Source organism: Streptomyces sp. NPDC047515 (genome assembly GCF_040643055.1).
GTDB lineage: Bacteria > Actinomycetota > Actinomycetes > Streptomycetales > Streptomycetaceae > Streptomyces.
The window spans coordinates 1-57,217 of the sequence record NZ_JBEYTM010000046.1; the positions used below are offsets into that span (position 1 = coordinate 1).

At 70.2% G+C, this 57,217-nt stretch carries 50 protein-coding genes, 3 pseudogenes and 1 riboswitch (1 of these 54 cut by a window edge); of the genes and pseudogenes, 38 read left to right on the top strand and 15 right to left on the bottom strand.

Annotated features, from left to right (window positions below; translation table 11 throughout):
* Positions 1-193: 193 nt before the first annotated feature.
* A complete protein-coding gene (locus ABZ826_RS29325; RefSeq protein WP_361454856.1) occupies positions 194-532 on the bottom strand; it encodes a hypothetical protein in 339 nt (112 codons plus the stop codon).
* A 258-nt stretch (positions 533-790) separates the two neighbouring features.
* On the opposite strand from ABZ826_RS29325, the gene ABZ826_RS29330 reads away from it, so the two are divergent.
* Both ABZ826_RS29330 and ABZ826_RS29335 read left to right on the top strand, forming a co-directional pair.
* A complete protein-coding gene (locus ABZ826_RS29330; protein WP_361454710.1) occupies positions 791-1,372 on the top strand; it encodes an XRE family transcriptional regulator in 582 nt (193 codons plus the stop codon).
* A gap of 48 nt (positions 1,373-1,420) precedes the next feature.
* Positions 1,421-1,987, top strand: coding sequence for a GNAT family N-acetyltransferase (locus ABZ826_RS29335; RefSeq protein ID WP_361454713.1), 567 nt, complete (start codon positions 1,421-1,423; stop codon positions 1,985-1,987).
* On the opposite strand, the gene ABZ826_RS29340 is transcribed toward ABZ826_RS29335, so the two are convergent.
* The 3 genes from ABZ826_RS29340 to ABZ826_RS29350 form a co-directional block, all read right to left on the bottom strand.
* Positions 1,957-3,204 (bottom strand): amidohydrolase family protein, encoded by a 1,248-nt coding sequence (locus ABZ826_RS29340; protein ID WP_361454716.1) that lies wholly within the window; start codon positions 3,202-3,204, stop codon positions 1,957-1,959. The two genes, ABZ826_RS29335 and ABZ826_RS29340, sit on opposite strands and share 31 nt — an antisense overlap.
* 52 nt (positions 3,205-3,256) lie before the next feature.
* Positions 3,257-4,690: an MFS transporter gene (locus ABZ826_RS29345; RefSeq protein ID WP_361454719.1), complete on the bottom strand. Its 1,434-nt coding sequence runs from the start codon at positions 4,688-4,690 to the stop codon at positions 3,257-3,259.
* 145 nt (positions 4,691-4,835) lie between these two features.
* Entirely contained in the window at positions 4,836-6,398 is a 1,563-nt protein-coding gene (locus ABZ826_RS29350) for an amidase (RefSeq protein ID WP_361454722.1), read from the bottom strand.
* 160 nt (positions 6,399-6,558) lie between these two features.
* Between ABZ826_RS29350 and ABZ826_RS29355 the strand changes: the two genes are divergently transcribed.
* Both ABZ826_RS29355 and ABZ826_RS29360 read left to right on the top strand, forming a co-directional pair.
* Complete coding sequence (locus tag ABZ826_RS29355; protein ID WP_361454725.1) at positions 6,559-7,563, top strand: Lrp/AsnC family transcriptional regulator; 1,005 nt, start codon at positions 6,559-6,561, stop codon at positions 7,561-7,563.
* Positions 7,564-7,600: 37 nt separating this feature from the next.
* Complete coding sequence (locus ABZ826_RS29360; protein ID WP_361454728.1) at positions 7,601-8,089, top strand: glutathione peroxidase; 489 nt, start codon at positions 7,601-7,603, stop codon at positions 8,087-8,089.
* A 172-nt stretch (positions 8,090-8,261) separates the two neighbouring features.
* Here the strand turns inward: ABZ826_RS29360 and ABZ826_RS29365 are convergent, their stop codons facing one another.
* Entirely contained in the window at positions 8,262-9,488 is a 1,227-nt protein-coding gene (locus ABZ826_RS29365; protein ID WP_361454731.1) for an acyl-CoA dehydrogenase family protein, read from the bottom strand.
* A gap of 176 nt (positions 9,489-9,664) precedes the next feature.
* Between ABZ826_RS29365 and ABZ826_RS29370 the strand changes: the two genes are divergently transcribed.
* Positions 9,665-10,315, top strand: coding sequence for a TetR family transcriptional regulator (locus ABZ826_RS29370; RefSeq protein WP_361454734.1), 651 nt, complete (start codon positions 9,665-9,667; stop codon positions 10,313-10,315).
* A 12-nt stretch (positions 10,316-10,327) separates the two neighbouring features.
* On the opposite strand, the gene def is transcribed toward ABZ826_RS29370, so the two are convergent.
* Complete coding sequence (def, locus tag ABZ826_RS29375) at positions 10,328-10,873, bottom strand: peptide deformylase (RefSeq protein WP_361454737.1); 546 nt, start codon at positions 10,871-10,873, stop codon at positions 10,328-10,330.
* A 114-nt stretch (positions 10,874-10,987) separates the two neighbouring features.
* On the opposite strand from def, the gene ABZ826_RS29380 reads away from it, so the two are divergent.
* From ABZ826_RS29380 to ABZ826_RS29400, 5 genes are all read left to right on the top strand, one after another.
* On the top strand, positions 10,988-12,226 hold the full coding sequence (locus ABZ826_RS29380) for a MurT ligase domain-containing protein (protein WP_351084807.1): 1,239 nt from the start codon (positions 10,988-10,990) through the stop codon (positions 12,224-12,226).
* Positions 12,227-12,260: 34 nt separating this feature from the next.
* A complete protein-coding gene (locus ABZ826_RS29385; protein ID WP_361454741.1) occupies positions 12,261-12,989 on the top strand; it encodes a glutamine amidotransferase in 729 nt (242 codons plus the stop codon).
* A gap of 194 nt (positions 12,990-13,183) precedes the next feature.
* On the top strand, positions 13,184-14,209 hold the full coding sequence (locus ABZ826_RS29390) for a 6-phosphofructokinase (RefSeq protein WP_351084812.1): 1,026 nt from the start codon (positions 13,184-13,186) through the stop codon (positions 14,207-14,209).
* Positions 14,210-14,321: 112 nt separating this feature from the next.
* Positions 14,322-15,272 carry a cytochrome c oxidase assembly protein gene (locus ABZ826_RS29395; protein WP_361454744.1) on the top strand — a complete coding sequence of 317 codons (951 nt, stop codon included), beginning with the start codon at positions 14,322-14,324 and terminating at the stop codon, positions 15,270-15,272.
* A 66-nt stretch (positions 15,273-15,338) separates the two neighbouring features.
* Positions 15,339-15,497 carry a hypothetical protein gene (locus ABZ826_RS29400; RefSeq protein ID WP_361454747.1) on the top strand — a complete coding sequence of 53 codons (159 nt, stop codon included), beginning with the start codon at positions 15,339-15,341 and terminating at the stop codon, positions 15,495-15,497.
* Between the two features lie 34 nt (positions 15,498-15,531).
* Here the strand turns inward: ABZ826_RS29400 and ABZ826_RS29405 are convergent, their stop codons facing one another.
* Entirely contained in the window at positions 15,532-15,927 is a 396-nt protein-coding gene (locus tag ABZ826_RS29405) for an SSI family serine proteinase inhibitor (RefSeq protein ID WP_361454750.1), read from the bottom strand.
* Between the two features lie 316 nt (positions 15,928-16,243).
* On the opposite strand from ABZ826_RS29405, the gene ABZ826_RS29410 reads away from it, so the two are divergent.
* The 4 genes from ABZ826_RS29410 to ABZ826_RS29425 all read left to right on the top strand — a co-directional run bounded on the left by ABZ826_RS29410 (position 16,244) and on the right by ABZ826_RS29425 (position 20,066).
* On the top strand, positions 16,244-16,837 hold the full coding sequence (locus ABZ826_RS29410) for a hypothetical protein (RefSeq protein ID WP_361454753.1): 594 nt from the start codon (positions 16,244-16,246) through the stop codon (positions 16,835-16,837).
* Positions 16,838-16,841: 4 nt separating this feature from the next.
* Positions 16,842-17,243 carry a cupredoxin domain-containing protein gene (locus ABZ826_RS29415; protein WP_361454756.1) on the top strand — a complete coding sequence of 134 codons (402 nt, stop codon included), beginning with the start codon at positions 16,842-16,844 and terminating at the stop codon, positions 17,241-17,243.
* A 362-nt stretch (positions 17,244-17,605) separates the two neighbouring features.
* Positions 17,606-17,794, top strand: a complete 189-nt coding sequence (locus tag ABZ826_RS29420) for a hypothetical protein (RefSeq protein WP_361454759.1) — start codon at positions 17,606-17,608, stop codon at positions 17,792-17,794.
* A gap of 160 nt (positions 17,795-17,954) precedes the next feature.
* On the top strand, positions 17,955-20,066 hold the full coding sequence (locus ABZ826_RS29425; protein WP_361454762.1) for a glycoside hydrolase family 6 protein: 2,112 nt from the start codon (positions 17,955-17,957) through the stop codon (positions 20,064-20,066).
* Positions 20,067-20,180: 114 nt separating this feature from the next.
* Here the strand turns inward: ABZ826_RS29425 and ABZ826_RS29430 are convergent, their stop codons facing one another.
* Positions 20,181-21,713 (bottom strand): alkaline phosphatase D family protein, encoded by a 1,533-nt coding sequence (locus tag ABZ826_RS29430; RefSeq protein WP_361454765.1) that lies wholly within the window; start codon positions 21,711-21,713, stop codon positions 20,181-20,183.
* Positions 21,714-22,073: 360 nt separating this feature from the next.
* Here ABZ826_RS29430 and ABZ826_RS29435 point away from each other — a divergent pair, with 360 nt between their 5' ends.
* The 8 genes from ABZ826_RS29435 to ABZ826_RS29470 all read left to right on the top strand — a co-directional run bounded on the left by ABZ826_RS29435 (position 22,074) and on the right by ABZ826_RS29470 (position 35,292).
* Positions 22,074-25,016 carry a family 78 glycoside hydrolase catalytic domain gene (locus ABZ826_RS29435; RefSeq protein WP_361454768.1) on the top strand — a complete coding sequence of 981 codons (2,943 nt, stop codon included), beginning with the start codon at positions 22,074-22,076 and terminating at the stop codon, positions 25,014-25,016.
* Complete coding sequence (locus ABZ826_RS29440; RefSeq protein ID WP_361454771.1) at positions 25,013-26,320, top strand: extracellular solute-binding protein; 1,308 nt, start codon at positions 25,013-25,015, stop codon at positions 26,318-26,320. Before ABZ826_RS29435 ends, ABZ826_RS29440 begins: the two co-directional genes overlap by 4 nt.
* Positions 26,317-27,288, top strand: coding sequence for a sugar ABC transporter permease (locus ABZ826_RS29445; RefSeq protein ID WP_361454774.1), 972 nt, complete (start codon positions 26,317-26,319; stop codon positions 27,286-27,288). The genes ABZ826_RS29440 and ABZ826_RS29445 overlap by 4 nt, the downstream gene beginning before the upstream one ends.
* Before the next feature lie 90 nt (positions 27,289-27,378).
* Positions 27,379-28,161: a carbohydrate ABC transporter permease gene (locus ABZ826_RS29450; RefSeq protein WP_361454777.1), complete on the top strand. Its 783-nt coding sequence runs from the start codon at positions 27,379-27,381 to the stop codon at positions 28,159-28,161.
* A 9-nt stretch (positions 28,162-28,170) separates the two neighbouring features.
* On the top strand, positions 28,171-32,271 hold the full coding sequence (locus ABZ826_RS29455) for a hypothetical protein (RefSeq protein WP_361454780.1): 4,101 nt from the start codon (positions 28,171-28,173) through the stop codon (positions 32,269-32,271).
* Between the two features lie 288 nt (positions 32,272-32,559).
* A complete protein-coding gene (locus tag ABZ826_RS29460; protein WP_361454783.1) occupies positions 32,560-33,162 on the top strand; it encodes a hypothetical protein in 603 nt (200 codons plus the stop codon).
* Positions 33,163-33,458: 296 nt separating this feature from the next.
* The gene (locus ABZ826_RS29465; RefSeq protein ID WP_361454786.1) at positions 33,459-34,178 is read left to right on the top strand and encodes a lysophospholipid acyltransferase family protein; all 720 of its coding nucleotides are present in this window, start codon (positions 33,459-33,461) and stop codon (positions 34,176-34,178) included.
* Between the two features lie 64 nt (positions 34,179-34,242).
* Positions 34,243-35,292, top strand: coding sequence for an NAD-dependent epimerase/dehydratase family protein (locus ABZ826_RS29470; RefSeq protein ID WP_361454789.1), 1,050 nt, complete (start codon positions 34,243-34,245; stop codon positions 35,290-35,292).
* 75 nt (positions 35,293-35,367) lie between these two features.
* On the opposite strand, the gene ABZ826_RS29475 is transcribed toward ABZ826_RS29470, so the two are convergent.
* The 3 genes and pseudogenes from ABZ826_RS29475 to ABZ826_RS29485 all read right to left on the bottom strand — a co-directional run bounded on the left by ABZ826_RS29475 (position 35,368) and on the right by ABZ826_RS29485 (position 38,493).
* Complete coding sequence (locus ABZ826_RS29475; protein ID WP_361454792.1) at positions 35,368-36,945, bottom strand: alpha/beta hydrolase; 1,578 nt, start codon at positions 36,943-36,945, stop codon at positions 35,368-35,370.
* Positions 36,946-37,103: 158 nt separating this feature from the next.
* A pseudogene (locus ABZ826_RS29480) lies at positions 37,104-37,794 on the bottom strand (urease accessory protein UreD); the annotation flags it as partial.
* Between the two features lie 414 nt (positions 37,795-38,208).
* On the bottom strand, positions 38,209-38,493 hold the full coding sequence (locus tag ABZ826_RS29485; protein ID WP_361454795.1) for a type II toxin-antitoxin system Phd/YefM family antitoxin: 285 nt from the start codon (positions 38,491-38,493) through the stop codon (positions 38,209-38,211).
* 445 nt (positions 38,494-38,938) lie between these two features.
* Between ABZ826_RS29485 and ABZ826_RS29490 the strand changes: the two genes are divergently transcribed.
* The 6 genes and pseudogenes from ABZ826_RS29490 to ABZ826_RS29515 all read left to right on the top strand — a co-directional run bounded on the left by ABZ826_RS29490 (position 38,939) and on the right by ABZ826_RS29515 (position 43,274).
* A complete protein-coding gene (locus ABZ826_RS29490) occupies positions 38,939-39,247 on the top strand; it encodes a transposase (RefSeq protein ID WP_361454859.1) in 309 nt (102 codons plus the stop codon).
* A gap of 59 nt (positions 39,248-39,306) precedes the next feature.
* A pseudogene (locus ABZ826_RS29495) lies at positions 39,307-39,513 on the top strand (IS3 family transposase); the annotation flags it as partial.
* A gap of 154 nt (positions 39,514-39,667) precedes the next feature.
* Positions 39,668-41,065: an MFS transporter gene (locus ABZ826_RS29500; protein WP_361454862.1), complete on the top strand. Its 1,398-nt coding sequence runs from the start codon at positions 39,668-39,670 to the stop codon at positions 41,063-41,065.
* A gap of 208 nt (positions 41,066-41,273) precedes the next feature.
* Positions 41,274-41,909 (top strand): ATP-dependent Clp protease proteolytic subunit, encoded by a 636-nt coding sequence (locus ABZ826_RS29505; RefSeq protein WP_361454865.1) that lies wholly within the window; start codon positions 41,274-41,276, stop codon positions 41,907-41,909.
* Positions 41,910-41,916: 7 nt separating this feature from the next.
* Positions 41,917-42,225 carry a hypothetical protein gene (locus ABZ826_RS29510; protein WP_361454798.1) on the top strand — a complete coding sequence of 103 codons (309 nt, stop codon included), beginning with the start codon at positions 41,917-41,919 and terminating at the stop codon, positions 42,223-42,225.
* A gap of 388 nt (positions 42,226-42,613) precedes the next feature.
* Positions 42,614-42,797, top strand: a riboswitch (cyclic di-AMP (ydaO/yuaA leader).
* 3 nt (positions 42,798-42,800) lie between these two features.
* Positions 42,801-43,274 carry a C40 family peptidase gene (locus tag ABZ826_RS29515; RefSeq protein ID WP_361454801.1) on the top strand — a complete coding sequence of 158 codons (474 nt, stop codon included), beginning with the start codon at positions 42,801-42,803 and terminating at the stop codon, positions 43,272-43,274.
* A gap of 352 nt (positions 43,275-43,626) precedes the next feature.
* On the opposite strand, the pseudogene ABZ826_RS29520 reads toward ABZ826_RS29515, so the two are convergent.
* A pseudogene (locus tag ABZ826_RS29520) lies at positions 43,627-44,057 on the bottom strand (ATP-binding protein).
* A 204-nt stretch (positions 44,058-44,261) separates the two neighbouring features.
* Between ABZ826_RS29520 and ABZ826_RS29525 the strand changes: the two are divergent.
* On the top strand, positions 44,262-45,122 hold the full coding sequence (locus ABZ826_RS29525; RefSeq protein ID WP_361454804.1) for a helix-turn-helix transcriptional regulator: 861 nt from the start codon (positions 44,262-44,264) through the stop codon (positions 45,120-45,122).
* A gap of 25 nt (positions 45,123-45,147) precedes the next feature.
* The gene (locus ABZ826_RS29530; protein ID WP_361454807.1) at positions 45,148-45,354 is read left to right on the top strand and encodes a DUF397 domain-containing protein; all 207 of its coding nucleotides are present in this window, start codon (positions 45,148-45,150) and stop codon (positions 45,352-45,354) included.
* A 157-nt stretch (positions 45,355-45,511) separates the two neighbouring features.
* Here ABZ826_RS29530 and ABZ826_RS29535 read toward each other — a convergent pair whose 3' ends face one another.
* Positions 45,512-46,654, bottom strand: a complete 1,143-nt coding sequence (locus ABZ826_RS29535) for an 8-amino-7-oxononanoate synthase (RefSeq protein ID WP_361454810.1) — start codon at positions 46,652-46,654, stop codon at positions 45,512-45,514.
* Positions 46,655-46,796: 142 nt separating this feature from the next.
* Here ABZ826_RS29535 and bioB point away from each other — a divergent pair, with 142 nt between their 5' ends.
* The 4 genes from bioB to ABZ826_RS29555 all read left to right on the top strand — a co-directional run bounded on the left by bioB (position 46,797) and on the right by ABZ826_RS29555 (position 50,723).
* Positions 46,797-47,963 (top strand): biotin synthase BioB, encoded by a 1,167-nt coding sequence (bioB, locus tag ABZ826_RS29540; protein ID WP_361454813.1) that lies wholly within the window; start codon positions 46,797-46,799, stop codon positions 47,961-47,963.
* A complete protein-coding gene (locus tag ABZ826_RS29545; RefSeq protein WP_361454816.1) occupies positions 47,956-49,260 on the top strand; it encodes an adenosylmethionine--8-amino-7-oxononanoate transaminase in 1,305 nt (434 codons plus the stop codon). The genes bioB and ABZ826_RS29545 overlap by 8 nt, the downstream gene beginning before the upstream one ends.
* Before the next feature lies 1 nt (position 49,261).
* Positions 49,262-49,951 (top strand): dethiobiotin synthase, encoded by a 690-nt coding sequence (gene bioD / locus ABZ826_RS29550; protein ID WP_361454818.1) that lies wholly within the window; start codon positions 49,262-49,264, stop codon positions 49,949-49,951.
* Positions 49,952-50,045: 94 nt separating this feature from the next.
* On the top strand, positions 50,046-50,723 hold the full coding sequence (locus tag ABZ826_RS29555) for a class I SAM-dependent methyltransferase (RefSeq protein WP_361454821.1): 678 nt from the start codon (positions 50,046-50,048) through the stop codon (positions 50,721-50,723).
* Positions 50,724-50,893: 170 nt separating this feature from the next.
* On the opposite strand, the gene ABZ826_RS29560 is transcribed toward ABZ826_RS29555, so the two are convergent.
* Positions 50,894-51,265: a fic family toxin-antitoxin system, toxin component gene (locus ABZ826_RS29560; RefSeq protein ID WP_093551070.1), complete on the bottom strand. Its 372-nt coding sequence runs from the start codon at positions 51,263-51,265 to the stop codon at positions 50,894-50,896.
* On the bottom strand, positions 51,262-51,489 hold the full coding sequence (locus tag ABZ826_RS29565) for a hypothetical protein (protein ID WP_030921856.1): 228 nt from the start codon (positions 51,487-51,489) through the stop codon (positions 51,262-51,264). Before ABZ826_RS29565 ends, ABZ826_RS29560 begins: the two co-directional genes overlap by 4 nt.
* A gap of 429 nt (positions 51,490-51,918) precedes the next feature.
* Here ABZ826_RS29565 and ABZ826_RS29570 point away from each other — a divergent pair, with 429 nt between their 5' ends.
* The 4 genes from ABZ826_RS29570 to ABZ826_RS29585 form a co-directional block, all read left to right on the top strand.
* Positions 51,919-54,603: a SpoIIE family protein phosphatase gene (locus ABZ826_RS29570; RefSeq protein WP_361454826.1), complete on the top strand. Its 2,685-nt coding sequence runs from the start codon at positions 51,919-51,921 to the stop codon at positions 54,601-54,603.
* 128 nt (positions 54,604-54,731) lie between these two features.
* Positions 54,732-55,157, top strand: a complete 426-nt coding sequence (locus tag ABZ826_RS29575) for a GNAT family N-acetyltransferase (RefSeq protein WP_361454829.1) — start codon at positions 54,732-54,734, stop codon at positions 55,155-55,157.
* A 175-nt stretch (positions 55,158-55,332) separates the two neighbouring features.
* Positions 55,333-56,667 carry a hemolysin family protein gene (locus ABZ826_RS29580; protein WP_361454832.1) on the top strand — a complete coding sequence of 445 codons (1,335 nt, stop codon included), beginning with the start codon at positions 55,333-55,335 and terminating at the stop codon, positions 56,665-56,667.
* Positions 56,664-57,217, top strand: partial view of a hemolysin family protein gene (locus ABZ826_RS29585; RefSeq protein WP_361454835.1) — the 5' portion only. It continues 466 nt past the right edge of the window; 554 of the gene's 1,020 nt are visible here — the first part of the coding sequence; the start codon lies at positions 56,664-56,666; the stop codon falls past the right edge of the window. Before ABZ826_RS29580 ends, ABZ826_RS29585 begins: the two co-directional genes overlap by 4 nt.

Below are 57,217 nucleotides of genomic sequence, written 5' to 3' on the forward strand. Positions count from 1 at the left end.
CCATCCCCGAGCTCTCAGCTTCGTTCGAGCAGGGGAGACCCCGTCCGAGGACATCCCGGCGCCTTGGAATCGCACGCACCAGACCGCGTCCGCTGCCCGATCGAAGGCCGCCCGACAGGCTCTGAAGCATCCGCCGGCACCCCGCCGCACGTCGGGTGCCGACGCCCGAAAGGACGACAGGCCGGGCGCGGCCTCAGGCCACCTTCTCCTCCTGCGGACTCGCACACAGCGCCCAGAGGATGAAGACATTGATCGCGATGAGCACGATCGACCACAACGGGTAGAAGGGCAGCCACACGAAGTTGGCGAGTGCGCCCAGGCCCGCCAGCACGATGCCCACGACGCGTGCCCACGCGGCTCCGGTGAACAGTGCACAGCCGGCGAGGAGGATGACGATGCCCAGAATGAGGTGGATCCAGCCCCAGCCGGTGAGGCTGAACCGGAAGACATAGTTGTGCGTGGCGAGGAACACGTTGTCCCTGCCGATGGCTGCGATCCCTTCGAAGATCGCCATCGCACCACCGAAGATCATCAGAATTCCGGCGAAAGCGGTCCAGCCGTACCGGAAGGGATGGCGCGAACTCGGGATGGTGTCACGCGCCACACTCGGCCCGCTGCTGGTACTGGCCACATCGGCCTCCTCGGTTAGCAGAGCGATCCGGCAGACCCGAGCGGGCCCGCCCGAGCCTCCCCGAACCAGCGTGGCACGTCCGCACCGGGTCAGCAGAACGACCCCGTCGGGCCGCTCCCCCCTGACAGGGATTCTCCAATCAGGGATATCCTCTCCATTGTGAGAGAATTTGGTGGGGCGGAGCCCGGCTCCGTCGACGCCCGGCTCGCCGCGCGACTGGGCGAACTGCGTACCGAACGCGGCTGGTCGCTGGACGAGCTGTCCCGGCTCAGCGGGGTGAGCCGCTCCACCCTGTCCCGGCTGGAGCGCGGCGAGTTGAGCCCGACCGCCGCTCTGCTGGGCACGTTGTGCACGGTCTACGAGCGGACCATGTCCCGGCTGCTGATGGAGGTGGAGGCAGAACCACCGCAGCTCGTTCCCGCCGCGCGGCAACCGGTGTGGCGGGACGACGCGTCGGGCTTCCTACGCCGCTCGGTCTCGCCACCGCACACCGGCCTGCGCGCAGAGATCATCGAGGGCACCCTGGACGCGGGGGCCGCCATCGCGTACGAGAACGCGCCCGTGTCCGGGGTGGAACAGTATATCTGGGTGCTGGAGGGGACGGTCGAGGTCACCGTCGACGACACCGTGCACACCGTGCGCAGCGGTGACTGTCTGCGCTTCCGGCTGCGCGGCCCCTCGCACTTCCACTGCCCGGGACCGGAGCAGGTCCGCTACGCCCTGGTGATCGTCCTGCCATGAGAACCGCAAGACCGTGAACGCTGTGAACGCCGCGAGAGGATCCGCCTCATGATCGAGATCGTCCCGGTCTCCGGACCCGAACTGATCACCTACGCCGATGAGTTGGCCGCCCTGCTGGTGGAGACCGTGAACGGCGGATCATCGGTGGGCTTCCTCGCTCCGCTGGAGCGCGACACGGCCGCAGCCTGGTGGCGGGAGAGGGCCGGGGCCGTGGACACCGGACACCTCCGGGTCTGGATCGCCCGGGACGGGGAACGGGTGACCGGGACCATCGGCCTGGTCCGGGCTCCGCTGCCGAACGCCCGTCACCGCGCCGAGGTGGCCAAGCTGATGGTCCGCCCGTCGGCCCGCGGCCAGGGGCTGGGCCGGTCACTGCTCGCCGCTGCCGAACGGTCGGCCGCGGACTCGGGGATCACGCTGCTGGTACTGGACACCGAGAGCGGCAGCCCCGCCGAACGGCTCTACCGTTCGGCGGGCTGGACGGAGTGCGGAACGATTCCGGACTACGCCGCCGATCCGGCGGGGGTCCTGAAGCCGACAACGCTCTACTACAAGTCGGTCGGCTTCGTGCCGAAGTCGTCGGATCAGGCAGCGAGCCCGTCCACGTCCTTGTAGGCAACGCCGTCCTTCATCACCAGCAGGATGTTTTCCGGCCTGCCGAGGGCGCGGATGTCGGTGAGCGGATTCCCTCGGGCGACGACGACATCGGCGTGCTTCCCGGGTTCGAGCGTGCCGATCTCGTGGGCGAGTCCCAGGAGTTCGGCGGCCTCGCTCGTACCCGCGCGCAGGGCGCCCATCGGAGTCATGCCGCAGTCGACGAGGTGACCCAGCTCCCGCAGGTTGGTTCCGTGCTCCGCTATGCCGCAGTCGGTGCCCATCGCGACGCGCACGCCACGCTCGATGGCGTGCGGGATGTGCCTGCGGGCGACCTCCTGCCAGTGCTTCTTCTTCGCGTACGCCCAGAGTGCCGCCTTCTTGGGATCCGGGTCGGTGTTGGCCGTGGTGAGGGTCGGCACGAGGAAGGTACCGCGCTCCAGCATCAGTTCGATGGCCTCGTCATCGATCTCGTAGCCGTGCTCGACGCTGGCGACGCCGCCCCGCACCGCGTTGAGGATGCCGCCGCGGCCCTGGGCGTGGGCGGCGACCTTCTTGCCACGGTGTCCGGCGGCGATCTCGGTGATCGTACGGATCTCGTCCTCCAGGAAACCGTCGTCGTCGGGCTGGTCGGTGGGGCTCCACACACCACCGGTCGCCGCGACCTTGATGCAGTCGGCGCCCTGGCGCAGCACGCCGCGCACGGCCTTGCGGCATTCGGCGGGCCCGTCGGCGAGGCGGCTCATCCCGGAGTCGTTCTCCCCGTTGTCCGTGGCCATCCGGAAGTCCCCGTGGCCACCGGTCGGGCTCAGCATCGCGACCGCGACCAGCAGGCGCGGTCCGACCAGCAGTCCGGACTCGACGGCCCTCTTGTGCCCCGCGTCGGCGCCGCCGAGATCGCGGGCGGTGGTGACGCCGGCCTCCAGCGTCTGCTTCATCCTGGGTGCGGCGAGAAACGTACGCAACGAGCCGGGCAGCGCCGCGATTTCGGCGTGATTGAGGGCCCCGCCGGGGGCCGACATATGGACATGGCAGTCGATGAAGCCGGGCAGGATCGCATCGCCACGAACGTCGATGTGCCGGGCGCCTTCGGGGAGTTCGGGGCGGTCCGGGGTACGACCCACCCAGCGGACCAGCCCGTCCTCGATGAGTACCGCACCGCCGCGGACCGGCTCACCCCCTGTGCCGTCGATGAGCAGACCGTTGTGCAGGAATACAGGGGTGGTGGGGGCGGGCATGGCTCGTTTCCTTCCCTGATGATGGTGCGATGGTGACAGGACGGTGGGGTGATCAGCGGTTTTCAGCGGTGCGGGGGCGGGCCGCGACGGCTGCCGCGACGGCGATCAGGGCCGCGACCCCGGCGCAGCACGACCACACGGTGGTATAGGCATCGATGGTGGGGATCTTGGTGCCCTTGAACGTGATGGCGGTGAGGATCGCCGCGAACACAGCGCCTGCAACGGAACCCCCCACCGTCTTGGCGGTGTTGTAGATGCCGGTGGCGATGGCCGTGCGCTCGTGGGGGCTGGATTCGACGATCAGGACGGGCATGGCGCTGAGGGCCAGACCGATTCCCGAGCCGACGACGGCGTTGACGACGACGAACTGCCAGGGCTCGTCATGGGCGACGATCAGGAACACATAGCCGATCACCATCAGTGTGCCGCTGAGCGCGAGAGCACCGCGTCCGCCGATGAGCTTGAAGAGCCGGGACGCAACGAGTGACGCCAGGAACGCCATCGCTCCGGAGGGCAGCATCAGCCAGGCGATGCCGAGGGCGTCGTAGCCGAATCCGTAACCGAGCTTGTCCGGCGGCGAGGAGAGGAAGACCACCGAGGCGGTCTGCGCACCGAACAGGGCGGTGCCGAGCAGGAAGCTCGCCGCGTACACCGGAAGCAAGGTGCGCCGCACGGTGAGGCGGATGTCGACGATCGGCTCGGGGACCCGGAGCTCGACGACGACCCAGGAAACGAGCGTGACGACGGCGACCACGAGCAGTGTGAGCGTGTAGGTGTCGGTCCAGCCCCACTTGGGGCCCTGGGAGATACCGAGCAGCAGAGTGGCGAGTCCGACACTGAGCAGTCCGGCACCGGCCCAGTCGACCTTGCTCCGCGCACGGGTCGTCGACTCGGGCACCAGGAAGAGGACGACTCCCGCGCACAGGACGGTGGCGACGGCCGGTATCCACAGCACGCCGTGCGCGGAGGGGATGACCTGACGCAGCAGTCCCGAGATGACCGTTCCGGCACTTGCGCCGAAGGTGAGCGCGCCGACGAGCAGGGCGATGGCACCGCGGGCTCCCGCAGCGTCGAGATGGTCACGGACCAGACCGATCTCCAGTGGAAGGAGGGCCGCGAGCGGGCCCTGCAGGACCCGGCCGAGGAGCAGCAGCCCGAACGAGGGCGACCAGGCGACCAGAACGGAACCGGCGACGAGGCAGAGGACTGCGATACGGAGCAGTCGCCGATGGCCGTACATGTCACCGAGACGGCCGAACAGCGGGACAGAGATGGCGGCGGCGAGGAGTTGTGCGGCATTGACCCAATTGAGGTCACCTGCACCGACGTTCAGCAAGGAGCCGAGCTCCGGCAGGAGGCTCGGCATCATCCCTTGAATGATGCCGCTGGTCAGCTCGACGAAGACCAGGAAACCGACGACTGCGACGACGCGGGCGCCGTCGAGGCCCGGCGCGCCTACGCCCGTGGTGGGCTGGATACGCGACATGGGTTCTCCACTTGGGCACGGCCGCGCGCACGGGCGCGGCGGGTGGGTCAGGAGGGCTTTCGGGGGTGTCACCAGGTGTGTCGGGGCGCGCGTGGCAGGGTGTGCGCGCGTCCGGAGGCAGGTTCGACTGCGACCGGAGACGGGGTCAGGCGGCCGGCTGTTCTCCGGCCTTGAGGAGTGCGTGGGCCACAGCCTGTACGGCGGCCAGATCAGCTGGTCCGGGGGTGATGCCGACGGCGGCCAGCGTGTCCGCGAAATGGCTGGTTCGGCTGTCCACGGTGGACGTCGCGGACGGCACGGGGGGGTCTTCGATCGCCCCCGCGCTGTCCGGGTCCCGCAGCGGCGTGGGGCGGTACCGGGGATCGGGCGCGGCTCGGCGCAGATGCCAGGCGGTTGCTCGCTGGAAGGCTTCGCCCACACCGAGCAGGGTGTTCTCCGCGTAGGGGCGGCCGACCAGTTGGAGGGAGAGCGGCAGTCCGGCGGGGTCGGCGCCCATGGGCAGCACGAGGGCCGGGAATCCGGTGGGGTTCCAGACGGCGGTGAGGTTCAGTTCGTCGCCGGGCGCCGCTTCTTGCGCGTACGGGCGGGCGGGTGCGGGCCACGTCGGGGTGGCGATCAGGTCGACTCCGGCAGGGCCGTCCATTCGCTCCAGCAGGCGTGCGGTGAGACGTTCGCGGCTGTACTGGGTACGGAGATAGAGGTGTGCGGGCAGTACGGCTCCTGCGGCGGTGAGCCGGCGAAAGCCGCGGCCGTGGCCGTCCCAATCGGCGGCGAGCCGCCCGCCGTGCACGGCAAAGGCCTCGGCCAGCATCGTGACGGCGTTCACGGCGAGCAGTGAACCGAACTCGGGAAAATCGAACTCCCGTATCTCTGCGCCGAGTTCACTCAGCCGTCGCAGGGAGGCACGGAAGGAGGTACGGCACTCCTCGGTGATCCCAGGACCGTCGGTGAGCGCGTACGGGACACCTATACGCAGTCCGCGTGCTTCTTCCGGCGCGGCGGGCCGTTGTGGTTGTCCGGTCAGCGCGGCGAGGAGGAGTGCGCAGTCGCGGGCGCTCACGGCCATCGGCCCGAGGACGTCCTGCGAGGGGCTGAGCGGTACGCAGCCTTTGGTCGGCAGCAGTCCGTAGGTGGTCTTCAGACCGGTGGTGCCGCAGAGCGCGGCGGGCAGCCGGACGCTGCCGGATGTGTCGGTGCCGAGGGCCCCGAGGAAGAGTCCGGCGGCGATGCCCGCGCCGTTCCCGGTACTCGATCCGCCGGTCCAGCGTTCGGGGTCCCAGGGATTGCGCGGTACGGGGAAGGAGTGCGCCGGGTCGGGGCGGCCCATGGCGTATTCGGCCATGGTGGTCTTCCCCAGGACTACGGCCCCGGCAGTCCGCAGCCGGGCGACGGCCGGTGCGTCGAGGCCGCGCCACCAGTCGCGATCGTGGACCCGGCTCTGCGCGGTGACCGGACCTTCGACGGTGGCGAGGTTGTCCTTCACGGCGAGCGGCAGTCCGTGCAGCGGGCCGCGCTCAGCGGCGGACCGGGCATCGGCTGCCCGCGCGGCGGCACGCGCCTGTTCCGGGAAGCGGGTCACATACACACCGAGCAGCGGGTCGAGTTCCCCTGCGTCGGCGAGCGCGGCGTCGACCAGCTCCCGACTGCCGATGGTGCCCGCACGCAGGGCCGAGGCCGCCTCAGCAAGAGTGGCGAAAGGCTGCTGCACGTCGCACCTCCGGAGTCTCGGAGTCAAGAAAGTGGCTGGATCTGTTGAGGTACGGCGATGCTAGTCTCCGATCAAAAGGTGGCATGGAATTGCTTTTTCCTGTCATGGATCAACATCCAATGCAGATTTTTCCCACAGCGACTTGAGAAGCGGACGCCTGATGACCGAAATCTTGTCCCCCCTCAGTGAGCTCGATCTGGCCCTGGTCAACGCCCTCCAGATCAGTCCGCGAGCGCCTTGGTCGGAGCTGGCGAAGGCTCTGGATGTCGATGCCGCGACCGTGGCCAGGCGCTGGGAGCGGCTGCGCGCGGCCGGACACGCCTGGGTGACGGCCTATCCGTACAGGGACGCGGGCGGCGGCGCACTGATCGAGATCGACTGCGCGCCCGGGCAGGCGGGAGCGGTGGCGGACACCCTGTCCACGGATCCGCACGCGGTGACGGTGGAGCACGCGGCGGGCGGCCGCGATCTGCTGATCACGGCGATGGCCACCACTTTCGGCGCGCTCTCGCGCTACATCGTGGACCGGCTCGGCTCGATTTCCGGCATCACGGCGACCAGGGCCCATCTGATCACCCGTAGCTACACCGAGGGCAGCGTCTGGCGGCTGACGAGTCTGAGCCGTTCGCAGCAGGAGGCACTGGCCGTTTCCCGCCGGGCGGCGGCGGGCGGCCCGCAACAACTGCCCGCGTACGCCCAGTTGGTCACGGCGATCGGCGAGAACGGGCGCATGTCGCTCAGTGAACTCGCCGAGCTGCTGGACATCTCGGTGAACACCGCGAGCCGCCGGCTGAACCGGCTGCTGGAATCGGGCCGGCTGGTGCTGCGCTGCGACCTGGCCCGCTCACTGTCCGGTTCACCGGTCGCCGTCACCTTCTTCGGTACCGTGGCGGCCGAGCATCTCGACTCCACCGCACGGGAGTTGGCGAGGCTGCCGGAGATCCGGCAGTGCCTGGCCCTGGCCGGCCCGCGGAACCTGATCGCGACGGTATGGGTCTCCTCCCTCGTCGACGCCCAGGATCTGGAGGTACGTCTCGCCGCAACCCTCCCCCATCTGCGGATCGCCGACCGGGTGGTCGCCCTGCGCGCCGTGAAGCTGATGGGCCGACTGTTGGATCCGGACGGCCGGGCAGTCGGATTCGTGCCGATCAACCTGTGGGCGTGACAATGGTCATGGAAGCCACTCTTACAAGGAGAGCCTCATGACGCTGTACGACATTCCCCTGCGCACGCTCACCGGCGAGTCCACCTCCCTGGCCGACTACCGCGGCCGGGCGGTCCTGTTGGTGAACGTCGCGTCGAAGTGCGGACTCACCCCGCAGTACGCGGGCCTGGAACGGCTCCAGAACACGTACGCGGACCGCGGCTTCACCGTTCTCGGCGTGCCGTGCAACCAGTTCGCGGGCCAGGAGCCGGGGACCCCGGAGGAGATCCGGACGTTCTGCTCGACGACGTACGGCGTCAGCTTCCCGCTGCTGGAGAAGACCGACGTCAACGGGGAGGGGCGCCACCCGTTGTACGCCGAGCTGACCGGCCTCGCGGACGCGGACGGCGAGGCGGGTGACGTCCAGTGGAACTTCGAGAAGTTCCTCATCTCGCCGGCGGGTGAGCCGGTCGCGCGACTGCGCCCGCGCACGCAGCCGGAGGACCCGGAGCTCGTCGCCGCCATCGAGTCCCAGCTGCCCTCCTGACCGGTTCGCCGCGTCGACCGCCGGACCGCTCGGTGCTCCGTCGCCGGAATGGGCCGACGTCCCGCCCCTTTGGCGAACGGGCGCGCGCACCGACCCCGCGGGCCGGTGTGCCCGGGGCCTTTCGTTCGGATCAGCTCGCCTGATCCGAACGAAAGAGCCTACGGGACGGCCCTCAGCGGATCGGCATGCCCGAGAGAGTGCGGGCGATGACCAGGCGCTGGATCTCGCTCGTGCCCTCGAAGATCGTGTAGATCGCCGCGTCGCGGTGCATCCGCTCCACCGGGTACTCACGGGTGAAGCCGTTGCCGCCGAGGATCTGGACGGCCTGTGCGGTGACCTTCTTCGCCGTCTCGCTCGCGTACAGCTTGGACATGGAGCCCTCGGCCGAGGTGAACGGCTTGCCGGTGGTCGCCATCCAGGAGGCGCGCCAGACCAGCAGCCGGGCCGCGTCGATCCGAGTGCGCATGTCGGCGAGCTGGAAGGCGACGCCCTGGTTGTCGATGATCGGCCGGCCGAACTGGGTGCGGGTCTTCGCATAGTCCAGCGCGACCTCGTAGGCCGCACGGGCGGTGCCGACCGCCATGGCGCCGACCGCGGGGCGGGAGGCCTCGAAGGTGGCCATCGCCGCGTTCTTCACCCGCTCGCCACCGGACGCGGCACGCTCGCGGGCCCGCGCCAGGCGCTGGTCGAGCTTCTCCTTGCCGCCGAGCAGGCAGTGACCGGGAACCCGGACGTCCTCCAGGACCACCTCGGCGGTGTGCGAGGCCCGGATGCCGTGCTTCTTGAACTTCTGCCCCTGGGAGAGACCGGGGGTGTTCGGCGGCACGATGAACGAGGCGTGCCCCTTGGAGCCGAGCTCCGGGTCCACCACGGCGACGACGACATGGACGTTGGCGATGCCGCCGTTGGTCGCCCAGGTCTTCGTGCCGTTCAGCACCCATTCGTCCTTCGCCTGGTCGTACACCGCGCGGGTGCGCATCGAGGCGACGTCGGAGCCCGCGTCCGGCTCGGAGGAACAGAAGGCCGCGACCTTGACGTCATCCGCGTCGCCGTACATCTGCGGGATCCAGGTGCCGATCTGCTCCTCGGTGCCGTTGGCGAGGACGCCCACGGCCGCCAGGCCCGTACCGACGATCGACAGGGCGATGCCCGCGTCGCCCCAGAAGAGCTCCTCCATCGCCATCGGGATGCCGAGGCCCGTCGGGTCGAAGAACTGCTGGGCGTAGAAGTCGAGGGAGTAGATGCCGACCTTGGCCGCCTCCTGAATGACGGGCCAGGGGGTCTCCTCACGCTCGTCCCACTCCGAGGCCGCCGGACGGATCACATCCGCGGCGAAGCCGTGAAGCCAGTCACGGACCTGCTTCTGGTCATCGTTGAGTTCGAGCGTGAACTCGGCCATGTTCCCCTCCACGTACTGCCCTGAAAGAACCACTTGTTACTTGCGGTAACCGCAGTCTGTTACCGACAAGTAGCCCCTGTCAACCGCCCGGGTACCGATCCGCGCACCGCAGGGCAGGGTGTTACGTTGCGCAGGCAGGACGCAATGCGCACGGCCAGGGGCGGGGAGAGGGCGACATGGAGACCACAGGACAGGCCGAGCGGCAGCGGACAGCGGCCGAGAGCCGCCGCCGCGAGCTGCTGGAGGCCGCCGACCGCGTGGTGCTCAGGGACGGGCCGGGGGCCTCGATGAACGCCATCGCGGCGGAGGCCGGAATCACCAAGCCCATCCTCTACCGGCACTTCGGCGACAAGGGCGGCCTCTACCGCGCTCTGGCCAAGCGCCACACCGACGCCCTTCTGATCGCCCTGCGGGCCGCGCTCGACGCACCCGCCGAGCGTCGCAGACGCGTGGAGTCCACGCTCGACACCTATCTCGCGGCGATCGAGGCCCGACCTCAGGTCTACCGCTTCCTGATGCACCCGTCCGACGACTCGGCCCCCTCGACCGAGCAGGGCTTCGATGTCGGCCGGCACTCCGCGCCGCTGCTGCGTCGGCTCGGCGAGGAGCTCGCCATGGTGATCGCCGAGCGGGTGGACCTGGGCCCCGACAGCGAGGCGATGGCCCGCATCTGGGGCCATGGCATCGTCGGCATGATGCATGCCGCAGGTGACTGGTGGCTGGGCGAACGCCCCTGTTCACGCGAGCAGTTGGTGCGCAGCCTGGCGGATCTGCTGTGGGGCAGGCTGGCCGCCGCGGGCGACCGGCCCGGCGGCCCCGGGTTCTGAGACGGCGTGCGGTCAGCGGCCTGGAGCCCAGGGCGCCCGGCGGGCCGCACGCAGGGCTCGCGCCCGGCGCAGCCCGGCCAGCCGGTCCGTGTAGACCGTGCCTTCGAGGTGGTCGCACTCGTGCTGCAGGCAACGCGCGAAGAAGCCGGTTCCGATGACCCGCACCGGCTCGCCCGCCACGTTCACGCCCTCGACGACGGCGCGGTCGAAGCGCGGGGTGCCGGCCTCGATGCCGGGCAGCGACAGACAGCCCTCCGGGCCGCGCACGGTGATACCGTCCGCCTCGACCAGCTTCGGGTTGACGAGATGTCCGAGGTGCCGGACGTCGTCGTCGTCCGGACAGTCGTAGACGAACACCCGCAGCGGGACGCCGACCTGATTGGCCGCGAGCCCGACCCCCTGGGCCGCGTACATGGTGGCGTACATGTCCTCGACGAGGCGGGCGAGCGAGGGGCCGAAGTCCGTGACGGGTTCGCAGGCACCGTGCAGCACCGGATCACCGAGCAGACTCATGGCACGAATCAGTCCGGAACTGCCGGGGATCGGGCGGTTTCGCATGGCGGCAATCGTACGTTCCACGCGGCCTGAACCTTCCCGGTGGTGCCGCCGTACGGTTGCCGCGCCGGACATCGATAGGCTGGGCGTGGACCGATGCAAGGAGGATCTAGGACGATGGCAGGCAACACGGAGCCGTTGTCGCCGCGGGCCAAGCTGGCCGTGACGGCGGGTAAGGCCGCGGCGGCGGTGTCACGCGCCGCGGGGCGCGGCAGCGGATCGGTGATCGGCGGCCGGGTGGCACTCAAGCTCGACCCCGACCTGCTGGGGCGGCTGGCGCAGCACCTGGACGTGATCCTCGTGTCGGCGACGAACGGCAAGACGACGACGACGCGGCTGATCGCCGAGGCGCTGCGGGCCGCGGGCCCGGTCGTGTCGAACGCGCTCGGCGCGAACATGCCGGCGGGCATCACCTCGGCACTGGCGGGCGGCTCGGACGCGAAGTATGGCGTCATAGAGGTCGACGAGAAGTATCTCGCCGGGGTCGCACGCGACACGACGCCCAAGGTGATCGCACTGCTCAACCTCTCCCGCGACCAGCTGGACCGCGCCGCGGAGACCCGGATGCTCGCGGAGAAGTGGCGTGAGGGGCTGTCCGGCTCGAAGGCCGTGATCGTCGCGAACGCCGACGATCCGCTGATCGTCTGGGCGGCGTCCTCCTCCCCCAATGTGGTGTGGGTGGCGGCCGGCCAGGCGTGGAAGGACGATGCCTGGTCCTGCCCGTCCTGCGGCGGCGTGATGCAGCGCCCCGGCGACGACTGGTTCTGCGGCGAGTGCGGATTCCGCCGCCCCGCCCCCAGCTGGGTGCTGCACGGCGACTACGTGCTGGACCCGCACGGCTCGGCGTGGCCGATCCATCTCCAGCTGCCCGGCCGCGCCAACAAGGCCAACGCCACCAGCTCCGCCGCCGTGGCCGCCGTCTTCGGCGTGCCGCCGCAGGTGGCGCTGGAGCGCATGTATCAGGTGCAGGCGGTCGCGGGCCGCTACGACGTGGTCGGATTCCTCGGCCGTGAGCTGCGGCTGCTGCTGGCGAAGAACCCGGCAGGCTGGCTGGAAACGTTCTCCCTGATCGACCCGCCGCCCACGCCGGTGATCCTCTCCGTCAACGCCCGTGGCGCCGACGGCACGGACACGTCCTGGCTGTGGGACGTGGACTACACCCAGCTGGCCGGTCACCCGATCTTCGTGCTCGGTGACCGCAAGCTGGATCTCGCGGTCCGTCTTGAGGTGGCCGGTCTCGACTTCCGGGTCTGCGAGAACCTCGACGAGGCCGTTCAGCAGGCGCCGCCCGGCCGTATCGAGGTCATCGCCAACTACACCGCCTTCCAGGACCTGCGCCGTCGTGTCGGCAACTGAACCCGGCCCCGGCCACCTCCGGAGAGGACGAAGCATGAGCAACAACGGTCTGCGTCTGGTCTGGGTCTACCCCGACCTGCTCAGCACCTACGGCGACCAGGGCAACGCGCTCGTGGTGGAGCGCAGGGCCCGGCAGCGCGGTCTCGACGTGCAGCGCGTCGACGTCCGCAGCGACCAGCCGGTACCGACGTCCGGCGACATCTATCTGATCGGCGGCGGTGAGGACCGGCCGCAGCGCCTCGCCGCGGAGCGGCTGCGCCGCGACGGCGGGCTCAGCCGGGCCGCGTCCAACGGCGCGATCATCTTCTCGGTCTGCGCCGGGTACCAGATCCTCGGCCACGAGTTCATCAACGACCTCGGTGAGCGCGAGCCCGGTCTCGGGCTGCTGGACGTGGTCTCCACCCGTGGCGACGGGGCCCGGTGCGTCGGTGACGTACTGGCCGACATCGACCCGAACCTCGGCCTGCCGCCGCTGACCGGTTTCGAGAACCACCAGGGCATCACCCATCTCGGCCCGACGGCACGGCCGTTCGCCCGGGTGCAGTTCGGCCGGGGCAACGGCACCGGCGACGGCACCGAGGGCGCGTACAACGACACCGTCTTCGGCACGTACATGCACGGGCCCGTGATGGCACGCAACCCGCTGATCGCGGACCTGCTGCTGAAGCTGGCGCTCGATGTCAACGCACTGCCCCCGACGGACGACCGCTGGTACGAGGCACTGCGCGCCGAGCGCATCGCGTCGGCGACCCAGCCCGCCTGATGAGGCACAGAGCGTCCGGCAATCGGGGGCGACGCCGCCCCGGATTGCCGGACGCTCTCGTTCCGCTCAGCTGAGCGGCGTCCAGCAGGCGGACGGCCGGTTCGGTCCCGCCACCCTGCGCCGGTAGGGTGGCGGGGAACCAACCGGACGACGTGGTCCGGTCGTCGGCCCACGTTGCAAAGGTTTCCCGGGCAATGCGAATTGGTGTGCTCACCTCCGGCGGCGACTGCCCCGGCCTCAACGCCGTCATCCGCTCCGTCGTGCACCGCGCGGTGGTCGACCACGGCGACGAGGTCATCGGCTTCCACGACGGGTGGAAGGGGCTCCTCGACTGCGACTACCGCAAGCTCGATCTCGACGCGGTCGGCGGCATCCTCGCCCGCGGCGGTACGATCCTCGGCTCCTCCCGGGTCCAGCCCGCCCATCTGCGGGGCGGCGTCGAACAGGCCAGGGGCCACGTCGCCGACCTCGGGCTCGACGTGATCATCCCGATCGGCGGCGAGGGCACGCTGAAGGCGGCCAATCTGCTCTCCGAGGCGGGCCTGCCGATCGTCGGGGTACCGAAGACGATCGACAACGACATCGCCTCCACCGATGTGACCTTCGGCTTCGACACCGCCGTCGGTGTCGCCACCGAAGCACTCGACCGGCTGAAAACGACCGCCGAATCGCACCAGCGGGTGCTGATCGTCGAGGTCATGGGCCGCCACACCGGCTGGATCGCTCTGCACTCGGGCATGGCCGCCGGTGCGCACGCCATCGTCGTGCCGGAGCGCCCCTTCGACATCGACGAACTGACCGAGGTGGTCGGCAGGCGCTTCTCGGCCGGCAAGAAGTTCGCGATCGTCGTCGTCGCCGAGGGCGCCAAACCGCGCGAGGGCTCCATGCAGTTCGAGCAGGGCACCAAGGACATCTACGGCCACGAGCGGTTCGCCGGCGTGGCGACGCAGCTCTCCACCGAATTGGAGCAGCGCCTCGGCAAGGAGGCCCGCCCGGTGATTCTCGGCCATGTGCAGCGCGGCGGCACCCCGACCGCGTACGACCGCGTGCTCGCCACCCGCTTCGGCTGGCACGCGGTGGAGGCCGCACACCGCGGTGAGTTCGGCATGATGACGGCGCTGCGCGGGACGGACATCGCGATGGTGCCGCTGGGCGAGGCCGTGGAAACCCTGAAGACCGTCCCGGCCGAACGGTACGCCGAGGCGGAGTGCGTGCTCTGAGCGACACCCCTGCACGACGAACCGCCCCCGGTCGCAGCTGCGGCCGGGGGCGGTTCTAGTCTGGTCGGGACAACCGGCACGAAACGGGGATGTCCCCAGCGGGAGTGAACAGATGGATCACAGCGGGCACGGCATGAACATGGATCTGCCGCCGTTCACGCTGGGACGTGGGCTCCAGTTCTCCGCGGACCCGTTCTTCCTCATCGGCTGCGTCCTCGCCATCGGCCTGTACGGCTACGCCGTGCTGCGCCTGCGCGGACGCGGGGACAGCTGGCCGGTCGGCCGGAGCGTCTTCTTCGTCGTCGGCGTGCTGAGCATCGCCCTGGTGATGTGCACCAAGCTCAATGACTACGGCATGGTCATGTTCAGCGTGCACATGGTGCAGCACATGGTGATCAGCATGCTGTCACCGATCCTGCTGCTGCTGGGCGCTCCGGTCACGCTGGCGCTGCGCGCGCTCCCGGTCGCGGGGCGTGGCCGGACCGGCCCGCGCGAGCTGCTGCTCATGCTGCTGCACAGCCGCTACATGAAGATCATCACGCATCCGGTCTTCACGATCCCGATGTTCATCGCCAGCCTGTACGCGCTGTACTTCACCCCGCTCTTCGACTTCCTGATGGGTTCGAGGACCGGGCACATCGCGATGATGGTGCACTTCCTCGCGGTCGGCCTGGTGTTCTTCTGGCCGATCATGGGCGTCGACCCGGGGCCGCACCGGCCCGGCTATGTCATGCGGATGCTGGAGCTGTTCGCCGGGATGCCGTTCCACGCCTTCTTCGGCATCGCGCTGATGATGGCGTCCACGCCGATGGTGGAGACGTACAAGCATCCGCCGGCCTCGCTCGGCGTGGACGCGCTGAGCGATCAGAACTGGGCGGGCGGCATCGCCTGGGCCTTCAGCGAGATCCCGTCGGTGCTGGTACTGATCGCGCTGGTCTTCCAGTGGTACCGCTCCGAGCAGCGCCTGGCCAAGCGCTCCGACCGGGCGGCCGACCGGGACGGGGACCAGGAGCTGCAGGCGTACAACGCCTATCTCGCCTCACTGCAGGCGCGCGGGCAGTAGCGGCGGGCATGCTTCCCGGGTGACGATGGCCTCCACGGCCGCGTGGCCGATGAGGAGGGTGCGGGCATGTCCGGATCCACGAAGACCATGGGAATGATCACCGTGGTGGCCCTGATCGCGGTCACCTGCTACACGGTGGCGCTGGGCAGCAGCGGCTGGCTCTGGTTCGGCTGGGTGGTGCTCGGTCTGATCACCCTCGCCATGGCCGCGACGCGCGATTCCTGAGCCGGACCTCCCACCCGGCTCGGGCCGACCGGAGTCAGAAGCGGAAGACCGGCCCGGTGAGCGTGTCCGCCTCACAGGCATTGGGGAACGTCTTCCGCCAGGTGACGGGACGCCCGTCCCACGTGCCGGTGGCCGTGACCGTCACCGGGTCGTACTTCTTGGTGCACAGGTGCCGGTCGCCGGGCAGACGCTCCAGGTCACCGGCCGCCGCTACGAGCGCCGAGCAGGCGGTTGCCGCGTGGGGATGGCGCGTGTCCGGGGCGGGCGGGCAGGACAGTGCGACACCCCGGATCCAGGTGTTCTCACTGCCCGAGACCGTGAGGAAGAGGCCGCGGTCCGGCACGGGTTCCTCGGACCGGGCAGCCGCGGCGGGCACCGCGGTGGTGAGGGTGAGCAGGGCAGCGGCGGCGAGGCTCGCGCGCAGGCGCATCGGAGAACTCCTGTGGCTCGGGGGTCCGGGTGATCCGGGCTCGGGCCGGTCGCGTGTCCACCGCCCCAAAGATCCCGCCTTCGGGAACCCCCAAGGTGAACCCGGAAGTCCACGCCGGGCAAGGAGCCGCGCCGCCGGTCCCACGGTCCGGGGCCGTCGGCGGGTCCGGCTGGAGTACCGCCTGGAGGGAGCGCTGCACCCGGACGGATTCGACCGGCGGGTCCCCCGGGCGCCTGCCGTTTCTCCTGCCGCGCGGCCCCTAACGTTCGGGCCGAGGTGCCGCCGGAACGGCGGCCGGATCCGAGGAGCTCTTGTGTTGGGGAACCATGTCAGGCCGGCCGTCGCCGTGATCGTGATGGGCGTGTTCTCCGCCGTCGTCGGCGGTCGCTCGAACAGCAGCGGTACGAAGCCGTCGGCGTCGGAATCCGCCGCCGCGAGCACACCGGCGGCAGCGGGAAGTCCCTCCGCCTCCCCGTCGGAATCGGTCCCCGCCTCGGGAACCGTGGCCACCGCGTCCACCCCGCTCGGGACCATCCTGGTCGACGGGAAGGGCCGGACCCTCTACCTCTGGGCGGCCGACACCACGTCCCGGTCGAACTGCTCGGGCGGCTGCGCCAAGGAGTGGCCGCCCCTGATCGTCAGTGGCGAGCCGGTCGCCGGCAAGGGCCTGAAGGCGGGTCTGCTGGGGACGACGAAACGGGACGACGGCAGCAGGCAAGTCACGTACAACGGGCACCCGTTGTACTACTTCGCGGACGACAGGGCGGCCGGTGACACCAAGGGCCAGGGGGTGAACGACTCCGGCGCGAAGTGGTACGTGCTCGACCCGTCCGGCAGCAGGATCACGGGCGGGGCCGAGTCCGGTTCGTCCGAGCCCGGCTCCGCCCGGCCGACCGGCGGCGGGCACTGACACCGTGCACACTCCGCTCACGCCCGGCCGTGCCCGTGTCGCCGTAGCCGCCGCGATCCTCTGCGCGACCGCCCTCACGGGCTGTTCGAACAGTGGTGGCGGCAGCTCGTCACCCTCCAGTGCCGCACCGTCCGCCGCCCCCTCGGCCGTTGCGTCCCGCTCGGCTTCCCCGGTCGGCAAGGTGCTGATCACGATCAAGGACTTCGCCTTCGAGCCGGCCCGGCTGACGGTCGCCCCTGGGACGCTGATCACCGTGGTCAACGAGGACGCCGCGACCCACACCGTGACCGCCACCGGCAGCGCCACGTTCGGCACCGGCGATGTCGCGCCGGGGAGGACGGTCACCTTCACCGCCCCGGCCAAGGCCGGCACGTACCGTACATCTGCACCATTCACCCGTATATGAAGGGTTCACTCGTCGTCCGGTGACACGCCCCCTCCGCCACGCGGGCGCACCGCAGGGACCGGGCCCCGGTGCACCTTCCCCACCTGCGGTTGTGTGCCAGGGGACCGGTCGCGCGCCGGGTCTTCACGTCGACAAACCCGTGAAGCAGTTGCGATGGGACCCTTGACAGGTTCGCATCACCACGCCACCTTGGGAGCGCTCCCACAATCAAGACTTGCACACAATGGCCGTCGCGCACCTCGACGGTGAACCCTTCCCGCGGCATCGGGCCCCGCTCGCCGCCCACTCCGCTCCGCACCACCGCGCCGCACCCTCCTCCGCCCGACCTCTCCCCCACGACACCCGCCGCTGGAGGATTTGTGGTGATATCCCGTAGAACGTTCAGCAGCGTCCTCGGAGGTCGTCCGCTCGCCATGGGCCTGTCCCCGGGCACCGCCGTCGCCGCACCGGCCGCGCCCGCGGCCCGCGGCGCGACCAGCGGCGCCGCGGCCGACGCTTCGAAGGCCGCGGCGTACCTCGGCGGCGCCCTCGCCCGGGGCATCGAGCCATGAGCGGCCGCCCCCGGGCCGGCGCACCGAGGCTCACCGTCCACGTCGCCGTGGACCCGGCGGCAGACATCGCGCCCTGACCGGACCGCCACCCCGGGCGACACCCCCACGAACCCGTCTGCGGGGCACCTCCGCAGGCGTACGAGAGGAGCACGGAGCCGCAATGAGAAACAGAGGCACCACCCTGCACGGAGTACGCCGAAAACTGGCCGCGCTCTCCGCCCTGGCGATGGGCGCGGCACTGGCGGTGGCCATACCCTCGCCGGCGTCGGCCGCAGCCCGCGTCGACAACCCTTACGTGGGCGCCACCGCTTACGTGAACCCCGACTGGTCCGCCAAGGCGGCGGCCGAACCGGGCGGCAGCGTGATCGCCGATGAGCCCTCCTTCGTCTGGATGGACCGCATCGCGGCCATCGAGGGCGCAGGCGACGCGATGAGCCTGCGCGAGCACCTCGACACGGCCCTGGACCAGGGCGCGAACCTCTTCCAGGTGGTCATCTACGACCTGCCGGGGCGGGACTGCGCCGCGCTGGCGTCCAACGGTGAGCTCGGCCCCACCGAGCTCGGCCGGTACAAGACCGAGTACATCGACCCCATCGCCGCCATCCTCGCCGACCCTGCCTACGCGAGTCTGCGCATCGTCACCGTCATCGAGCCGGACTCGCTGCCGAACCTGGTCACCAACGCGGGCGGCACGGCCGGGTCGACCGAGGCGTGCGCGACGATGAAGGCGAACGGCAACTACGAGAAGGGCGTCGGCTACGCCCTCCACACCCTCGGTGCCATTCCCAACGTCTACAACTACATCGACGCCGCCCACCACGGCTGGCTGGGCTGGGACTCCAATTTCGTCCCGGCGGCCCAGGAGTTCAAGAAGGCCGCGACATCGGAGGGCGCCACGGTCGCCGATGTCCAGGGCTTCATCGTGAACACTGCCAACTACTCGGCCCTGAAGGAGCCCTACTTCAAGGTCACCGACACCGTGAACGGCACCACGGTGCGCCAGTCCAAGTGGGTGGACTGGAACTACTACGCCGATGAGCTCTCCTTCGCGCAGGCACTGCGCACGGAGCTGGTGAGCCAGGGGTTCGCCTCCGACATCGGCATGCTGATCGACACCGCCCGCAACGGCTGGGGCGGTCCCGCCCGGCCCACCGGTGCAGGTCCGCTGACCGGTGTGGACGACTACGTCAACGGGGGGCGCGTCGACCGGCGCATCCACGCGGGCAACTGGTGCAACCAGAGCGGCGCGGGCATCGGCGAGCGGCCGACCAGCGCCCCCGAACCCGGTATCGACGCCTACGTCTGGGCGAAGCCGCCGGGCGAGTCGGACGGCAACAGCCAGCCCATCGACAACGACGAGGGCAAGGGCTTCGACCGGATGTGCGACCCCACGTACACCGGTAACGGCCGCAACGGCAACAGCCTGTCCGGCGCCCTGCCGAACTCCCCGCTCGCGGGGCACTGGTTCTCCGCGCAGTTCCAGGAGCTGGTGCGCAACGCCTACCCGCCGCTGAACGGCGGCGGTGGCGACGACACCCAGGCGCCGACCGCGCCCACGGGGCTGAAGGTCACGGGCAGGACGAGTGGCAGTGTCTCGCTGTCCTGGACGGCGTCGACCGACAACGTCGGGGTGAGCGCGTACGACGTGTACCGCGCGGGAGTGCGGGTGGGCTCCTCCGCGTCGACCTCCTACACGGACACGGGTCTGACGGCCTCGACCGCGTACAGCTACACGGTCAGGGCCCGGGACGCGGCCGGTAATGTCTCGCCGGCCTCCGCGGCGGTCTCGGCCACGACCGACCAGGGCGGCGGTACCGGCGGCGGCACGCTCAAGGTCCAGTACAAGAACACCGACTCCTCGGCCACCGACAACCAGATCCGGATGGGTCTGCAACTGGTCAACACCGGAACGAGCACGGTGGATCTGTCGACGGTGAAGGTGCGGTACTGGTTCACGCCCGAGGCCGGTGCGAGCACCTTCGGCACCGCGTGCGACTACGCGGTGATCGGCTGCGGCAATGTGACCCATGGCGTGTCCTCCTCGGGCAGTGCGGCCCCGGGGGCCAGCCACTACCTGGAGGTCGGCTTCGGCAGCGGCAGTCTGGCCGCGGGCGCCTCGACCGGGGAGATCCAGCTGCGGCTCAACAAGAGCGACTGGTCGAACTTCGACGAGACCGACGACTACAGCCACGCCACCAACACCGGCTACGCCGACGCCTCGAAGATCGCCGTCTACACGGCCGGCACCCTCACCTGGGGCACCGCCCCCTGACCGGATCCTCCGGCGCCGTCCGGACGGACGGCGCCGGAGCCCGGGTGCCGGGCTGGGACGGGCCCGGCACGGTCGCCCCCTGCCGCTCCCCCGACAGGGGGCGACCGGTGGGTCTCAGGCGGACTGGATCCCGGGCCGGCCGGCCTCGGTCACGAGCGAGGTGCGGGTCGAGACGGGGGCTCCGGGGGTGGTGACGTACGGAAGCACCCGGAAGTCGGCACGGCAGCGCTCCCGGGTCAGCGAGCAGCGCACGTAACCGCGCTGGAAGTTGGTGAACTTGATGTGCTCGTTGGCCGCGAGCAGCCTGGCGCCGGAGGGATCCAGGTCCATCCCGTCCTTCGTGGTGGAGATGGAGGAGCCGACGAACTCGACGCCGAGCGTGGGCGATCCGGGGTCGTCGAAGTCCTGTTTGAGATCGGCGGCGAGGTGGCGGTGCATGTCACCGGTGAGTACGACGGGATTGCTCACGCCGCGGTCGGTGATCTCCTTGAACAGCCGTCGGCGCGCGTCCACGTAGCCGTCCCAGAAGTCCATCACGAATGCCTGGCCGGGGCCGGGGTCGGTGTCGACCTGGGTCACGGGAATCTGCTGGGAGATCATGTTCCATGTCGTGTCGGAACGTCCGAGACCGTGGTAGAGCCACCGCTCCTGTTCGGGACCCAGGATGGTGCGGCCGGGTTCGAGCCGTTCGTCGCAGCCGCTCTTCGTTCCGTCGCCGCAGGGCTGGTCGTCGCGGAAGAGCCTCGTGTCGAGGATGTGGAACGTGGCCATGCGGCCGTAGCGCAGACGGCGGTACATCCGGGCTTCGAAGCCGTTCGGTTTGTTCGGCAGTCGCAGCGGCAGGTGTTCGTAGTACGCCTGGAAGGCCGCCGCGGCGCGTTGCCGGAAGACAGCCGGGTCCTGGTCGGGTTCGTTGTCGGCCTTGGACTTGTCGCGTGCCCAGTTGTCCTCGACCTCGTGGTCGTCCCAGACGACGGCGAACGGGTGGACCCGGTGGGCGGCGATGAGGTCGGGGTCGAAGCGGTGCAGGGCGTGGCGGTTGCGGTACTGGACGAGGTCCATCGGTTCGGGGCGCAGTTCGGCGGCGACGGCGACGTTGCGTACACCGCCCATGGCGTCGATGGCGTTCTCGTAGATGTAGTCGCCCAGGTGCAGGACCAGGTCGACGTCCTCCTCGGCGAGGTGCCGGTAGGCCGTGTAGAAGCCTTCGAACCACGCCTGGCAGGAGACGAAGGCGAAGTCGAGCTCCTTGGGACGGCTGTGCGGCGGGGGTGCGGTGCGGGTGCGGCCGACGGGGCTGTGCACGCCGCCGGCGCGGAAGCGGTAGTAGTAGTGCCGGCCCGGCTGGAGTCCGGAGACCTCGACGTGGACGGAGTGGGCGAGCTCGGGCACCGCGCGGGTGCGGCCCCGGCGTACGACGGACCGGAAGCGTTCGTCGCGGGCGACCTCCCACTGGACGTCGACGGAGTACGGCGGCATGCCTCCGGCGCCGTCGGGGGCCAGGGGCCGGGGCGCGAGGCGGGTCCACAGCACGAATCCGTCGGGCCAGGGATCGCCGGAAGCGACTCCCAGGGTGAACGGGTCCTCGTGGAACGGCGCGTCACCCCAGGCGCTGCCCGCCGACAGGCCGGCCGCGGCGAGTGCCATCCCCACCGTTCCACCGAGCATCGCCCGTCTTCCGAACCCTCCGGCGCCGCCTGACCCACTGTTCATTGACATGAGACTCGTCCCTTCGTCGGGCGGGATCCCGTCCGGTACGAGGTGGGATCGGCACGTGATTTCACGTCCACCCATGTGGTAATCACAGGCTGAATATCACAGGGGAATCACTTGCCACAAGACCACACGCGGGTGGTCACAATGCCGTTCACAGCTGGTTAGTTGGGGATACATCGCCCCTTCCCCGAGGCGGCCGCCGGGAGATCGACAACACCCTTGACACCCCCCAAGGGGGCTCATAGTCTCCACGCCACAGAATTAACGTTAGATTTCACATGAGGAAAATCGGTGCGACGGAAGGACGTGCTCGTGTCCGGTTCCTCGGCAGCGGACGTGTCCGCCCCCGGCCCCGCCGGAGGCACGGCGGCCGGCACTCCCGAAGACCGGGCGCTGCGGCCGTTCGGCCTGCGGTGCGAGCACCGGACCACCCCGCTCGGGATCGACGAACCCGCGCCCCGGCTCTCCTGGCGGCTGGTCTCCGAGCAGCGCGGGGACGACCCCGTGGCCTATCGGGTCCGTGTCGCCGAACGCCCCGAGGACCTGGACGAGGGCGGTCGACTCCTCTGGGACACCGGACGGGTGACCGATCCCGGCGCGATCTGCGTCCAGTACGCCGGACCCGCGCTCAGGAGCCGCACGCGCTATCACTGGCGGGTCTCCGTCTGGCCGGGCGGAACCTGCGCACCCACCGAGGCGACGTCCTGGTTCGAGACGGCCTGCACCGACGCGGGGGCGTGGCGGGCGTCGTGGATCACTCACGACCCGCGTCCGATCGACGTCATGGACGCTCCTACCGAGGGCGAGTTCGCCCTCGACGACCACGGGCTCTCCCCGTGCCCCGTCCTGCGGCGCACCTTCACCGGCTCGCCGGGCACGCACGCCCGGCTCCATGTCGCTGCGCGCGGTCTGTACGAGGTCCGGCTCAAAGGGGTCCGGGTCGGTGACGCCGAACTCGCGCCCGGCTGGACCGACTACCGTCACCGCATCCAGTACCAGACGTATGACGTGGGCGAGTTGCTGCGTGAGGGGGAGAACGTTCTCGCCGCGACCCTCGCCGACGGCTGGTGGAGCGGATTCGTGGGCTTCGAACCGCGCCGGGCCGGGGCCCACTACGGCTCGTTCCCGCAGCTCCTGGCCGAGCTCCACCTCACCGGTCCGGACGGCCGCAGTACCGCGATCGTCACCGACGACAGCTGGCGCACCGCCACGGGAGTCGTCCGTCACGCGGATCTACTGATGGGCGAGTGCCATGACCTGCGGCGCGCGGCCGACGGCTGGGAGCGCCCCGGGTTCGACGACTCCGGCTGGTCCCCCGCCCTGGTCGCGGACACCGATCACCGGCTGCTCGTGGCGTCCGTGGACGAACCCGTGCGGGCGATGGCCGAGTTGCGCCCGTGCTCGGTCACCCGTACGTCACCGGACACCCATGTCATCGACTTCGGCCAGAACCTCGCCGGACGGGTGCGGCTACGGGTCGATGAACTCGCCGCCGGGGCCCGGGTGGTGATCCGGCACGCCGAGGTGCTGGACGCCTCGAACGGTCTGTACACGGCCAATCTGCGCACCGCCGCCGCAACGGATGTGCTCGTCGGGGACGGGCGCCGCGCCATCGTGTTCGAACCACGCTTCACGTATCACGGCTTCCGCTATGCCGAGATCAGTGGGGTTCCCGCGCTGACCGAGTCCGATGTCGTCGCCGTGGCACTGCACAGCGACACCCCGTGGGCCGGGGAGTTCGACTGCTCGGACGCCGAGCTCCGGCAACTCCACGACTGTGTGGCATGGGGGCAGCGCTCGAACTTCGTCAGTGTGCCCACGGACTGTCCGCAACGTGACGAGCGGCTCGGCTGGCTGGCCGACGCACAGGTGTTCCTGCCCACGGCCGCGCTCAACGCCGACGTCGCCGCGTTCTTCACGAAATGGCTGCGCGACGTCGATGACGCCCGCACGCCCGACGGCGGCTTCACCAATGTCGCCCCGTGCCTGGTGGGGGTCGCCGACGAAGGTGCGCCCGGCTGGGGCGACGCCGGTGTGATCATCCCGTGGCACCTCTACCGCACCTACGACGACCCGCGGTTCCTCGAACGGGCGCTGGCCGGAATGTGCGCCTGGGTCGATCTGATCCACCGCCACAACACGGATCTGGTCTGGCGCAGGCGGGTGGGTCCGCACTTCTCCGACTGGCTCGCCCCCGGCACCCCCACCCCACGCGACGTCGTCGCCACGGCCTACTTCGCGCACAGTGCCCGCCTCACGGCGCGGGCGGCCGATGTCCTGGGGCGCAATGAGGCCGGGGAGCGCTACCACCGGCTGGCCGACGACATCCGCCGCGCGTTCACCGAGCATTTCGTCACCGTCGACCAGGGCGCCGACGGACCTCCCGCCGTGCGTATCGCAGGAGACACCCAGACCGGCTATCTCGTCGCGCTGGGCTTCGAGTTGCTGCCCGCGTTGCTGGTCGGCCCCGCCGCGAGCCGGCTCGCCGAACTCGTCGAGTCGGCCGGGCCCGCCCTGCTGACCGGCTTTCTCGGGGTCGCGCTCGCCGCGCCCGTCCTCGACGCGCACGGCCGGGCCGATCTCGCCCATGCGCTCCTGCGCCGCGACGAAGTCCCGTCGTGGCGGTTCCCTCTGCGGCACGGCGCCACCACGATCTGGGAACGCTGGGACGGATGGACACCCGGGACGGGGTTCCGCGCTCCGTCGATGAACTCCTTCAACCACTACGCGCTCGGCTCCATCGGCGAATGGCTCTACCGCGGTGTCGCGGGCCTCGACCAGGTACCGGACTCCGTCGGATACCGCCATCTGCGGGTACGGCCCCGCCCCGGCTCCCTGCGACACGCGAGCGCCCGTCACACATCGGTCCGCGGCACCGTCGAGGTGGCCTGGGAGAGGAGCGGCAGCCGGCTCACCCTGCGTGTGCGGGTGCCGCCCGGCGCCGTCGCCGATGTGCACGTGCCGACCACGGACCCCCGCTCGGTCCACGAATCGGGAGCGGCCCCGAGCGCCGACGACCCCCACGTCACGTTGATCGCGACCCGCCCCGACCACGTTCTCTACCGCGTGTCCTCGGGCGTCTACCGCTTCACCGCGGCCTGTCCCCCGGCCGACGGCCCCGCCGGGACGCCGCACGCGGATGGACCTCGACCGTCGCCCACCCCGAGCCCACGTACATCAGGACCGGCGGCGAAACCATCGTTCGCCCGTTCGCACGAGGAGGACACACCATGACGACGGGTTCTCACAGCCAAGCGGGCCTGAGCACGGTCGGGCGCCGGGGATTCCTCCGGATCGGCGGCGGGGTCGCGGCACTCGCCGCCCTTCCCCCCGCTCTGACGGCCTGCTCCGATTCGAGCGGAGCCTCCGGCAAGTTGCGCATCGTCGGCGTCGCCGACCAGCAGAAGCCGATCGAGGAGCTCGTCGGGCTGTACCGCAAGTCCCGTCCCGACGACGGGTTCTCCACCTCCTTCGCACCCACGGACCAGGTACAGACGGTGGTGCGCACCCAGCTCGCCGGGGGCAACGCCCCCGATGTGCATGTGCTCTATCCGGGCAGCGGCAGTGCCATGTCCATGGTCAAGCTGGCCAAGGCCGGGCTCCTCGCCGACCTCAGCGACCAGTCGTGGACCAAGGAGGTCCCGGCGAACTTCCACCCGGCGTACCGGTACCAGGGCAAGACGTATCTGTATTCGGCGGGCAGCAGTGTCATCGGCGCCATCTACAACAAGAAGGCCTTCGCCAAGGCAGGGGTCCAGCCGCCCGGGACCTGGGGCGAACTCCTGGACGTCTGCGCCAGGTTGAAGGCCAAGGGCGTGATCCCGATCGCGCTCGGCACACAGACTCCCTGGGTCACCCAGCTGATCACCTACGCGCTGGTCCCCAACGCGGTCTACGCGAAGAACCCCGGGTTCGACGCCGAGATGGCCGCGGGAAAGGCGCATTTCCGCGGCTCCGGCTGGGCCGACGCGATGGGCAAGTACAAGGAATTGCAGCGCCGCGGCTTCTTCAACGACAACCCCAACGGGACGACGTACGAGCAGCAGACCTCCATGGTCGCGAGCGGCAAGGCGGCCATGGCCGTCCAGGTCTCCGCCGTGCTCGCCGGCTTCCGGCAGGCCGCCGGGACACCGGACGATCTCGGCATGTTCCCGTTCCCCGGTGGTGACGACGCGGCGCGTCTGTGGATCCCGGCCGGCATCGTCGTCGGCCTCGGTGTCTCCGCGCGGTCCAAGAAGGCGGCCGCGGCCAAGGCCTTCATCGAATTCCTGGGGAAGCAGAAGAACGTCGACCGCTGGGCTCAGTCCGTGGCCGCGATCCCGTTCAAGCGCGACGCGTCCACCAGGATCGACCCCGTCCTCGACGGCTTCCTGCCCGTCATCGACGACAATCGGGCCGTCCCGTTCATGGACCAGAGCTGGCCCAACGCCGAGGTGCAGCCGGCCCATTTCGCCGCCGTACAGAATCTGCTCGCGGGCAGGACGGATGTCGACGGCGCGCTGGGACAGATGGACGAGGCCTACGGGAAGAAGTCGTGACGAGGACCCCCGAGAGGTCTGCCCCCGGCACAGCCCACGGCACGGCCGGCAAGGCCGTCGGCCCGTCCGCCGGCCCCGTCCGCCGCGTCCGGCATCCCGATCACACCACTGCGCCATGGATCTTCGTGGTTCCGGCACTCGTCGTGTACGGCGTCGTCGTCCTGTACCCCAGCCTTGCCGGTGTGATGTACGCCTTCACCGACTGGTCCGGCATCGGCGGCTTCTCCTTCACCGGGCTGGACAACTTCCGCGCCCTGCTCGACGACAGCCGGGCCCTGGAGTCCGTCAGCAACACCCTGCTGCTCACCATCGCCGTGGTCATCGTCCAGAACGGCGTCGGCCTGTTGCTCGCGCTCGGCGTCCACACCAACATCAGGTCCCGCGCCCTGCTGCGGCTGATCTTCTTCGCACCCGCTGTCGTCAGCCCCGTCATGGTCGCGATCCTGTGGAAGTACGTCTACAACCCCGACAACGGGGCGGGTCTCAACGGCGTCCTCGGCGCGATCGGACTCGGCGGTCTGCGTCAGGACTGGCTCGGCGATCCCTCGCTCGCCCTGTGGTCCGTCGCGGCGATGGTCGTGTGGCAGTACGCCGGCTACTCGATGGTCGTCTTCCTCGCCGGCCTCCAGGGCGTCCCCGCCGAACTCCACGAGGCGGCGAGGATCGACGGCGCCGGTTCCTGGCAGCGCTTCCGCCATGTCACCTGGCCACTGCTGGCCCCGGCCCTGACGATCAACCTCATGCTGTCGACCATCGGCGGTCTCAAGCTCTTCGACCAGGTCTACGCCGCCACCAACGGCGGTCCCGGCACCTCCAGCGAGACGCTGTCGACCGTGCTGTACAAGGAAGCGTTCGTGTACGGGAAGTTCGGCTACAGCACCGCCGTCGCCCTCGTCCTCGCGCTGTTCGTCGCCGCGGTCTCCCTGGTCCAGCTCCATCATCTGCGCGCGAGGGAGGTCACCGCGTGAGCGCCGCACCGCCCCGAGGACCCGTGGGACGGAAAGCCGAGCGCGGGGGGGCGCCGACCGCGCTACGGGCGATATGCCCTCGAACTGGTCATGATCGCGGTCGCCGTGGCGTTCCTGTTCCCGGTGTACGCCCTGATCACCCTGGCGATGAAGGACCCCCGGCAGATCTCGGACTCCCCCCTCTCGCTCCCCTCCCCACCCACTTTCGCCAACTTCGGTCATGCCTGGTCCTCCGCGTCCCTGGGGCCCGCCCTGCTCAACAGCACGATCATCACCGTCGCGAGTCTGCTGCTCCTCGTCGTGCTGGGTTCCACGGGGGCCTACTGCCTCGCGCGCCGCGCCCGCGACGTCGGCTACGGGGTGTACATCCTCTTCCTGCTGGGCATCGTGCTGCCCTTCCAGCTCGGCATGATCCCGCTCTACCAACTCGTCGACGACCTGGGCTGGCTGGGCACGTACCAGGGCATGGTGTTCTTCTACACGGGCATCCAACTGCCCTTCACCGTCTTCCTCTACACCGGATTCATCCGGGCCCTGCCGCAGGACTACGCCCAGGCCGCGCTCATCGACGGCTGCAACCACCGGCAGGCGTTCACCCGGATCGTCTTTCCCCTGCTGCGCCCGATCACCGGCACCGTGATCATCCTGAACGCCGTATTCGTCTGGAACGACTTCTTCACCCCGCTGCTCTACCTGGGCGGCTCCGACAAGGAGACCGTGCCCGTCGGTGTGTTCGCGTTCGTCGGTCAGTACGTCTCCGACTACGGACTCGTCTTCGCCGGACTGGTGCTGGCGGCGCTGCCGATCCTGGTGGTGTTCGCACTTCTCCAGCGATATGTGATCAAGGGCTTCGCGGGCGGTCTCAAGGGCTGAGGACATCTCATGACACACCCGGCGCACCCGGCACTCCCCCCGAGCATCGCGGCGATCCTCGCGCAACCTCCGCGTGCCTTCTCACCCACCGCCATCTGGTGGTGGAGCGGGGAACGGCTCGACCGCACACGGCTGCGGGCCCAGCTGGAACGGTTCGCGGAGGGCGGTGTGCACAACCTCGTGCTCCTCAATCTGGCGCCGTCGGGCCCCCTGTTCGGCTCCGACGCCGACGACCCGCCTTTCATGTCCGACGCGTGGTGGGATCTGCTCGACGGCGTGTGCGACGACGCCGGCGAACTCGGCGTCAGCCTGTGGTTCTACGATCAGCTCGGCTTCTCCGGCGCCGACCTCCAGGCGCGTCTGGTCGACGAAGAGCCCGCCCACGCGGGCCGTCGGCTCGTCCGGTTGTGTGCCGTCGTCGACTCCGGGGCAATGCGGGCCGGAGAGCTGCGGTGCCCCCCGGGCGGACGCCCGCTGGCGGGCCGCGCCGAACCGGTCGACGCCGCCGGCCGGACCGTCGGCCCGGCGGTCCCGGTCGCGGTGGACGACGGGGTGGTACGGGCGCCGAGCGCCGGGCGCTGGCGCCTGACGTTTCATCATCATGTGCCGGTCGGCTTCGACTACCTCGGCACCCGGGCGTGTGCGGCGCTGCTGGACCGGGTGCACGGGGAGTTCGAGCGCCGTCTGGGAGACCGGCTCGGTACCGTCGTCGTCGGCTCGTTCCAGGACGAGCTGCCGTCCCTGCCCACCTGGTCCCCCGGCTTCACCGATGCCTTTCTGCGTCTGCGCGGTTACGACATCACCGCACGGCTCGACGCCCTGTACGACGACAGCACGGATCCGGACGCCCACCGGATCCGGCGCGACTACCAGATGACCCGTGCGGAACTGGCCGAGGAGGCGTTCTTCCAGCCGCTGGCAGCCTGGCACGACCGGCACGGCCTGCTCATCGGCTGCGACCAGCAGGACCCGGCCCGTGCCGGACACCCCGTCGCCGGCGTGGAGTTGTACGCCGACTACGCCCGCACCCACCGCTGGTTCTCGGCCCCCGGCTCCGACCATCACGGGGACGCCCGCATCCACTCCTCGCTCGCCCATCTCCACGGCCGCCCCCGCACCTGGATCGAGGCGTTCCACTCCACCGGCTGGGGCGGCACGCTGGAGGAGACGTTCGACTGGCTGCTGCCGTGGCTGCGCGCCGGAGCGACCCTCTACAACCCGCATGCCGTCTACTACACGACCAAGGGCGGCTGGTGGGAGTGGGCACCGCCCGCGACCGACTGGCGTCAGCCGTACTGGCGCCACCATCGTGTCTTCGCCGATGCCGTGACCCGGCTGTGCGCGATCCTGAGCCTCGGCCGTCATCTGTGCGACACCGCGATCCTGCTGCCGACGACCACGGCCCAGGCCGGTACCGCGCCGGACGGAATCACCGACGCGGCGAGGCACGCCCAGTCGACGTATCTCGAACTCGTGGGCGACATGGCCTGGTTCTGCTCCCGTCCGGGCCTCATGGACCGAATCGGCCTCGACGCCGACGTCATCGACGACGCGTCCCTGGCACGCGCCCGGGTCTCGACATGTGACGGCGACGTGCGGCTGAGGGTCGCGGACGAGGCGTACACCACGGTCGTGCTGCCCGCGTGCACGGTCCTGGAACAGGAGACGGACCGGCGACTCGTCGAATTCGTCCACGCCGGTGGGAGGCTGATCGCGGTCGGCGCCCTCCCGGAGCTCGTCGTCGGCCCCGGACCGGTCACGGTGCCGACCGAGCTGCGCGCGTGCTTCGCGGACGGCAGGGCCCTCTTCGTCGCCGGGACGGACGATCCGGCGGGTTCGCCGGCCGCCGCGCTCACGGGTCCGCACCCGGTGGTCCGGGCCCCGGTGCCCGCACTCGCGCGTCGTGTGGAGGGCGCCACGGTGGTGTTCCTGACCGCGGGATCCCCGCGTGCCACCCGGGCGGCCGTCGCGGCGCCCGACGAGCGCGGCGCCGCACTGGGCTGGCTGGACGCCCGGTACGACTTCGACCCCGACCGTTACGCGCGCCGCGCACGGGTGCGGGTGCGGGTGCGGGTGCCGGGCGCGGTGGGCCCTGCCCTCCTGGTCGACCCCTTCGGCGGCGCTCCCCGGACGTTGCCGGTGCATCCCGTCGACGACGACGCCGGGTACGCCGAGGTCGACGTGCCCTTCGACCGGGGGCCGGCGGCGTTGCTGGTGCTTCCGGACCGCACTGGGGAGGCGGCCCCGCCCGAGGTACCCGGGACGCCCGGTGTCGCAGCGGCCGTCACCACCATCGAGATCCCTTTGGAAGCGGACTGGGACATGACACTCGTCCCGACCCTCGACAACACCTGGGGCGACTTCGCCCGACCCGCCACCGGTGCGCCCGACGGCCCGGCCGTCGCCGAGTGCCGGACCTTCCGGCACCGCGTGGAAGCGGCCGGGGAGGACGGCGTGCGGGACGGCTGGGCCATGCCCGACCGAGCCGATGAACAGGCCAGGGACACGGTTTACGCGACCTTCGGCCCGCACGCGCTGCTGCTCCGCGACGGCCCCGGACCCGACGGTTCGTCGCCGCTCGCATGGTCCGACACCCTGGGAGTGCGCAAGGATCCCGTCCACCGTGCCGTTCTGGGGCCCAAGGGGCACGTGCCGGAGGAGTTCGCACACATCGGCCCCACGGCCGCCGGACGAATGGCGCTGCTGTGCACGGAGTTGTTCCTCGACGAGGACTTCGACGGACATCTCGCGGTCGGTGCCGCAGCGGCGAAGCGGGCCCGGATCGACGGTGCGCGCGTAGCCCTGGACGACGGGGGCCACCTCGCGATGGGCCCGCTGCGGGTGGATTCGGGCCGCCACCGGCTCGAACTGGAACTGACACCCGATCAAGGCTGTGATCTGCGGGCGCATGTGGCGCTCGTGCGCGATCCGGGGCGCTACCGGCGACCGGAGTGGATTCATGCCGCCGCGGCGATGGGCACGACACTGCGTCTGACGGCCCTCCCCGTCCGGGCCGTCGTCCAGGTCGCCGCGCGAGTGCCCTGCGTACTGCGCGTCAACGGACATGTCGTGGGCAGACAGGGCGGGTTCGATCCGTACGTCGAACACGCGGTGCCCCGCGTGCGACGGCATGACGTGGCGGCGGCCCTGCGCATCGGTGACAACGACATCACGGTCGATCCGTCGGGCGGCGGCGACCGCGCGGTCCTGGTGGACGCGGCCTTCGACGACGGGAACGGCGACCGGGTCGCGACCCTGCACAGCGACGCCGGATGGTGGACCCAGAGCGAGCGGGGGCGTGTACCGGTCGCGGTGCGTCGCGAGCCGGTGGGTGACCCGGCCGCCCTGTATCTGCGTCGCCGCCCTCATCCGCTGCCGGGCGCCGCGTGGCTGGACCCGGACGCGGACGACGGCACGGTGGTGCCGGTCCGGTTCGCCGTACCGGGGCACCGGGAAGCGGTGGAGTGGCTGTGGTGGGAACTGCCGCCCGGAGCCACCGGGCTGACGGTCCGCGTGTACGGCGAGGCGACGGTCTTCGTGGACGGCTCCGCGTGCGACGCCGCCGTCACCGCCCCCGACGCCCGGGGCGTGCGGACCATCAGGGCCTGCCTCTCGGCCGGTGCCTCATCCGGCCCTCGAACCGCGGCCCTGCGCGTCCGGACACTTCCCGGTCGCGAGTCAGGCGCCGCCCTGGCCGGTCCGGTGCGTTGCGAGGTCGGCCCGGGGAGGATTCGCCTCGGCGACTGGGAGACGCGCGGCCTGGCCGAGTACAGCGGCGGCGTGCGGTACCGCCGATCGGTGAACGTGCCCCCCGGGGCCGCGGAGGGGCCCGTCTCGCTGGATCTCGGTCGGGTCCGGGGGACGGCGGAGGTGCAGGTCGGTGACGCGGAGGCCGGGGTGCGGGTGTGTTCCCCGTACGTCTTCGATCTGACAGGTCTGGTCGGGCCCGGGGCCAACACCCTCGACATCACCGTGTTCGGGACGCTGGCACCCCACCTGGACGCGGTGAGCCCGACCCACTTCGTCTTCCCGGGGCAGCGTGTCAGCGGATTGCTGGGTCCCGTCCGGCTGCGGACCGGTGATCGCGAGGAGGGCGAGGCGCGGGTGTGACACCGTCGTGGCCGCCCATGCCCACCGTGTCCGCTGCTGTCATGCTGGAGGTGCCTTCCCAGCCGGAGGCGGCACCGGCCGGGTGGGGCAGACAGGACATCGAGGGGGCTTCTGACCAAGCTCCTATCAGGTCGTTTTCCACCTGGCCGGAGCCATGGGAACGGGCCCTGGCAGCCGGACGGTACACCTCGAAGACAGCCCAGCAGGGCCTCAGTCAGTGGCAGTGCCACGATCACCAAAACCCGCGTACGAGTATCAATGTCAGTGGCGGTCGCTACGGTCGTGGCCATGGAACGGAAATCTGCCCAGCGCTTCGATCCTCTGCCCGGACGGATCGCCCATGTCGGCGGTATCGAGTCGCTCGTACTCGATGGGCATCGCTACTACTTCGGCTTCGATTACAGCAGCGACATCGTCCTGTCACCGCTGATCGACGACCCGGAGGCGATGGCGGCCTTCGCAAGCGAACACATGCGACAGACCACCGGCACGCATGACATGGACCACTGGGCGAGTCTCGTCGCCGCGGCAACCGGGAGCTCCGACCTGGCGGGGGTCGCGGAGTGCGAATTCACCACCGAGGGCCTGCGCGGTGCCCTGCCGGCCCCTGAGAGTCACCTGCTCTACCTCTTGGGCGCGGCCACCGACTGGGACGACTGGTTCGAGGAGTCACCAGAGGCGGAACGAGCATGCGAGCGACTGGGTTTGGATGAAGAGGACTCGGAGTTCATCGACCAGTGCCTGCGGGCGGTCCAGGAGCACGGGCCTCGGGCCCGGCCCGACGAGTGGACGGTGGCCCGCTTTCACCTCGGCGCCGCGGTGCGGCATCTGCCAGGCAACTGGAAAGTCTTGTTCGCTCCCGTGGCGGAGGGCATCGCGAACCACGGGTGAGCCGCCTCTTCGGAGCACGCACCGCGATCCGGCACGGATCTGACCACATGTTCCGACCCGGCGTTCTCAGTGCGGGAGAGGTGCCCGAGCCGCCGCTCTGCGGTCCGTGGCCCTCACCGGGACACGGCGCTTGCGTTCGTCCTGTTCAGCGGCACGGCGTTCCGTCATGATGAAGCGTCAGCAGCCAGTCCGGTCCCCGTCCCTGAGGGCTGTCCCGTAGAACCGCGCAGAAGCCGCCGCTCGCCGAGGAAGCCGGACCCGGCTTGATCCGAACGAGAGGCCCCAGGAGCCGTCCCGTGTTCTATTACGTGCTCAAATACGTCATCATCGGGCCGCTGCTACGGCTGTTCTTCCGGCCCAGGGTCGAGGGCCTGGAACACATCCCGGAGCACGGCGCGGCCATCGTGGCCGGTAACCATCTGTCGTTCTCCGACCATTTCCTGATGCCCGCGATCCTGAAACGGCGCATCACGTTTCTCGCCAAGGCCGAGTACTTCACCGGGCCGGGAGTGCAGGGACGGCTGACCGCCGCCTTCTTCCGCAGCATCGGGCAGATTCCGGTGGACCGGTCCGGCAAGGACGCGGGGAAGGCTGCGATCCGTGAAGGGCTCGGGGTGCTGGACCGGGGCGAGTTGCTGGGGATCTATCCGGAGGGAACCCGCTCGCACGACGGACGGCTCTACAAGGGCAAGGTCGGTGTGGCCGTGATGGCGATCACGGCGCAGGTGCCGGTGGTGCCCTGCGCGATGGTCGGTACGTTCGAGATCCAGCCGCCGGGACAGATCGTCCCGCGTATCAGACGGGTCACCATCCGCTTCGGCGAACCGTTGGACTTCTCGCGTTACGCCGGTCTGGAGAACCAGAAGGCGGCGATCCGAGCCGTCACCGACGAGATCATGTACGCGATCCTCGGCCTCTCCGGACAGGAGTACGTCGACGAGTACGCGGCCAAGGTGAAGGCCGCACAGAGCGAGCAGGACACGAAGCCGAAGAAGTTCCCGAAGCCGCGACGCTGACGGCGAATCCGCGCTGGGTGAACTCCGCTGGTCCGGGTTCCGGCCGCGTCCTAGCGTGCTCCTCATGAGCAAGGGACATGCATGGGTTCTGGGAGCGACGGGACAGATCGGGCGGGCCGCCGTGCAGGCGCTCGTCGAGGACGGCTGGGAGGTGACGGCCGCTTCGCGGGGCGGCGGGCGGGACGCCCGGTGGGACGGCGTGGTGCGCGCGACGGGTCTCGACCGGGACGAGGACGGGGCGCTCGCGGCGGCACTGGGCGAGGGCTGCGACGTACTGGTCGACATGGTGGCCTACGGCGAGGGCCACGCCCGTCAGCTGACCGGTCTCGCGGACCGGATCGGTTCGGCGGTGGTCATCTCCAGCGGTGCGGTGTACGAGGACGATCAAGGCCGCGGCTTCGACACCCAGAGCGAACCCGACGGTGCTCCGCGGTACCCCGTGCCGATCCCGGAGACCCAACGCACCGTGGCGGCCGGCGACACCACGTACGGGACCCGGAAGATACAGCTGGAGCGGGACCTGCTGGCGGCCGGCGACGCGCTGCCGGTGACCCTGTTGCAGGCCGGCGCGATTCACGGGGTGCGCTGCCGGTCGCCGCGCGAGCTGTACTTCGTGAAGCGGCTGCTGGACGGCCGCGAGCGGCGAGTGCTCTCGTACGGCGGGACGTCCCGCTTCCACCCGGTCCATGTCTCCAATCTGGCCGAACTGATCCGGCTCGCCGCCGACCGGCCCGGTTCGCGGGTGCTCAACGCCGGGGACCCGCAGGCACCGACGGTCATGGAGATCGCCCAGGCCGTGGACGCGGTGTTCGGCCGGAGGACCGAGACCGTGCTGATGGCGGGCGCGCCCGGCGAGGACGGCGTCGGCTCCACGCCGTGGAGCGCTGCCCATCCCATCGTGTACGACATGACGGCCGCGGAGCAGGAGCTCGGGTACCGGCCGGTGACGGGCTATGCACAGTCGCTTCCGGCGACGGTCGAGTGGATCTCCGCACAGCTGGAAGGAAGGGACTGGACGGACGCCTATCCCGTCATGCTGCGGGCGTACGGGGAGAAGCTCTTCGACTACGCGGCGGAGGACGCCTGGCTGGAGACGTACGACCGGAAGGCATGAGACGGAGCCCGTACACGGGCACGGACGGCCGGAGGTCCGAGACCACCGGCCGCCCGTGCCCTTCGGCTGTGACCGTTACGGCTTCGGTGTGGCGTGCGGGGCGCACGTCACGTCGCTGCGGTCGGTGCTGCCCGTGAGCAGGTAGGTGTCCACCCGCTCGTTGATGCAGGGGTTGACCAGACCGGTGACGCCGTGCGAACCGGCGTCCCGCTCCGTGATGAGGCGCGAGCCCTTGAAGCGCTTGTGCAGTTCGACGGCGCCTTCGTACGGGGTGGCGGCGTCACGCGTGGACTGCACGATCAGCACCGGCGGCAGGCCCTTGCCGGTCTTCACGTTCAGCGGGGTCTGCTGCTTCGCCGACCAGGTCGCACAGGGCAGGTTCATCCAGGCGTTGGCCCAGGTCATGAACGGGTAGTCCTTGTGCAGCCGACTGTTGTCGTGGTCCCACTTCTGCCAGCTGGTGGGCCACTTGGCGTCCGTGCAGTCGACCGCCGTGTACACGGCGTTGCCGTTCTCCGAGGAGATGTTCCCGGCGGTGTCGGACATGTCCGGGCCCGCCGCGTCGACCAGAGCCTGGGTGTCGCCGCCCAGGTAGTCGCTCCAGATCCGGGCGACGGGCGCCCAGGAGGAGTCGTAGTACGGCGCGCTCTGGAAGAAGCCGATGAGCTCGGCGGGGCCGACGACGCCGCCGATCGGGTTCTTCTTCGCGGCGGCGCGCAGCTCCAGCCACGCCTGCTCGACCTTCGCGGGGGTGTTGCCGATGTGGAAGACGGAGTCGTTCTTGGCGACCCATGCCTTCCAGTCGTCCCAGCGTCCCTGGAAGGCGATGTCCTGGTTCAGGTTGGCCTGGTACCAGATGTTGTCCTTGGCCGGGTTCACGACACTGTCGACCACCATGCGGCGGACGTGGGTCGGGAAGAGCGTGCCGTAGACCGCGCCCAGGTAGGTGCCGTAGGAGACGCCCAGGTAGTTGAGCTTCTCCTCACCGAGAGCGGCGCGGATGACATCCAGGTCGCGGGCGGTGTTCGGCGTGGTCATGTGCGGCAGCATGTCGCCGCTGCGCTGGGCGCAGCCGTCCGCGTATTCGGCGGCGAGCTTGCGCTGGGCGCGCTTGTCGGCCTCGGAGTCGGGTACGGGGTCGGCCTTGGGGGCCTTGACGAACTCCTGGGGATCGACGCAGGAGATCGGCGCGGAGTGGCCGACGCCGCGAGGGTCGAAGCCGACGAAGTCGTACGCCTTCGCCGTGTTCACCCAGAGCGGGTTCTTGTTGGTGATCCGGGTGGGGAACCGCATCCCCGAACCGCCGGGGCCGCCCGGGTTGTAGAGCAGGGCGCCCTGTCGCTCGCCCTTCGTGCCGGTGCTGACGTGCCGGTCGACGGCGAGCTTGATCTGCTTGCCGTCGGGCCTGGCGTAGTCGAGCGGCACGGTCACCCAGCCGCACTGGATCGGCTTGGCCAGGGCCCAGTCGGCCGGACAGTCCTTCCAGTCGATGCCGGACCTGGCGGCCCGTGCCGCGGCGATCTCTGCGCCACGCGCCTCGGAACCGTGGTGATGACGGCCTTCGGCCGTGGCCGCCGGTGCGGTCACCGCGCCCGCTATGAGCGTGCCCGCGATCAGAGCGCCGGCCGAGCCGAGCACTGCTGTGCGTCTCAAGTGGAACCTCCCCCACATCTGAAGCGCCGCCGGTGGCGGCGCGTTTCATTACGTGACCTCCCGCGGATCCTGTCGTCTGTGAGGTTCCTGAGAACAGGCCGTACGCACACTTCTTTACCGAATCGATAACCGGACATCCGTGTCCCGCTGAGCGGTGTTCACCCCGTTGGGGTGCCGAGTACGTCGTTCATCGCGCTGTCCAGGGTGCCGCGCAGCAGGCGGGCGTCGGGAGCGAGGGCACCAGTACGGCCGGTCCGGCGAGCGGGGTGAGGACGGCGGTCGGTCCCAGCAGGCACGCTTCGGGGCATTTGTCGTTGAACGACGGGTCGACGAGGAGGAGTTGGCCTTCAGCACGACGGCCGCCCAGGACGGCCGGACCGTCCCGGTCACCGGGCGCGCCCGGACCGTACGCCGTCTGCTGGTCGATCAGCGGACGGCCGCCGCGGTACACGGTGAGACGGCTGGTGAGGGTGCCGCCGCTCTCGCCGTGGCGGCCGAGGATCTGCTCGTCGCGCAGCACCAACCGTGCGGCGGGGGCGAGTTCGACCCGTGTGGTCATGCGCAGCACGCCGCCGTGTGCCGAGACGAGCCGCTCCGGCAGCCGGTGGGGAGCCGACCCCACTCCCCCACGCTCAACTCGATGTCGCAGGTGGCGGGTTCGGTGGCCTTGCCCGGCCCCGGCAGCGCGAGGGTCGGCGCCGAGTCGACGGTGAGCCGAGCGTCTTCCGCCACCGGAGCCTCGATGGCGAGCCGGTCACCGACGAGCGGCGCGCTCAGGGCACCGACGACGGTGACCCGGGCGCAGGGACCGTGCGGGGCCCTGGTCCGGCGCAGGGCGGGCGGTCCGGACCCCGCAACTCGTTCCCCGACCCCGGGCCTCCGTCGTCACCGACGAGCGCCATCCGCGCGAAGAACCCCCGCGCGACCGCGACGTCGTCGGCACCCCATGGTCGCCGGCACGACCGCCCGCAAGGCCCCTTGCCGCGGTGGGCCTCGACCACCCCGTCCTGACCCCTCGCACGGCGCCGTCGACTTCGTCTCCGCAGGAAGCCAAGTGGTGGCGCTTGGCTACGTCCGGCCGCCCTTTTGGGCGGCGGCGCGGGCATCGCATGTCTGCCCTGGCCTTGTGGGCGGTGCTTGGACCGTCCACGGTGCTCAACGGAGGCCGACGGCGGGCCGGCCCCCGTTCAAGTACGCCGTGTGCCCCTGCCGTGTCCGACGAAGGCTCACGGCGTCTCCCCGTCACGGACCGTCAGTCGGCGCTCAGCGGCCCGGCTCGTGAGGCCCCCGGTGCTCCGCCGCGATACCGAAGCGCCGCCGTTCGCCGGGAGCGGACACCGAGGAGCCGACCGAGGAGACGGAGCTGATCACCTGCTCCTCTGCGGCCGCCTCATCATTTTCCAGCCGCTCCAGGTCAGCGGCCGAGACGAGCGCCACGAGCGGCTTGCCGTGCCGCGTCACGACCACTCGCTCACCGCCGTAGACGACGCGGTTGATCAGTTCGGCGAGCTCAGCTCGGGCTTGCGTCACCGGAATCTCGTAGGCCATGCTCCTAGCCTATGTAATGTCCACCTGGTCCGCCGTGGTCCGTGGCGACAGCGACTATCCAGGTCAGAGGCTCTCGCGTGCTCCCGCGCGCTCTCGTTCGTGAGAGATGTGTGAGACGAGGTGAGACGAAGAGTTTTCTGGTCGCCCTGAATCCTGGCGGGTCTCAGCGGGGATCGACGCCTCACATGACGCGATCGGGCTGGTGCAGCCAGACGTCCTGGCCGTGAGGTCTCCCGGCCGGCCCGAAGCGTCGGCGGGCGGCTCACCGAGACCGACATACCGCGCGCACAGCCTCGGTCTGGTCCCACAAGCAGCGCGGCCCGCGCCCGCGGCCGTCGCCGCGTGTGCGACATCCCGCGAGTTCCCCGAACGGGGCCCTCACCCCTGATCTTGGACACTCGAGATAGTGGATCTTGAGGATCTGAGAGATGGACGTGTCGTGGCCATGAAGCACTACTCCGCCGAGTTCAAGGCGGATGCGGTCGCGTTGTACGAGTCGCGGCCGGAAGCGACGATCAAGCAAGTTGCCGCGGACCTGGGGATCAACGCGAAGACGCTGCGGAACTGGATCCGGGCGGCAGGCTCCGGCCGCCCGCGGGGCCGGAGTTCGACCGCCCCGTCTTCAGCCCCGGTAGTGCCGTCGGCGCTGGAAGCCGAGGCCGCCGCCCTGCGACGGGAAAACGCCGAGCTGAAGAAGGAACGCGAGATCCTGCGCAAGGCGGCCCGCTATTTCGCGGCGGAGACGGGCTGGTGAACCGCTGCCAGTTCGTTGAGGACCACCAGCGCCGATACGGCGTGAAGCGGTTGTGCCGTGTGCTGGGCCTGGCCCGGTCGACCTTCTACTACTGGCGCCGGACGGCGTCGCTGCGGGCAGCCCGGCAGGGGGCCGACGCACGGCTTCCCGCCCTGATACGCACCGTCCACCGAGCCTCGGACGGCACCTACGGCGTCCCAAGGATCACCGCCGAGCTTCGCGACGGGGGTGAGGTGGTGAACCACAAACGCGTCGCCCGGGTCATGAAGGCCATCGGCCCGGCCGGGCTCCGCCTGCTCCGCCGGCACCGCACCACCGTCCCCGACCTCGCCGCCGCGAAGGTCCCGGACCTGATCGGCCGCGACTTCACCGCCACCGAGGTCAACACCAAGTACGTCGGCGACATCACCATATCTGCCGCTGAGCGGCGGGACGTTCCGCTACCTGGCGACCGTGATCGACCTCGCCTCGCGACGCCTGGCGGGGTGGGCGATTGCCGACCACATGCGGGCCGACCTCGTCATCGACGCCCTGCATGCGTCCGAACGGACCCGCGGCAATCTGACCGGCGCCATTTTCCACAGCGATCACGGGGCCCAGTACTGCAGCCGGGCTTTCGCCGACGCCTGCCGCGAAGCCGGCGTCACCCAGTCCATGAGCGCGGTCGGCTCCAGCGCGGACAACGCACTCGCCGAGTCATTCAACGCGACCTGCAAACGGGAGACCCTCCAAGGCCGCCAGGCCTGGGACACCGAGCGCGAGGCCCACCTGGACCTCTTCCGCCGGCTGCACCGCTGCAACACCGTCCGACGGTTCGTCCTCGCCTCGCTGGCATGTGGCCTGGCACCCTCGCTGCCCGTTCTGGTCGCCGCCCTGGCCGTCTTCGCGGCCGGGCACGTCACCGTCGCCCTCGGTTCGAACTTCACCGTGCTGCTGGCCGCACGGATCCTCACCGCGATCGCCACCGGGGCGTTCTGGGCGGTGGCCAACGTGGCCGCGACCCGCGCCGCCGGGCCGGCCGCGAGTGCCCGCGCCCTTGGACTGGTCGGCGCCGGAGCGATGCTCGCCAACGTCGTCGGTGTGCCCATCGGCGCGTTCGCCGGGCAGTTCATGGGCTGGCGCGGCCCGTTCTGGGCCCTGGCCGGCCTGGCCGCGGCAGCCATCGTTCTCATCGCCCGCACGGTCCCGCACGAGGGCCCGGTCCAGCAGACGGTGTCGATCCACTCCGAAGTGACCGCGCTGCGTTCGGGCCGCCTGCGGCTGGTCCTGGCTGCCTGCGCCACCACCACCGGCGGCGTGCTGGCCGCGTACTCCTACATCGCACCGCTGCTGACCGGCCGCTCCGGCATCGCCCCGGGGCTGGTGCCGCTGGTCCTCGTCGGCTTCGGCGTCGGCGCCCCGGCCGGTTCGCTGGTCGGCGGCCGCCTGGGCGACCGCCGCCCGCACACCGTGACGATCGTGGCCGCCGCGGGAGCGACCCTCCTGCTGCTGGCGATCTGCCTGCTGGCCGGGTACGCCGTGGCCACCATCGTGCTGGTCACCCTGCTCGGATTCTTCGGTCTCGGCGCCAATCCGGTGCTGATGTCGCTGGCCGTCCGCTACGCACGTCAGGCCCCCGTACTGGCCTCCGCGCTGACCGTCTCGGCATTCAACCTCGGAACCGCCATCGGCTCCTGGATCGCGGGCCTCGCCCTCGGCTCCAGGTTGGGGTCCACCGGCCCCGTCGTGGTCGGCACCGTGATTGCCGCACTCACCCTGATCCCCACCGTGGCGCTGGCCGCCCGACATGCGGTCGCCGCCCCCCTCGAACAGGCTTGAAGCCGGACACGCTGACAGATTGTGAGATACCCGCCCTCGGCGAACAGTTGAAACAGCCTCTGGCCTGGGACTTTTAGTGGATCACCGGATGTGCTCCGCATCATAAGCTTCTGTACGTCCTGTACATTTCTTACAGAAGCTCGCGCAGGCCCGCCCGGAGCCGGACAGGCGGACTGCGTACAGACCCGGAGGAGAGGCATCGCTCATGCTGTTCCGTCCCAGCGCCCACTACGTCCTGCCCGAGTTCACCGAGCGCACGACCAGCGGAACCCGCACCTTCGACCCGTACTCCAAGCTGCTCGCCGAGCGGATCGTGTTCCTGGGCACCCCGGTCGACGACACCGCGGCCAGCGACCTGATCGCCCAGTTCATGTATCTGGAACATGACGCTCCGGACCGACCCGTCTCCCTCTACATCAACTCCCCCGGGGGCTCGTTCGGAGCCATGTCCGCGATCTACGACACGATGGAGTACCTCACCTGCGACGTGGAGACCTTCTGCCTCGGCCAGGCCGGTTCCTGCGCCTCGGTTCTGCTCGCCGCGGGCGCTCCCGGCCGGCGGCACGCATTGCCGGGAGCCCGGGTCGTCGTACAGCAGCCCGCACTCGGCGAGCCGGTGCAGGGCCGGCCTTCTGACCTGGAGATCGAGGCCCGGGAGCTGGAACGGGTTCGCGAGATGCTCATCACACTGCTGGCCCGCCATACCGGCCGCAGCGCCGACCAGATCGCCACCGACATCGAGCGCGACCTCATTCTCGACGCGCCGGGCGCCAAGGCGTACGGCCTGGTGGACCACCTCACTGAGAACCGGAAGTCATCGCTCCCCCCGCACGGCCCGAGGTGAACGCCCGGTGCAGCCGCCACACTTGCCGCAACTGCCCGCACTGACCCGCGCCGAAGGGGAGTTCATCGACCGCTACCTCGAAGTCCTCGACCAACTGGGCCGGATCAACCCCGCCCGCGGCAGCGACACCTACGGCGCGCTGCGCGCCGCGCAGGCGCTGGCGTCCCGGGCGATCGAGCTGCGAGACGCCCTCGCATTGATGCATGAACGCGGGGAGGCGCAGATCCACGCGGAAACCCTGGCGCGGGCCCTGCGCGTACTGGACGGGGAGCGGCGGGCCGGACGCGTCACCGCACCCCCTGCTCCGCCGAGTTGATCAACCTCCCCCGTCACCGCCGTCGGCGCGGTCCGGTCAACTCCCCCAGCCTCGCCCGCGGCCGGGATTCGGCCAACTCCCGTACACGACACGCCCGGTGGGCGCCTCGAAATTCCTCGCTCGTTCGGCGTAGGAAGTCCCCCTCGTGAGGGATATCTCAACTTGCGTTTTTCTGATGACCAGTGACCGGAATTAGTGATTCCACCGCTGGTACGGGACCGGTCCCGATGAGTGGCCCCGCCTCCGGATTCATCACCTCCACCCGAACGGGTCAGTCGTGAGGAGCCTCACAAATCGCTGTTTCCCCTCGGAAATCCGGCAGTCGGTGAGTCAAGATCCCTGGGACGACAAGCCCCCGCCACCACGACGGGGCGGTCCGGGCGGACGCCGAGTCCTGCCGCCGTCCGGATGTCTGGTCGACAGAAGTGGATCGGCAGGAGTGGAGGACCCGAGCACAACGGGTCGACCGGATCATCGGTCGACCCTCGGGGTGAAGCCGCCGCGCGCGGCCGGGCAACTTCGCCAGCCCGAACCCGACAGGTCATCCTTCACAGGCGGCTGACGAAGGGTTGCGCATGACTGCGCAGGTTCATGTCCCGTCTCTGCTCGTCCGGGCCGGTACTGCCTCGGTTCTGACTCTGGCCGCCGTCGGCGGCACCATGCTCGCCCCGGGCGCCACGCCGCAGGCCCAGGCGGCGACTCCCTCGATGAAGGCGCTGAACATCGCCGCGTCGAAGAAGGGGTCGCCGTACCGGTGGGGGGCCACCGGCCCCAAGCTCTTCGACTGTTCGGGGCTGACGGTCTATTCGTTCAAGAAGGCGGGCAAGAAGCTGCCCCGCACCGCCCAGCAGCAGTACAACAAGACCCGCCATGTCTCGGCCTCGCGCAGGAAACGCGGCGACCTGGTCTTCTTCCATTACGGTCGCAGCGTCTACCACGTGGGGATCTACGCCGGCCACGGCAAGATCTGGCACTCGCCGAGGACCGGCGCGGTGGTCCGGCTGGAGAAGATCTGGACGAAGAGCGTCTACTACGGGCGGGTCGGCTGATTCCCGTCCGACGGATCACGGCCGCCCTCCGGCCGTGATCCGTCGGAGATACACCGTCCCGTGCCGCTGATCGACTCGTCATCGGTGCCGTGGGGGCCGGTCTCCTGCTCCGGCGCGCTGCGCCTTCCGTCACGGCCGCCCTGATGTGGCTCCGGTGGACCGGACGCCGCTGGGCGTACGACGGCCGGCGCCCGTTCCGTTCCGGCGCACGAACTCGGGTGGTGTGCCGGAATGAGCGAACGAATGCCGTCTCGGCGACGCTCCGGACATGGTTGCGCGACGAGATCGGACCCGCTGCGCCGGCCGGGCGACCGCGAGCACCGAGGCGTGCAGCGGGCGGATCGACGACTGGTCAGCTCTGCACGGGGATGTGCCAGGGAAGCTCGATCCAGACCGTCTTGCCTCCGTCGGCGGTGGGGGTGACGGTGAGCCGGCCGCCGCACTCCTTGGCCAGATACCGGATGATCACCATGCCGCGCCCGTTTCCTGCTGAACGGCGGCGGGCAGTCTACGGGGCCAGCGCGGGTGACTGTCCGTCACCCCCAGATGCAGCTGTTCCTCCCGCTCCAGCCTCAGGTCCACGGTGAAGGTGGGCGACTGTCCGAAGGTGTGCTGGACGGCGTTGGTCGCGAGCTCCGAGACGATGAGGCGGATATTGTCGGCGAACTCGGTGTCGGAGGTCAGGCCCCATTCGGTGAGCACCCGGGCCACATCTCGCCGGGCCGCCGAGACCGAGGCCGGATCGCTCGGCAGAGTGACGCTTGCTTCTTGATGGTCTGCCATGGCGAGCCGTCCCTTTCCCACCCGGACCGACACGGGATCGGCCCCGGTTGTGCTTCGCGCCAGGTTGCCATTGATGCTGCCCCCTGCGACGGCGATCCACCAAGATATGCATATACCTGTCGCTCAATGCGGTGAACCCTGCCGCGCGAAACCGTATGCGGGCGCCACACTGTCCGCTCGGCACGAGAGGGAGGGAGGCCGCGTATGCAGTACGGCCCTGCGGTACGACGCCGCAAGCTCGGGGAGGAGCTCCGGAGCCTGCGCCACGCGTCGGGACTGACCAGTCGGGACGCCGCGCGGATGCTCGGCTGGCACCAGTCCAAGGTGAACCGGATCGAGACCGGTGTCAGTGGGGTGCGGCCGGCCGATGTGGCCGGACTGCTGGACGCGTACGGCGTGGACGACACCCGGCTCCGAACGCTCCTGGAGGCGCTGGCGGGCTCGGCGGGCGGTGGTGGCACCGGTTGGTGGCATGCCTATCGCGGTCTGATTCCGCCGCAGTACCGCGACTTCATCAGTCTGGAGTCGCAGGCGCGGACCGCGCGGACCCTGGAGACCTCGGTGATACCGGGACTTCTGCAGACGGCGGACTACGCACGCGCGGTGACCCGGGCGTCGCTGGACGGTCTACCCGCCGGCCAACTGGACTCCCTGGTGGAGGTGCGGCTCGCCCGGCAGGGGGTGCTGCGGACCGATCCGCCGCTGCGACTGAGCGCGGTGCTCGACGAGGCGGTGCTGCGGCGCGAGGTCGGCGGGCGCCTGGTGATGAGGAACCAGCTGCGCCACCTGACCCGGGTGGCTCAACTACCCCATGTGGAACTCCAGTTACTGCCCTTCTCGGTCGGCGGCTACGCCGGGCTCACCGGGCCTTTCGTTATCTTCTCATTTCCGAACACTTCTGATCTGGACGTGGTAGTTCTCGACCATTTGACGAGTAGCCTCTACCTGGAGCGGAAAGAAGACCTTGAGGCGTACAGCTCGGCCTTCCGCACCATGCAGGCACACGCTCTGTCGCCGCAGCACTCGTTGGACCTCATCGCCGCGATCGACCGCGACGGTCAGTGACCCCGGACTGCCCGAGAGGAGCGTCATGTCGGATTTCCTCGCACAGCACGAATTTCGGTGGCGGCGCAGCAGCCGCAGCACGGGTATGAACAACTGCGTGGAAGCCGCGTCGTTCGGTGACGGACGGCTGGCTGTGCGGGACTCCAAGGACGTGTCCAGGCCACCACTGCGGTTCTCCTCGGCGGCCTGGACCACTTTCGTCTCCGGCCTGCACCGAGGTTCGGGCGGCTGACGGGCAGGACCGTCCACGGAGGAGGTCCGCCCGCGGGATCGGCCGGCCGACGGGGCGATCCGGGCAGGGAGTCCGCCCCCCTGCATGCGGCCGGCCGGCAGGTAGGACGCCCACGGAGGAGGTCGGCCGGCCGCAAGCGATCGATCGACCGGAAGGGTCAGCCGACGGGGGCGGTTCGCCGCACGATCGCCACAGCCGTGGCGATCTGTTCCCCGGTCAGGTCCGCTCGCGCCGTCAGCCGCAGCCGGGAGACGCCGTCCGGCACCGACGGCGGCCGGAAGCAACCCACCACCATGCCCGCGGTGCGGCAGTCGGCCGCCCAGCGCACCGCCGCCTCCGCCGAGGGTGCCCGCACCGAGACCACGGCCGCGTCGGGGCGTGCGGCGGTCAGTCCGGCCGCCGTCAGCCGCTCGTACAACGCGGTGGCCACCGTCCGGGCCCTGGCGGCGCGCTCCGGCTCGCGGCCGAGCAGCCGCAGGCTGCCCAGGGCGGCACCCGCGGCGGCCGGTGCCAGGCCCGTGTCGAAGATGAACGTACGAGCCGTGTTGACCAGGTGTTCGATGACCTCGGCCGAACCGAGGACCGCTCCGCCCTGGCTGCCCAGTGACTTGGAGAGGGTGAGCGTGGTGACGATTCCCTCGCCGCCGGCGAGACCGGCGGCGGCGAGCGCACCCCGGCCGCCCTCCCCCAGCACACCGAGGCCGTGCGCGTCGTCAACGAGCAGTGCGGCGCCCTCCGCGCGGCAGGCGGCGGCCAGTTCGGGCAGGGGCGCGGCGTCGCCGTCGACCGAGAAGACCGAGTCGGTGACCGCCAGCGCGCGCCCCTCGTGCGCCCTCAGGGCCTTGCGCACGGCATCGGGATCGGCGTGCGGCACGACGGCGGTGTCGGCCCGGGAGAGTCGGCAACCGTCCACGATCGAGGCGTGGTTGCCGACGTCGGAGACGATCAGCGAGCCACGGGCGGTGAGCGCGGTGAGGGCGGCGAGATTGGCCGCGTAGCCCGATGACAGCACCAGCGCCGCCTCGAAGCCACAGAAATCGGCCAGTTGGTCTTCGAGTTCGGCATGCAGCGCGGTGGAGCCGGTGACGAGCCGCGATCCGGTCGCGCCCGCACCCCACCGGCGCGCGGCCTCGGCTGCGGCGGCGGTGACCTCGGGGTGCCGGGTCAGCCCCAGATAGTCGTTGCTCGCGAGATCCAGGTGCTCCGGTTCGGCGGGCCGGGGGCGGAGCGTCCGGACGAGTCCGGCGTCCGCGCGGCGGCGCGCCTCGTCGTCGATCCAGTCGAACGGGTCGAAGGGCATGAGCGGTCCCTTTTGTAGGCAGCTCACAGAGGCTAACCGGGAGCGCAGCCGGTCATGGTGTGGCAATACACACACCCGCGACGCGCTCTGTTGTCCGGTTCCTCCTTGGCCGTGGGCCGTGCCGTAGGCCAGGATCAACACCATGGACCTCCTGAACACGCTGGTGGACAAGGGTCTGCGGCGCGAGCTGCCGACCCGTGAAGAAGCTCTCGCCGTGCTGGCGACCTCGGACGACGATCTGCTCGAAGTGGTGGCCGCGGCCGGAAAGGTGCGCCGCCAGTGGTTCGGGCGGCGGGTGAAGCTGAACTACCTGGTCAATCTCAAGTCCGGCCTCTGCCCCGAGGACTGCTCGTACTGCTCGCAGCGGCTGGGCTCGAAGGCGGAGATCCTCAAGTACACCTGGCTGAAACCGGACGAAGCCTCGAAGGCCGCCGCGGCCGGGGTGGCGGGTGGCGCCAAGCGGGTGTGTCTGGTGGCGAGCGGTCGTGGTCCGACGGACCGTGATGTCGAACGGGTTTCGGAGACCATCGAGGCGATCAAGGATCGGCACGAAGACGTCGAGGTGTGTGCCTGCCTCGGTCTGCTCTCCGGCGGACAGGCCGAGCGGCTGCGTTCGGCGGGCGCGGACGCGTACAACCACAACCTCAACACCTCCGCGAGCACCTACGGCGACATCACCACCACCCACACCTACGCGGACCGGGTGGAGACCGTGCAGCAGGCGCAGGCCGCCGGGCTCTCGGCGTGCTCCGGGCTGATCGCCGGGATGGGTGAGAGCGACGCCGATCTGGTCGATGTCGTCTTCTCGCTGCGCGAGCTGGACCCGGACTCGGTGCCGGTGAACTTCCTGATCCCATTCGAGGGAACCCCGCTGGCCAAGGAGTGGAATCTCACCCCGCAGCGGTGTCTTCGCATTCTGGCGATGGTCCGGTTCGTCTGTCCGGATGTGGAGGTACGGCTCGCGGGCGGGCGCGAGGTGCATCTGCGTTCGATGCAGCCGCTCGCCCTGCACCTGGTCAACTCCATCTTCCTGGGTGACTACCTCACCAGTGAGGGACAGGCGGGGCAGGCGGATCTGGACATGATCGCGGACGCCGGTTTCGAGGTGGAGGGAGCGGGGACGACGACCCTGCCCGCGCACCGCGCGCAGCCGGGTGGGGGCTGTGGTGCGCACGACGGCGGATGCGCACCCTGTGGCGACGGGCCGGAGGAGGCCGTTGCCGAGACCGGTGAGGTACCGGCCGCGCGCACGGATCTGGTGACGGTCCGCCGGCGCGGTGCGGGAACGGAGCTCGCCCCCAATGCCTGAGCTCCTGTCCCCGGCCGAGCTGCGGTCCCTGGACCGGGCCCATGTCTGGCATCCGTACGGTCCGATGCCGGGGCGTCAGGAGCCGCTGGTCGTGGAGTCCGCGTCCGGGGTTCGGCTCCGGCTCGCCGAACCGGCGCACGGGCAGGACGAATTGGTCGACGGCATGTCGTCCTGGTGGTCCGCGGTGCACGGCTACAACCACCCGGTGCTCAACGAGGCGGCACGCGGTCAGCTGGACCGGATGAGTCATGTGATGTTCGGCGGGCTCACCCATGAGCCAGCCGTACGGCTGGCCACTCGGCTGGTCGAGATCACCCCGGAGCCGCTGCGGCATGTCTTCCTGGCCGACTCCGGCTCGGTGTCGGTCGAGGTCGCGGTGAAGATGTGTCTGCAGTACTGGCGATCGGCCGGGCGGCCCGAGAAACAACGGCTGCTCACATGGCGCGGCGGCTATCACGGGGACACCTGGCAGCCGATGTCGGTGTGCGACCCCGAGGGCGGCATGCACGGGCTGTGGTCGGGCGTGCTGCCGCGGCAGATCTTCGCGGACGAGCCGCCGGCCGGTTACGACGCGGAGCCGGATCCCGCGTACGTGCGCCACCTGCGGGAACTGATCGCGGAGCACGCCGACCGCCTGGCCGCGGTGATCGTGGAGCCGGTGGTGCAAGGCGCGGGCGGGATGCGGTTCCACTCCCCCGCTTATCTGCGAGTGCTGCGTGAGGCATGCGACGCGCATGACGTCCTGCTGGTGTTCGACGAGATCGCCACGGGTTTCGGCCGTACGGGGAAGCTGTTCGCCGCCGGTCACGCGGGGATCTCGCCCGATGTCATGTGCGTGGGCAAGGCGCTGACCGGCGGCTATCTGACGATGGCGGCGACGCTGTGCACCTCACAGGTCGCAAAGGGCATCTCCAGCGGCGAGGTGCCGGTACTGGCCCATGGCCCCACGTTCATGGCCAACCCGCTCGCCGCCTCGGTGGCGTGTGCCTCCATCGACCTGCTGCTCGGCCAGGACTGGGAGCGGGAGGTCCGGCGGATCGGTACGGGGCTGCGGGACGGTCTCGCCCCGGCGGCTGCGCTGCCCGGGGTCCGGGACGTGCGGGTGCTGGGCGCCATCGGTGTCGTACAGCTCGATCACGAGGTGGACATGGAGACCGCCACCCGGGCCGCGGTACGGGAAGGCGTGTGGCTGCGGCCTTTCCGCGATCTCATCTACACGATGCCGCCCTACGTGACCGGTGACGATGATGTGGCGCGGATCTGCCGCGCCGTGTGCGCGGCTGCGCGGGAGGGCTGAGATGACGGTTCTGGTGGTGACGGGTACGGGCACGGAGATCGGCAAGACGATCGTGACCGCGGCCGTGGCGGCGGCGCACCGGGATCGCGCCGTCGCGGTGCTCAAGCCCGCGCAGACGGGGCTGGCGCCCGGCGAGCCGGGGGACGCGGCCGAGGTGGTACGGCTGGCGGGCGGCCATGTGACCGCGGTCGAACTGGCCCGCTTCCCCGATCCGTTGGCTCCGGCCACGGCCGCCCGCAGGGCCGGGCTCCCACCGGTACGGCCGTACGAGATCGCCGAGGCGGCCGGGAAGCTGGCGACCGAGCATGATCTGGTGCTGATCGAGGGCGCAGGCGGACTGCTCGTCCGGTTCGACGAGGAGGGCGCGACCCTTGCCGACGCGGCCCGGCTGCTGGCCGCACCGGTCGTGGTGGTGACTCCGGCCGGACTGGGCACGCTCAATACCACCGCGCTGACCGCGGAGGCCCTGCGGGCGCGCGGGCTGGAGTGCCTCGGTGTGGTGGTGGGCAGTATGCCCGCCGAGCCTGACCTCGCGGCACGGTGCAATCTGGAGGATCTGCCGGTGGTGGCGGACGCGCCGCTGCTGGGTGTGGTGCCGGCCGGTGCGGGCGCGCTGGAGGTCGCCGACTTCCGTTCCCGGGCGGGGAGTTGGCTGACGGCGAAGCTGGGAGGGAATCGGCCCGCCGGATGAGCGGCTGAGGCGGGCGGGACGGGGGAGAATCGAAGCAGTCGTACCTTTCTTGTCGAGCGCCATGCAGCCGGGCGCCGTGTGGAGGAGTTCCGTCATGCGTCTGCGCGACACGAAGATCCCGGAGAACACGGTGCACCACCCCGTCTTCGCCCGGTTCTACGCCCGGATGAGCGTGGCCGCGGAGACGGGGGCGGGGCTGGCCGCGGTGCGCTCGGAGCTGTTGGCGGGCCTGTCCGGCCGGGTCGTGGAAATAGGTGCGGGCAACGGCCTGAACTTCGCGCACTACCCGCCCGCGGTGTCGGAGGTGGTGGCCGTCGAACCCGAGCGCGTCCTGCGGCAGTTGGCGGTGCGGTCGGCGCTGCGTGCCGGAATTCCGGTGGATGTGGTACCGGGCACGGCGGAGGCCCTGCCGGTGAAGAGCGAGGCGTTCGACGGGGCGGTCACCTCGCTGGTGCTGTGCACCGTACGGAGTGTGGAGCGTTCGCTCGCGGAGATCGTTCGGGTGTTGCGGCCGGGCGGTGAGCTGCGCTTCTTCGAGCATGTGCGGGCCGATGACCGGGCCATGGCAGCCGTCCAGCGCGCACTGGACCACACGGTGTGGCCGCTGGTGACCGGCGGGTGTCACACCGCGCGCGACACCCTGGCCGCCATCGAGAGGGCCGGATTCGTGGTCGAGTCCTACCGGCGAGTCAGGATGCCGGACTGGGGAATCCGGCTGCCCACATCCGCCTGTGTGCTGGGTGTGGCGCGGCGGCCGACCGTGGCGGACTGACGCGTCCGGCCACCACGGCGTACCGAGCCGCCACATGCACCACCGGCGCGTCCGGCCACCATGGCGTACGGAGTCGTCACAGGCGCCACCGGCTCCGTTCGCCCACCATGGCGTACGGAGCCGTCACAGGCGCCACTGACGCGTCCGGCCACCACGGTCTGCAGAGCCCGTCACAGGCTCCACTGGCGCAGTTCGTCGGCGATGGCCCGGACGTCCGCCTTGCCCTCCTTCACCAGCCGGGCCAGATCGCGCACCTGCTCGGGCGAGGTGATCACCTTCAGCCCGGAGGCGACGAGATAGCCGTACGCGACAGCGGAGGAGAACATCGCGTTGGAGTGTTCGAGCGCGGGAACGTGGAGCAGCAGCTGCAGCAGGGCGGCGGCCCTGGAGTGCGGGTCGCTGTACACGGGGCTGCCGAAGATCTCGGCCTCATGGCGGGCCACCGCGGCAACGAGCGCCCCCCAGTCGACGACCTGCGGATCGCCGGGGGTCTTGTGCTCGGCCACCATGAGCAGCCAGGAAAGGTCGATCTGGAGGTTCAACGCGTACCTTTGCGCTCCGGGCCGAACTCCTCGGCGAAGACCGACTCGTACTGCTTCATGAAGTCGGCCGCGGCCTCGACAAAGGTGTGTCCGACCTCGCCCGCATCCTGCTTCACGAGCTCCTCTATGTAACGGTTCACGCTCATCCCCCTCTGCAGCGCGCGCTGTCGCGCGGCCTCGGCGGTCGCCTCGTCCACTCTCACGTTCAGCTGAGTCTTGGGCACAACAACACGCTAGCGCCGGTTCGCTAGCACCGGCAAGGGGAGCACCATGGTGCCCCGTACACCGGTCGCCTGGTGCCCCGCGCACCGGTCGTCGTACACCGGTCGCCGGGTATCGCGGGCGGCCGATGAGGGGATCGGGCGTCCATGGACTCGATCCTCACGCGAGCCCCCTCGCCGGGAAGCCGACGCCCCGGCCGCCCTCGAACGTCCCCGTTCGCCCATGACGGCATGCTCGCGCGGACGCCGCCCGGAGCAATGACGACGGCCCTGTTTCGGGACGCTCCCAGGGGGCCTCTCTGGGCAGCAGCGCGCTCCCGTCCGGAGGCCCTCCGCCGTTCTCACCTCACGCGCCGACGACCGTGCGGTGCTACAAAGGTCAGTGTGGCCACACGTTTCGGCCGATTCCGGATCACACCGGTTCGGTCACTCATGGACAGGCGCCCCTGGAGCCTCGCACGGCAGGTCTTCGCCCTCCAGGTGGTCGTGGTGGCGCTCCTCGTCGCGGCCGCCGTGCTGGCGCTCGTACTCCAGTCCCAGCACGACAACAGCGCGGAGGCAAGAAGTCGTTCGATTGCCGTCGCGGAGACGTTCGCGCACTCACCCGGCATTCTGGCCGCGCTGAGGACGCCTGATCCCTCCAAGGCGCTCCAGCCGCACACAGAGGCCGCGCGGAAGGCCGCCGACGTCGACTTCATCGTGGTCATGAACACGAAGGGGATCCGCTACACGCATCCCCAGCCGGGCCAGATCGGGAAGAGGTTCGTGGGCACCATCGAACCGGCGCTGGCCGGCCGCGTGTACACGGAGAGCGTCAATGGCCCGCTGGGCCACGAGGTGCAGGCGGTCGTCCCCGTCCACGACCGCGGTAACAAGGTCGTGGCCGTGGTGGCCGCGGGCCTGAAGGTCAACCACGTGACCGGTGTGGTGGCCCGGCAGATTCCGGTCATCCTCGGCACCGGAGCGGCCGCGCTCGCCGTCGCCATGGGCGGAACAGCGCTGGTGGCCAAGCGGCTGCGGCGACAGACCCATCGCCTGGACCCCGCCGAGATCACCCGCATGTACGAGCATCATGACGCGGTGCTGCACGCCGTGCGCGAAGGCGTGCTCATCGTCGGCGACGACGGTCGGCTTCTGCTGGCCAACGACGAGGCGAGACGGCTGCTGAATCTCCCGCACGACGCCGAGGGACGGCACGCCTCGGACTTGCCCGGCCTCGATCCCAGCACGGTGGAACTGCTCGCCTCGGGCCGGGCCGCCACGGACGAAGTGCATCTCGCGGGAGACCGGCTGCTCGCGGTGAGCCAGCGCCCCACGAAACGTCGCGGCGCCCGCGAGGGGACCGTCGCGACCTTGCGCGACTCCACGGAGCTGCGGGCACTGTCGGGGAAGGCGGAGAGCGCGCGCCAGCGGCTGAGACTGCTGTACGACGCCGGGCTCGGCATCGGTACGACCCTCGACGTGGTGAGTACGGCCGAGGAACTGGCGCGGGTCGCGGTCCCCCGTCTCGCCGACTTCGTCACCGTCGATCTGGCCGGCCCGGTCCTGCGCGGGGACGAGCCGACCAGTACGACCACGGACATGCGCCGCGCCGCCGTGCACGGCATCCGGGACGACCACCCCCTCTACGAACGCGGCCGCCAGAACGACTTCCTCCCCGCCACGCCGCAGGCACGGGCCCTTGGGAACGGCCGATCGGAGCTGGTCCCCGAACTGTCCGCCGCACCCGGCTGGCTCGCCCAGGACCCGGAGCGGACACGGTCGATCATCGACTACGGCATCCATTCGCTCATCACCGTACCGCTGCGGGCGCGGGGCATCATCCTGGGCGTGGTCGAATTCTGGCGCTCGGAGAAGCCCCAGCCGTTCGACGGAGACGACCTGTCCCTGGCCGAGGAACTGGTCGCCCGGGCGTCGGTCAGCATCGACAACGCCCGTCGCTACACCCGTGAGCACGCCCTGGCCGTGACGCTGCAGCGCAGCCTGCTCCCCAGGGAGCTGCCCGAGCAGAGCGCCCTTGAGGTCGCCCATCGTTACCTCCCGGCGGTCTCCGGGGTGAGCGGCGACTGGTTCGATGTGATCCCCCTGCCGGGCAGCCGGGTGGCGCTGGTCGTCGGAGACGTCGTCGGTCACGGCCTGCACGCGGCCGCCACCATGGGACGGCTGCGGACCGCCGTGCACAACTTCTCCACCCTCGACCTGCCGCCCGACGAGATCCTCGGCCACCTCGACGACCTGGTCGGGCGCATCGACCAGGAGGAGGCGGAGACGACCGTCGGCGCGGGGGTGATGGGCGCCACCTGCCTGTACGCGATCTACGACCCCGTCTCACGCGAGTGCGCCATGGCGCGGGCCGGGCATCCACTGCCCGCACTGGTCCGGCCCGACGGCGGCGGCGTGACGTTTCCCGACCTCCCGGCCGGACCGCCCCTGGGCCTGGGCGGTATGCCGTTCGAGACCGCGGAGATGGAACTGGAGGAGGGCACGCAGCTCGTCCTGTACACCGACGGGCTCATCGAGGACCGCACCCGGGACATCGACGAAGGCATCGAGCTGCTGCGCCACGCTCTGGCATCCCATGCCGGCCGGTCGCCGGAGGAGAGCTGCCGGGCGGTGCTCGACGAGCTCCTGCCCGGTCGGCCGAAGGACGATGTGGCGCTGCTCATCGCCCGCACCCGGGCGCTCCCGCCCGACTGTGTCGCCGAGTGGGACGTACCGTTCGATCCCGCCGCTGTGGCGCGGATGCGCGCCGCCGCGTCCGAGAAGCTCGACGACTGGGGTCTGTCCGAGCTCTCGTTCGCCATGGAGCTGGTGCTCAGTGAGCTGGTCACCAACGCCATCCGCCATGGCTCCGCACCGGTCACGATGCGGCTGCTGAACGATCACGGCCTGACCTGCGAGGTGGCCGACGGCAGCAGCACCTCACCCCATCTGCGCTATGCCGCCGCGACGGACGAGGGAGGCCGCGGCCTGTTCCTCGTCGCGCAGCTGAGCGAGCGCTGGGGCACCCGTTACACCCCCCAGGGGAAGGTCATCTGGGCCGAGCTGCGGTTGCCCGGACCCGAGGAGGGCATGGACGGCACAGCGTTGCTGGACATGTTCGACACAGAGATCTGAAGGCTGGGATCCGAGGGCGAGGGGGCTTCCAGGCCGAAGCGTGGGCAGTGCGCCCCGTCCGCTCCTTCGCGACTCCTCGGCGCGGAAACCGTTCGCCGAACGGGTCGGCGCTCTGCTTGGCTCGCACCATGAGCGATCTTCACATCCGTTGCGCCGACCTCTCCGATATCGACGCGGTGCTGCGATTCTGGCGGGAAGCCGCGGAGGGTACGAGCATCAGCGACGACCACGACGGGATGGCCCGGCTCATCTCAAGAGACCCTGAGGCCCTGCTGCTGGCAGAACGTGACGGTCTTCTCGTGGGAACCGTCATAGCCGGTTTCGACGGTTGGCGATGCTCCGCCTACCGGCTGGCCGTACACCCGGACCGCCGGAGGCAAGGCATCGCCACCGCCTTGACGGCAGCGGCGGAACAGCGGTTCATCACCCTGGGCGGGCGCCGGGTCGACGCCATGGTCCTGGAGGCCAACGACCGGGCCCACCGCACCTGGGCCGCGGCCGGCTACCACCGCGAGGATCACTGGCGGCGCTGGGTGAAGCCGCTCACGGACTGAAGACGACCCTCCGGAACAGTGGTCGACTTTGCCGATCCTTTACGATGGACGGAGTCCTGACCGATCCTTCCGAAAGGTGTGAGCGTCCGCCCATGGGCGAGCCTCCCAGTAGTCGACATCGCCGACATCGAGCGATCCTCCTGCCCCTGCCCGATCATGGGACGGAGGTGAACCGATGACCGAAGTGCTTCTGCTGCTCGTGGCGGTACTGCTCTCGCTCGCCTGCGGCGCCTTCGTCGCGGCTGAGTTCTCCCTGACGACCGTCGAGCGCGGTCAGCTCGAACGGGCCGTGGAGCGGGGTGAGCGCGGCGCGACGGGCGCCATGAAGGCCGTGCGGAGCCTCACCTACCAGCTCTCCGGCGCACAACTCGGCATCACCGTCACCAACCTGGTGGTCGGCATGCTCTCCGAACCGTCGATCGCGAAACTGATCCGCGGTCCGGTGGAGGCCGTGGGCCTGTCCCCGAGCGTGGCGTCCTCGGTGGCCCTCGTCCTGGGAACCGCGCTGTCCACCGTGTTCCTGATGGTCGTCGGCGAGCTCGTCCCGAAGAACTGGGCGATCTCCTCCCCGCTCGCGGTGGCGAAGGCCGTAGCGACCCCGCAGCGGGCCTTCACCGCCGTCTTCCGACCGTTCATCAGTCACCTCAACAACACCGCGAACCGGATCGTGCGCCGTTTGGGCATGGAACCGGCCGAGGAACTCGCCTCGGCCCGCAGCCCCCAGGAGCTGGTGGCGCTGGCCCGGCACTCCGCGAAGCAGGGGGCGCTGGAGGCGGACACCGCGGAGTTGTTCGTCCGCACCCTCAACCTGCCGGAGCTGACGGCGGAGAACGTCATGACCCCGCGAGTGCAGGTCACCGCGCTGGAGGTGCAGGCGACCGCGGAGGATGTCGCGAACGCCACCCGCGCGACCGGTCTGTCCCGCTTCCCCGTCTATCGCGGCAGCCTCGACACCGTCGTCGGCGTGGCACACATCAAGGACGTGCTGGCCGTCCCGGCGGAGCAGCGACCCCGTACCCGCGTCTCGCAGATGCTGCGCGAGCCCCTGCTCGTACCGGAGACCCTCACCGTGGACCGGCTCCTGGACCGGCTGTCCGGCAAGCTCGCCATGGCCGTCGTCATCGACGAGTACGGCGGCACGGCCGGTGTCGTGACCCTGGAGGACATCGTCGAGGAGGTGGTCGGCGAGGTGCGCGACGAGCACGATCCGCACGAGACACCGGACCTGGCTCCGGCCGGCGAGGACGCCGACGGACGGACCCTGTGGTCTGCCGACGGCGCCGCCCGACTCGACCAGCTCAAGAGAATCGGACTGCGCGTGCCGGACGGACCGTACGAGACGCTCGCCGGACTGGTCGCCACCGAGGTCGGCCGCATCCCCGCCGTGGGTGACTCGATCGAGCTGCACGGCTGGCGGATCGATGTGGTGGACGCCTCCGGACGCCGTGCGGCACGGGTCCTGCTGCACGCACCGCTGCCCGACGACGAACGGACGGAGGACGCACGATGATCGCCGTCCAGCTCTTCATCGGACTGATGACCCTGGTCGTCAATGCCTTCTTCGTCGGCGCGGAGTTCGCGCTGATCTCCGTGCGCCGCAGCCAGATCGAGCCCGAGGCCGAGACGGGGAACCGGCGGGCGCGAAGCGTCATCTGGGGCCTCGAACACGTGTCGGCGCTGCTCGCGGCGGCGCAACTGGGCATCACACTGTGCACGCTGGTTCTCGGCATCGTCGCCGAACCGGCCATCGCGCATCTGCTGGAGCCCGTATTCGACGTGGTGGGTGTGCCGCACGGACTGATCCATCCGATCTCGTTCGTGATCGCGCTGTCCGTGGCGACGTATCTGCACATGCTGCTCGGCGAAATGGTGCCGAAGAACATCGCCCTGGCCGAGCCCGTGCGGGCCGCGCTGCTGCTCGGACCGCCGCTGGTCGCCCTTGCCAGGGCGCTGCGCCCGGTGATCTTCGCCATCAACGCCTTCGCCAACGCACTGCTGAAGCTGCTGCGGGTCGAGACGAAGGACGAGGTGTCCGCCACGTTCTCCGACGACGAGCTGGC

Coding starts and splice junctions, on each gene's coding strand:
- ABZ826_RS29575 (WP_361454829.1), top strand. CDS start 54,732: ATGAGCGATCTTCACATCCGTTGCGCCGACCTCTCCGATATCGACGCG.
- ABZ826_RS29405 (WP_361454750.1), bottom strand. CDS start 15,927: ATGCGCCTGCGCGCGAGCCTCGCCGCCGCTGCCCTGCTCACCCTCACC.
- bioB (WP_361454813.1), top strand. CDS start 46,797: ATGGACCTCCTGAACACGCTGGTGGACAAGGGTCTGCGGCGCGAGCTG.
- ABZ826_RS29400 (WP_361454747.1), top strand. CDS start 15,339: ATGTCCGGATCCACGAAGACCATGGGAATGATCACCGTGGTGGCCCTG.
- ABZ826_RS29365 (WP_361454731.1), bottom strand. CDS start 9,488: ATGGCCGAGTTCACGCTCGAACTCAACGATGACCAGAAGCAGGTCCGT.
- ABZ826_RS29580 (WP_361454832.1), top strand. CDS start 55,333: ATGACCGAAGTGCTTCTGCTGCTCGTGGCGGTACTGCTCTCGCTCGCC.
- def (WP_361454737.1), bottom strand. CDS start 10,873: ATGCGAAACCGCCCGATCCCCGGCAGTTCCGGACTGATTCGTGCCATG.
- ABZ826_RS29470 (WP_361454789.1), top strand. CDS start 34,243: ATGAGCAAGGGACATGCATGGGTTCTGGGAGCGACGGGACAGATCGGG.
- ABZ826_RS29545 (WP_361454816.1), top strand. CDS start 47,956: ATGCCTGAGCTCCTGTCCCCGGCCGAGCTGCGGTCCCTGGACCGGGCC.
- ABZ826_RS29340 (WP_361454716.1), bottom strand. CDS start 3,204: ATGCCCGCCCCCACCACCCCTGTATTCCTGCACAACGGTCTGCTCATC.
- ABZ826_RS29440 (WP_361454771.1), top strand. CDS start 25,013: ATGACGACGGGTTCTCACAGCCAAGCGGGCCTGAGCACGGTCGGGCGC.
- ABZ826_RS29490 (WP_361454859.1), top strand. CDS start 38,939: ATGAAGCACTACTCCGCCGAGTTCAAGGCGGATGCGGTCGCGTTGTAC.
- ABZ826_RS29535 (WP_361454810.1), bottom strand. CDS start 46,654: ATGCCCTTCGACCCGTTCGACTGGATCGACGACGAGGCGCGCCGCCGC.
- ABZ826_RS29390 (WP_351084812.1), top strand. CDS start 13,184: ATGCGAATTGGTGTGCTCACCTCCGGCGGCGACTGCCCCGGCCTCAAC.
- ABZ826_RS29485 (WP_361454795.1), bottom strand. CDS start 38,493: ATGGCCTACGAGATTCCGGTGACGCAAGCCCGAGCTGAGCTCGCCGAA.
- ABZ826_RS29530 (WP_361454807.1), top strand. CDS start 45,148: ATGTCGGATTTCCTCGCACAGCACGAATTTCGGTGGCGGCGCAGCAGC.
- ABZ826_RS29325 (WP_361454856.1), bottom strand. CDS start 532: ATGATCTTCGGTGGTGCGATGGCGATCTTCGAAGGGATCGCAGCCATC.
- ABZ826_RS29460 (WP_361454783.1), top strand. CDS start 32,560: ATGGAACGGAAATCTGCCCAGCGCTTCGATCCTCTGCCCGGACGGATC.
- ABZ826_RS29380 (WP_351084807.1), top strand. CDS start 10,988: ATGGCAGGCAACACGGAGCCGTTGTCGCCGCGGGCCAAGCTGGCCGTG.
- ABZ826_RS29525 (WP_361454804.1), top strand. CDS start 44,262: ATGCAGTACGGCCCTGCGGTACGACGCCGCAAGCTCGGGGAGGAGCTC.
- ABZ826_RS29430 (WP_361454765.1), bottom strand. CDS start 21,713: ATGGCACTCGCCGCGGCCGGCCTGTCGGCGGGCAGCGCCTGGGGTGAC.
- ABZ826_RS29360 (WP_361454728.1), top strand. CDS start 7,601: ATGACGCTGTACGACATTCCCCTGCGCACGCTCACCGGCGAGTCCACC.
- ABZ826_RS29515 (WP_361454801.1), top strand. CDS start 42,801: ATGACTGCGCAGGTTCATGTCCCGTCTCTGCTCGTCCGGGCCGGTACT.
- ABZ826_RS29345 (WP_361454719.1), bottom strand. CDS start 4,690: ATGTCGCGTATCCAGCCCACCACGGGCGTAGGCGCGCCGGGCCTCGAC.
- ABZ826_RS29395 (WP_361454744.1), top strand. CDS start 14,322: ATGGATCACAGCGGGCACGGCATGAACATGGATCTGCCGCCGTTCACG.
- ABZ826_RS29335 (WP_361454713.1), top strand. CDS start 1,421: ATGATCGAGATCGTCCCGGTCTCCGGACCCGAACTGATCACCTACGCC.
- ABZ826_RS29555 (WP_361454821.1), top strand. CDS start 50,046: ATGCGTCTGCGCGACACGAAGATCCCGGAGAACACGGTGCACCACCCC.
- ABZ826_RS29355 (WP_361454725.1), top strand. CDS start 6,559: ATGACCGAAATCTTGTCCCCCCTCAGTGAGCTCGATCTGGCCCTGGTC.
- ABZ826_RS29385 (WP_361454741.1), top strand. CDS start 12,261: ATGAGCAACAACGGTCTGCGTCTGGTCTGGGTCTACCCCGACCTGCTC.
- ABZ826_RS29450 (WP_361454777.1), top strand. CDS start 27,379: ATGATCGCGGTCGCCGTGGCGTTCCTGTTCCCGGTGTACGCCCTGATC.
- ABZ826_RS29570 (WP_361454826.1), top strand. CDS start 51,919: ATGGACAGGCGCCCCTGGAGCCTCGCACGGCAGGTCTTCGCCCTCCAG.
- ABZ826_RS29370 (WP_361454734.1), top strand. CDS start 9,665: ATGGAGACCACAGGACAGGCCGAGCGGCAGCGGACAGCGGCCGAGAGC.
- ABZ826_RS29425 (WP_361454762.1), top strand. CDS start 17,955: ATGAGAAACAGAGGCACCACCCTGCACGGAGTACGCCGAAAACTGGCC.
- bioD (WP_361454818.1), top strand. CDS start 49,262: ATGACGGTTCTGGTGGTGACGGGTACGGGCACGGAGATCGGCAAGACG.
- ABZ826_RS29455 (WP_361454780.1), top strand. CDS start 28,171: ATGACACACCCGGCGCACCCGGCACTCCCCCCGAGCATCGCGGCGATC.